The sequence below is a fragment of the Janthinobacterium sp. 75 genome (genome assembly GCF_004365495.1).
GTDB lineage: Bacteria > Pseudomonadota > Gammaproteobacteria > Burkholderiales > Burkholderiaceae_D > Janthinobacterium.
In genome coordinates this window covers 4,730,052-4,786,624 of the sequence record NZ_SORD01000001.1, presented here as the reverse complement: position 1 = coordinate 4,786,624, position 56,573 = coordinate 4,730,052, and the positions used below count along the sequence as shown (strand labels likewise).

Genomic DNA, 56,573 nt, shown 5'->3' with positions numbered 1-56,573 from the left:
TTTGGGGCGCTTTTTCCTGGTCCAGTTCCAGCACGATCTCGCCCAGGCTGGTTTTCAGGGCCACGTGCGGCGTGGGATCGAGGGTAGCCGCAGGGCTGGCTGGCGCGGCTGCCACGACGGCGCTGCCCAGGGTGAGACCGGCAAACAGGGTGCAAAAGCGGGCCAGGAAAGACAGGCGTTTCGATTTGATTTCTTGCATGAAGTTGTCCTTGATCGTTATTTTTCTCTAAACTTGCTTTAATTGTAAATAACTGAAAATTCGGTTGAACATCGTAAAAACCTGATTCATATCGGGCCAGTATGGTTTTTATCAATGTTATACTTGACCGCTAACGCCCTAATTCTAACAAACAAGAACAACACTATAGCGGCTCGACCAGTCTTGGCGCACACGGCAGTTCAGTGGCGCGGCACCCCCGGTGTCCGCGCCTGTCTGTCGTTTTGCCAGGCTGGCGGCCGCTCCACTTGCAAAGTACGATGAGCAATCTAAAGATTTACAACACCCTGGCTCGCGAGAAGCAGGTATTCGTCCCGATGGAAGCGGGCAAGGTACGCATGTACGTCTGCGGCATGACCATCTACGATTATTGCCATATCGGCCATGCGCGCATGATGATGGCGTTCGACGTCATCTATCGTTGGCTGAAAGCGTCCGGTTTCGACGTCACCTATGTGCGCAATATTACGGACATCGACGACAAGATCATCCGCCGCGCAGTGGAAAACGGCGAGACCATTTCCCAACTGACATCGCGTTTCACCCAGTACATGGATGAAGACACGGCCGCGCTGGGCATTTTGACGCCCGATCATACGCCGCGCGCCACTGAATACGTGCCACAGATGGTGCGCCTGATCGAGCAGCTGGAAGCGAAGGGCCTGGCTTACCAGGGCGCCGATGGCGACGTCAATTACGCCGTGCGCAACTTCCCCAGCTACGGCAAGCTGTCGGGCAAGTCGCTCGACGACCTGCGTGCGGGCGAGCGCGTCGACGTGAACACGGGCAAGCGCGATCCGCTCGACTTCGTGCTGTGGAAGTCGTCGAAAGAGTCCGAGCCGGACGAAGTCAAATGGGATACGAAGTGGGGCAAGGGCCGCCCGGGCTGGCATATCGAGTGCTCGGCCATGTCATGCGCCTTGCTCGGCGAACAGTTCGACATCCACGGCGGTGGCGCGGACTTGCAATTTCCGCACCACGAAAATGAGATCGCCCAATCCGAAGGCGCGTTCGGCCACACCAGCGTGAATTACTGGATCCATAACGGCTTCGTGCGCCTGGACAATGAAAAAATGTCCAAGTCTTTGGGCAATTTCTTCACCATCCGCGAAGTGCTGCAAAAGTTCGATGCCGAAGTGATCCGCTTCTTTATCCTGCGCGCGCACTACCGCAGCCCCCTCAATTATTCGGACGTGCACCTCGATGATGCTCGCCTGTCGCTCACGCGCTTGTACACGGCGCTGGCCGACGTGGTGGTGGAAGAGGGCGCCATCGACTGGAGCGAAGCGCATGCCGCCCGCGTGGCCGAAGCCATGGATGACGATTTCAACACACCGCTGGCCGTGGCCGCCCTGTTCGACCTGGCGACGGAAGTCAACAAGAGCAAGTCGCCGGCCCTGGCGCGTCAATTGAAGGGCCTGGCGGGCGTATTCGGCTTGCTCGAGCGCACGCCGCAGCAATTCCTGCAGGCAACCGTTGGCGCTGCCGCCGGCGGCCAGGATGAGGCGGCAGGCATCGAAGCGGCCATCGCGGCGCGCAGCGCGGCGAAAAAGGCGCGCGACTTTGCTCAGTCCGACAAGATCCGGGCTGAACTGTTGGCGGCAGGCATTATTCTCGAAGACAAGCCTGACGGCTCGACGAACTGGCGCCGGGCATGATGCCAACGTCCAGGGAAAACGGGGAAGCCACCAGCATGACGGCCACGGCAGCAGTGATCCAGGTGCCGGCCTACTGGGAAGAGGCGAAGATCGAGCTGATGAAGCGCGACCGCATCATGAAAAAGCTTATCCCGCAATTTGGCGACCTGCACCTGGTCGGCCACAGCGACCCGTTTACCACCCTGGCCCGTTCGCTGGTGGGCCAGCAGATCACGCCCAAGGCGGCGGATGCTGCCTGGAAAAAGCTGCTGCTGGCTTGCCCGAAATGCACGCCTTCACAAGTATTGAAGGCGGGCGCCGAGCAACTGTCCGCCTGCGGCTTGTCCAAACGCAAGACCGAGTACATCCTCGACCTGGCCGACCATTTCAAGGCCAAGCGTGTGCACGCCAGCCAATGGGACCAGATGGATGACGAAGCCGTCATCGCCGAACTGGTGCAAATCCGCGGCATCGGCCGCTGGACAGCCGAGATGTTTCTGATATTTAATCTGCTACGGCCGAATGTCTTGCCGCTCGACGACCCCGGTTTGATCCAGGGTATCAGCGTCAATTATTTTTCCGGCGAACCCGTTTCTCGCAGCGATGCGCGCGAAGTTTCCGCCAATTGGGAACCGTGGCGCACCGTGGCGACGTGGTATTTGTGGCGCAGTCTCGACCCTGCAGCTGCCCCTGCCTCACCCGATGCAGCCCCCGGCGCAGCAGCCGGTACGGTAAAATAAACATAGATGACGCCGCGCGCCCTGGCGCCGTGGCCGGTAAAACCTGGAGGTACAATGACTAAAACGACTTTCCTCAATTTTGAACAGCCGATCGCGGAACTCGATTCCAAGATTGAAGAATTGCGCTTCGTGCAAGACGATTCGGCCGTCGACATCTCGGAAGAGATCGACCGCCTGGCCAAGAAGAGCCAGCAACTGACCAAAGATATCTACGCCAAGCTGACGCCTTGGCAAGTGGCGCAGATCGCGCGCCACCCCCAGCGGCCCTACACCATGGATTACGTGAATGAAATCTTTACCGATTTCCACGAATTGCATGGCGACCGCAGCTACGCCGACGATCTGTCCGTCGTGGGCGGCCTGGCCCGCTTCAATGGCCAGCCGTGCATGGTCATCGGCCATCAGAAGGGCCGCGACACGAAAGAGCGCGCCATGCGCAATTTCGGCATGCCGAAACCGGAAGGCTACCGCAAGGCCATGCGCCTGATGAAAGTGGCTGAAAAGTTCAACTTGCCCATCTTCACCTTCGTCGACACGCCAGGCGCCTTCCCCGGTATCGATGCGGAAGAACGTGGCCAGTCGGAAGCCATCGGCCACAACCTGTACGTGATGGCTGAATTGAAAGTGCCGCTGATCGCCACCATCATCGGTGAAGGCGGTTCCGGCGGTGCACTGGCCATTGCCGTGGGCGATGCCGTGCTGATGCTGCAATACTCGACCTATGCCGTGATTTCGCCGGAAGGCTGCGCCTCCATCCTGTGGAAGAGCGCCGAGCGCGCCTCGGACGCGGCCGAGGCGCTGGGTCTGACTGCCCACCGCCTGAAAGCCATGGGCCTGATCGACAAGATCATCAATGAGCCGCTGGGCGGCGCCCACCGCGATCCGAAACAGATGGCCACCTTGCTCAAGCGCGCCTTGGCCGACACCCTGCGCCAGTTCCATGGCATGAAAACCAAGGATCTGCTGGCCGCGCGCCATGAAAAACTGCTGAGCTACGGCAAGTTCAAGGAAACCACGCCGAGCGAGTAAGCGATATTGGCTACGCAGCAAAATGCTGGGGTTAGACGGGGACGCCGAGTCCCGTCGGGTCTGACCCCTGATTTTCGCCTGCAATGAATAAGTATTTCCAGGGACAGTCCGCTAAACGACACCATCCGTTTAGCCGCCTGTCCCTCTTTGCATTCCCGGAGTCCACATTGAAAAAGCAACAAACCGCCACCGTCGCCGATATCTTTGCCAGCGCGCTGGACGCCTGTGCGCCGCCATCCGGCAGCAGGGTGGGTATCGCCCTCAGCGGCGGCCTCGATTCCTCGGCCCTGCTGCACCTGGCACATGCTTGGGCGCAAGAACACGGCGTGGCCCTGCACGCGTTTCACGTGCACCACGGCCTGAGCCCGAATGCGGATGCCTGGCTGGCGCATTGCGAGCAGTTGTGCGCCGCCATGGGCATCGCCTTCGAAGCGCGCAAGGTGATCCTGGAAAAGAAGGCGACGACGGGCACGGAAGAAGCCGCCCGCAAGCGCCGTTATGCCGCCCTCGGCGAGCTGTGCGCCACGCACGGCGTGCGCTTGCTGCTGACGGCCCACCACCAGGATGACCAGGCCGAGACGGTGCTGCTGCAATTGCTGCGCGGCTCCGGCACGGCGGGCTTGTCCGGCATGGATGGTGCCAACAGCGCGCCCGAGCTGCTGGGCAACCCGGACCTGGTGATGGCGCGTCCCTTGCTGCCCGTGTCGCGCAAGCAGCTCGAAGCGTACGTGGCGAAGCATGCGATAGCGCATATCCACGATGAATCGAACGACGATCCTCACTTTGCCCGCAATGCCTTGCGGCACCAGGTGATGCCCGTGCTGGCGCAGGCCTTTCCCGGTTTCCAGGAGCGTTTCGCCCGCAGCGCCCAGCATGCGCAATCGGCGCAGCGCCTGCTGACGGAACTGGCGACGCAGGATCTGGCCGCTTGCCTCGACGGCGATTGCATCGAACTGGCGAAATTGCGTGAGTTAAGCACGGACCGCTGCTACAACTTGCTGCGTCACTGGTTCAGCACGCGCGGCTTGCGCATGCCGTCGACGGCGTGGCTGGCGGAAATGCTGGCGCAATTGCTGGAAGCGCGGCCCGATGCGCAACTACTGGTGACGCATCCCGAATGCCATGTGCGGCGCCACCGCGACCGGTTGTACCTGACGCCCAAGCTCGATGACCTGGCTGGCATGCGCGACAAGAGTGACGCTGGCATTCCCGGCCTGGAAAAGGCTGGCCAGCAATTTGCGTGGCGCGGCGAAGCCAGCCTGGCCTTCCCCGCGTATGGCGGCGTGCTGCATTTCGATGCGGTGGAAGAGGGCGGGCAAGGTATCGATATTGCCTGGTTGCAATCTCAAACCTTGACGATCGATTTCCGCCAGGGTGGCGAGCGCCTGAAACTGGCCCTGAACCGTCCCACCAAGAGCTTGAAATACCACTACCAGGCGTTTGACGTGCCCGCCTGGGAGCGCGAACGCCTGCCACTTGTCTGTGCGGCGCAACAATTGCTGTATGCGGCCGGTATTGGCCTCGATTGTCATTGCATGAGCCTGCTGGATCGTCCCCGCGTCGCCTTGCGCTGGGTCTCCTGCTGAGCGTAAGCGCAGCTGCTACGGCCACTCTCGGGGTGGCCGGCAAGTGGCTGCCCATGCGCTCCGGACTGCATGGATTGGTTATTTCCATATGCGCAATCGGTATGAGCTAATGCGCTTTTTAGCTTGTTATTTTGCATTGCGGCATGTAGAGTAAAGCCCTCCTTTTTTATTCTTCTTGAGCGGAAACTTCACTCTTATGGCTTTAATCGTCCACAAATATGGCGGTACGTCGATGGGCTCGACTGACCGTATCAAGAATGTCGCCAAGCGCGTTGCCAAGTGGCACGACGCTGGGCATCAAATCGTGGTGGTGCCATCGGCCATGTCGGGCGAAACCAACCGCCTGATTGGACTGGCCAAGGAAATCATGGATCAACCCGATCCCCGTGAACTTGACATGATCGCCTCGACAGGCGAACAAGTGTCCGTCGGCCTATTGTCGATGGCACTGCTGGCGATCGGCAAACAAGCCGTATCCTATGCTGGCTGGCAAGTCGCGATCAAGACCGATTCCGCCTTTACCAAGGCACGCATCCAGTCGATCGATGACGAAAAAGTCAAGCGCGACCTCGATGCGGGCAAGATTGTCATTATTACCGGTTTCCAGGGCGTTGACGAACACGACAACATCGCGACTTTGGGCCGCGGCGGTTCCGATACGTCGGCCGTGGCGATTGCCGCCGCCATGAAGGCGGCCGAATGCCTGATCTTCACGGACGTCGACGGCGTCTACACGACCGATCCGCGCGTGGTCTCTGAGGCGCGCCGCCTGAAGACCATCACCTTTGAAGAAATGCTGGAACTGGCTTCGCTGGGCTCCAAAGTGCTGCAAACGCGTTCGGTGGAATTTGCCGGTAACTACCGCGTTCCCACGCGCGTGCTGTCGTCGCTGACCGACCCGATGTTGCCGCTGGAAATAGAAGCCAATTCAGGCACCCTGATTTCGTTTGAGGAAGATACAAACATGGAACAAGCAGTCATCTCCGGCATCGCCTTCAACCGCGATGAAGCCAAAATCACCGTGCTCGGCGTGCCCGACCGCCCAGGCGTGGCCTACCACATCCTGGGGCCGGTGGCGGACGCGAATATCGAAGTCGACATGATCATACAGAATCAGTCGGTCGACGGTAAAACGGACTTCACCTTCACCGTCTCGCGCGGCGAATACACGCGCGCGCTGGCCGTGCTGGAAGCGAACCGCGAATCGCTGGGCGCGGCCAGCATCACGGGCGACGCCAAAGTGTCGAAATTGTCCGTCGTCGGCGTGGGCATGCGCAGCCACGTTGGCGTGGCATCGCAAATGTTCCGTACCCTGTCGGAAGAGGGCATCAACATCATGATGATCTCCACTTCCGAAATCAAGATCTCCGTGCTGATCGATGAAAAGTACATGGAACTGGCCGTGCGCGCGCTGCATAAAGCGTTCGAGCTGGAAAAAGCTTAAATATCTAAAAATATTGCCCCACGCCCTTGACCAAAGGGGGGGCAATCGATATTATGACGTTCGTCGCTGCAGCGCAGTTAGCTACAGAGACATAGTTGAGTAATCAGCTAGGAGACGTGGCCGAGTGGCCGAAGGCACATCCCTGCTAAGGATGCATACGGCTTATACCTGTATCGTGGGTTCGAATCCCACCGTCTCCGCCAGAATCAAACAAAAAAGCCTCCCCTGCGGGAGGCTTTTTTGTTTGTCTGGACGGAACGGCGGGATTCGAAGGGCTGGGCCGTACTGGCCCAGCCCTTTCCGAATCGCCATTCTGCCGCGCTGTGCGCGGCCGTTGGCCGCACAGCGGCCAACGCCGTCCCCTCACTTCAGGCACTGGCAGCCAGCACATACGCCGCTGTCCACAGCACATACGCCGGCCCAGCCGCACGTATCCATTCTATCCTCCTCATCGCCCCCATCCCTTTGACGGTTGCATAATCTGCAAAAGCTGCGCAGAAACTTCGTTCTGGTGAAGCATCACCGTCGCTTAGCGCGAAATCGCGGCCGGCAATTTCGATCTGTCGTCGGGCATGCAGGCGCAGGCCAATCAGTTACTGGTATCGGCGTCGGAATTTGCCGTGCAGGGCGGGCAGGAGGTCGGGCGCGTGGTCGATACGATGGGCGTCATCAATGGCAGCTCGCGCAAAATCGTCGATATTGTCGATGTGATCGACGGCATCGCTTTCCAGTCGAATATCCTGGCCCTGAATCGATGGCCGGGCATTGCCTTGCCGGCGCGTGATGTATTGGCAGACGCCCCTTGCGCACGGGCCATGCGACAGCGCCGTAGGCGGTACAGTGCCGCGCCTGTCAATGTCGCAATGCTCTTGCCTGCGTGCCGCTTACTCATATGGAAGCAACATGAATGCACGGTATCGCACTGCGATCGTCGTCCTGTGCGCCGGCCTGTCGCCCGCCATGGCGGCGTCTGCCCAGGCCGTACCGCCGTTCCTCGATGTGTTCAGCTATCAGTACGCCAATTGCGTCCAGCCTGCCTATCGCCAGGCCGACCTGCTGATGCAGGGCGGGGCGCTGCCGTATCGACGGCGTCAAGGGCGAGGCCTGCGCGGTCGAATTGCAGGAACGCATGGGCGTTTCGCTGCAGGGCGACGTCTGGCAGCACCAGTTGTCCTTTCCGCCGCGTGATGCGACGGCGTTCGCATATCCCGCATGCGCACAAATAGTAATGATTCTCATTTATAATGCAGATCCATGAGGTAGTGATGGGTTGGCGCCTGGCGCCACGCTCGGTGAAGGAGGGCATGATGGGCAGTGTGTATGGCAAGGAGGACGTGATCGCGCATGAGCATCGCGTACTGATGGGCGAATATGGCCGCGCGCAGGCGCGCTGCAGTGCGCAGCTGGCCGCGCAGGCGGCCCGTATCGCGCAGCTGGATTCGGAATTGATGCGCGCGCGGGCGCAAGTCGTGATCCGTGATACGCAGCTGGCGCTGGCACGCGACGAGCTGGCTGAACTGGCGGCCAGCGTGCCGGGCTTGCCTACGCGTGCGCGGCTGGCCCGCCGGGTCGAGTGGCTCGGTGAGCGCGTGCAGGAATTGATGCGCGAGTTGCTGCGCTTGCAGTGGCTGCCCGTGCCAGGCTTGCAGGCCGACGTACGTGAGAAAGCCGTGCTGTATGTGGGCAGCTATTTGACCCAGGATGCTGGCCAGGTTGCGCACGGTGCGCACATGGCGCAGCAGGCCGTCGAGCAGGCTGGTGGACGCTTCCTGCACCACGCTGGCGGCGACGCTGGTGCCGACGATGCGGCGGCGCTGGAAGCGGGCCTGGTGGCGGCCGACCTGGTGATTTGCCAGACGGGCTGCGTCAGCCACGATGCCTATTGGCGCGTGCATGACCACTGCCGGCGCACGGGCAAGCAGTGCGTGCTGGTGGACCAGCCGCAAGCCATGCATTTTGTGCGCAAGGAGGCGCTGGTCACCTGACTTTCGTGCCGCTTAACGCCGGCTTAATCCGCATGGGTCACAATGGCCATCCATTCGACGTGATAGAGAGTGCCCATGCTGTCCCTGCAAATCGGCCCCCTGGCCCTGCCTACGGGCCTGGTCCTGCTGTTCGTTTCCCTGTGCGTCGCTTACGGCGTCGCGTGGTGGCTGCGGCGGTACCGCCAGTTGCCGGACGCCGGCCCCCTTGTTTCCGACCTGCTGATCGCCGGCCTGCTGGCGGCTCGGCTGGCGTTTGTCTTGCGCTGGCATGAACAGTATCTGGCTGCGCCCTGGTCCATCCTGAATATCCGCGACGGCGGCTTCATGGCGCCGGCCGGCGTTGCTGCCGCGCTGGCCATCGCCGCGTGGCGCTGCCGGCGTCCCGCCATGGCGGCCATGCGCCGGCCCCTGGCCATCAGCGTGGCGTCCGGCGCACTGGCCTGGGGTGTGTTGAGCGCGGGCGTGGGGCTGGCCTATGACAAGCCGACAGCCTTGCCGGCCGTGGCCCTGCATACGCTAGCCGGCGCGCCAACGACTCTGGCGGCGTTGGCCGGCGGCAAGCCCATGGTCGTCAACCTGTGGGCCAGCTGGTGCCCGCCATGCCGGCGCGAAATGCCCGTTCTGGCAGCCGCGCAGCAGGCGCGCGCCGATATCCTCTTCGTGTATGCCAACCAGCGCGAAGAGGCGGCGGCCGCCAGCGCTTTCCTGGACAGTAGCGGCGTGACCCTGCGCAATGTGGTGCTCGACAGCGAGGCGGCACTGGGCAAGGCGGCCGGTTCCTCGGCCTTGCCCACCACCCTGTTTTATGACGCGCAGGGGCGCCTGGTCGATACCCACCTGGGCGAACTGTCCGATGCCTCGCTGGCCAGCAAGCTGCAGAAAATCGCCGCGTCTTCGCCGTAAGGCGCCTCGCGTCCTGATTCAGCCGCTCATCCGCGAGGATGCGCGGCTTTTTTTACGCCTTGCCGCTGCCCGGCTCTCTTTGATAGTATACCCCCTATAGTATTTATCGAGGTGGAATCGTGGGACACACAGCGCACAACAAGACCAAGTTGCTCAATCGCGTGAAGCGCATCCGCGGCCAAGTGGAAGGCCTGGAGCGGGGCCTGGAAGAGGGCCGCGACTGCGGCGAAGTGCTGCAGCTGATCGCCGCCGTGCGTGGCGCCGTGAATGGCCTGATGGCCGAAGTCATCGAAGAGCACTTGCGCGAGCACGTGGCCAGCCCCGATCTGGCCAGCGACGAGCGTGCCAGGGGCGCCGACGACATCGCGGGCATCCTGCGCACCTACCTCAAATAATCATCGGAGAGACCAGCATGAAACTGCAACATATCGAGGAAGACCTCTCCGCCTGGCAGCACGAACACGTCTTTGGCGGGGCCAGCGACAAGGCGGAACGCCGCGCGCGCATCGTCATGTGGATCACCCTGGCCACCATGGTGCTGGAAATCGTCGCCGGCTGGTGGTACAACTCCATGGCCCTGCTGGCCGATGGCTGGCATATGAGTTCGCACGCGCTGGCCATCGGCCTGGCCGCCTTTGCGTATGCGGCCGCGCGCCGCTATGCGCGCGATCCCCGCTTTGCTTTCGGCACGTGGAAGATCGAAGTGCTGGCCGGCTACACCAGCGCCATCCTGCTGCTGGGCGTGGCCGTGCTGATGGTGGCCGCTTCCGTCGAGCGCCTGTTCTCGCCGCAGCCCATCCACTATCCGCAGGCGATGGCGGTGGCGGCCTTCGGCCTGCTGGTGAATCTGGTGTGCGCGCTGATCCTCGGCGGGCACCACGACCACGAGCATCACCATGGTCACGGCCACGATCATCATGATCACCACGGTCATCACGACCACCATGGCCATGGCGAAGACCTGAACATGAAGGCCGCGTACATCCACGTGCTGGCCGACGCCGCCACCTCCGTGCTGGCCATCCTTGCGCTGGGCGGCGCGTGGGCTTACGGCTGGCGCTGGCTCGATCCCGTGATGGGCATCGTCGGTGCCATACTGGTGGCCCTGTGGGCGAAAAAGCTGATGCACGAGACGGGCAAGGTCCTGCTGGACCGCGAGATGGATCACCCCGTGGTGGAGGAAATCCGCGAGGCGGTAGAAGTGGAAAACGCCGGCGACACGCCGCGCATCGTCGACCTGCACGTCTGGAGAGTCGGCAGGCAGCTGTACTCGTGCGCCTTGTCCGTCGTCAGCCGCGATCCCTCGCTGACAGGTGCCAAGCTGCGCGCGCGCATCGGCATCCACGAGGAAATTGTCCACAGCACCATCGAGATTATTCGTCGAGCTTGACAATGATGGCGAAAAAAGCGCGCTGATACGGGGCGTAGGCACTATACTGTCGGCTTTTACAGCACACGCTGTTCACCAGACAGAGAAGAAAATGAGCACATTACCACCATGCCCGCAATGCAAATCCGAATTCACGTATGAAGACGGCAGCCAGTTGATCTGCCCTGAATGCGCGCATGAATGGTCGGCCACGGCAGGCGAAGCGGCGGAAGAGGGCGCCAGGGTGTACCGCGATTCGGCCGGCAACATCCTGCAGGATGGCGACACGGTCAGCGTCATCAAGGACTTGAAATTGAAGGGTGGCGGCGGTGTCGTCAAGATGGGCACCAAGGTCAAGAACATCCGCCTGGTCGACAGCGACCACGATATCGACTGCAAGATCGACGGCTTCGGTTCCATGAGCCTGAAGACGGAATTCGTCAAGAAGGTGTAACGCTTTTACCCGTAACACGGCGCGCTGGCTTCATTCCTGCGCGCCGTTTTTTTATTCAGAATCCATGCAAATCGATCATCTCCGCCAGCGCCTGCGCGCGCTGGGCGCCAAGCCCCTGCACGAACAGCGCGTGCTGCGCGACTGGATACAGGGTCAGCCGCACGACCAGGGCCGGCGCCGCGCCGAAGACTTTTTGCCGCTGCCCGTGCGCGAGGCTTTGCCTGCGCTCGACCTCGAATTACAGGGCATGCTGAAGTTGCTCAGCACCCATCCGGGCGCCGACGGGTCCGCGCGCCTGCTGGTGGGGCTGCACGACGGCCAGACGGTGGAAAGCGTGCTGCTGCCGCGCGACGGCCTGTGCGTATCGAGCCAGGTCGGTTGCGCTGTCGGCTGCCAGTTCTGCATGACGGGCCGCGACGGCTTGATCCGCCAGGTGACCAGCGGCGAGATCGTGGCACAGGTGGTACTGGCGCGCACCCTGCGCCCCGTGAAAAAAGTCGTCTTCATGGGCATGGGTGAACCGGCGCATAACCTGAACAATGTGATGGAAGCGATCGAACTGCTGGGCACCGAGGGCAATATCGGCCACAAGAACCTGGTGTTTTCCACGGTGGGCGACCCGCGCGCCTTCGAGCGCCTGCCGCAAGGGCGCGTCAAGCCGGCGCTGGCCCTGTCCCTGCATACGACCAAGCCGGATCTGCGCGAACAGCTGCTGCCGCGCGCGCCAAAGTTGTCGCCGCGCGAACTGGTGGACTTCGGCGAATCGTATGCGCGCCTCACCAGCTACCCGGTGCAATATCAATGGACCCTGATGGAAGGCGTGAACGATGGCGATGACGAGATGGACGGCATCGTGGCGCTCCTGAAGGGCAAGTACGCCGTGCTTAACATGATCCCGTACAACACCATCGATGACTTGCCGTTCAAGCGCCCCAGCTGGGAAAAGGCGCGCGCCATTGCCGCCGCCCTGCACGAGCGGGGGGTGCTGACCAAATTGCGCGATTCGGCCGGGCAGGATGTGGAGGGCGGCTGCGGGCAGTTGCGCGCACGCGCAGCAAAGGGCAAGAAAATGATCGAGATACACGTAGCGTAGAACCGGGGTCAGCGGCGTAGCGGCGTAGGTCGGATTAGCGGGAACCGCGTAATCCGACATTGCGAGGCCAACAATGGTGTCGGATGACGCTCCGCTAATCCGACCTACTCGGCTCACACCCCACCCAGCAAATCGTTTTCATTCAGGATTGCAAACGCGATCTCGGGATGCGCGGCCAGGCAGCGCCGCACGGCGGCCGGAATGGCGGCGCGCGTCTTGCGGCACAGGCCGGGTTGCTCCACCAGGCGTATCTGGAAGCCGCGCACGGTGCGCACTTCGCCGCCGCCCGGCGCGATCTGCAGTTCCACGCCCAGGTTCTTCTTCAGCAGCAGCTGCAGCTTCTGCAGCTGCGCATGCGTGGCGATGCCTTCGATGTGGGCCAGCAGGCGCTTTTCTTCCGTCAGGTTCAGTCGCAGGATGGCAACGTCTGTCTGCGGATCGTGCAGCAGCCGCTCGCGCTCGCAGTCGCACAGCTGCGGCGGGCACTCCTTGCGGACTTCAAAATCGACGATGCGCATGCTGGTATTCCAATGGCGATCCCGGATGAATCAAGTATCGTCCGCCACCTGGCGCGTGTCAATCAGCGCGGGCTGACGATCAGGCGCCAGCGGATGGCACCTTGCTCGCTGCTGTGCTGGTGATGGTTTTGCGGCGGCATGACGTGGCCTTCCGTGGACACAATTTCATGCGCGCAGCCATCGCAGCGATAGATGCCCGAATACGGCACGGCTTCGCCGGGCGAGGTCAGTTCATCGAAGCGTGGGTGCATGGAGCGGGCCACGTAGCTGGGGTTCTTGTAGTCGGCCATGGATTACTCGGGAAGTGGGTGGCCCCCATTCTGGCACACAATCGTGCGCGGCCTTGACCGCGTGTCTTGGCGTGCGCGCTACCCTGTGTTGTAATGTTGATCATCCCGATTGAGCGCGCAAGGCCATGAGAACCCGTATCAAGATTTGCTGCATCGCTTCCATCGACGAAGCGCAACTGGCGATTGCCGCCGGCGCCGATGCGCTGGGCCTGGTGGCCGCCATGCCGTCCGGCCCCGGCCCGATTCCCGACGCGCGCATCGCGCAGATCGCCGCCTGGACTCCGCCGCCCGTCGCCACGTTCTTGCTGACGTCCGAAACGACGGCGCAGCGCATTGTGGAACATGTGCGCGCCACGCAGCCGTCCACCGTGCAGATCGTCGGGCATATCGACCCAGGCGAAGCGGCGCAGCTGGCGCGCCTGCTGCCGCACGTGCGGCGCGTGCAGGTGATCCACGTGGAAGGGCCGGAGGCTTTGGCGCTGATTCCCGCCTACGCGCCCCATGTGCATGCCTTCCTGCTCGACTCGGGCCGCCCTGGCGCTGCCGTGCCGGAATTGGGCGGTACGGGCCGCCCGCACGACTGGTCCGTCAGCGCGCGCTTCGTGCGGGCCAGCCCCCGCCCTGTCTTCCTGGCCGGTGGGCTGGACGACACCAACGTGGCCGACGCGCTGCGCCAGGTACGCCCCTACGGCATCGACCTTTGCTCGCGCGTGCGCACCGACGGCAAGCTCGATGTGATGAAGCTGGCCTTGCTGATGGGGGCCGTGCGCGATGTGGATGCGGCACTGTACGCGGAAGGTTAAACGGCCGTTGCCAAGGCGTTCATCTCGCGCACGAACGCTTCTGTAAACGCGGCCACCATGCCGCTGGCGGCGCGTGGCGAGATCAGGCCCACGATGGAATGTGATTCTTCGTCCGGCAGCGCTATAAAACACACGCCGGGCGGCGCCACCAGGCGCATGCTGTCGGGGACGATGGCGATGCCCATGTTGGCCTCGATCAGGTTCAGCTGCGAGGTCTTGCGCGACAGGGCGCGCGCCGCCTTCGGAAAGAAGCCCTGCGCCAGGCAAAGGCCCGCCACCAGGTAGCTCAGGCCACCGCGGTCCTTGTGCGGGATCGAGACGAACGCTTCGTCGCGCAGGGCGGCAATCGTCGTGCGCTCCAGCGCGGCCAGCGGCGAGGCCGACGACACGGCCACCACCAGTTTTTCCGCAAACAGTTCGTGTACGACGATTTTGGCGTGCTTGCGCAAGGTGGGCAGGCGCACCAGGCCCAGGTCGGCGCGGCCTTCCTCGATATCGGCTGCCTGGTTTTCCGACGATCCCTTTGATATATCCAGCGAAACGCCTGGAAACTGCGCCAGCAGGCGGTTCAGCACGGCGCCGATGGCGGGCGTGAGGGTGACGGAACTTGAATGCAGCAGGCGGATGATGCCTTGCGCGCCTTGCCCTACATGGCGGGTCTGGCGCACGGTTTCGTCGATGTCTTCGAGGATGCGTTTGGCGCGTTCATAAAATACCTGGCCCGCCGGCGTCAGTTCGATGTGGCGCGCGTCGCGCGTCAGCAGCAGCGCTTGCACCTCGCCTTCCAGCTCCTTGATCTGCCGGCTCAGGGCCGACTGCGCGATATACAGCTTTTCCGCCGCACGCGAGTAGCTGCCCGCATCGACGATTTCGACAAAATAGCGGAACTGTCTGATGGAAATCAATCGTATGCCTTTTCGAGATCGGTGACTGCCTGATTTGATATTAGCCTTGCCCCGGCGTTCAGGCTACAGTGGATTGCTCTGCTGTCACTGCAAAGGAAAGGCCATGCTGGAATTGATCGGGGTGCTGGGTTTGCTCGTCAGTATTATCGCAAAACTGATTTTCGTCCAGATCGGTGGAGCTGATGATGGCAAGGAGGATTGAGAGGGAATCAACCCAACGGCGTAAAGCTGGGGTCAGACCCGTCGGGTCTGACCCCGGATTGTCGCTAACATAGCCACGAAATTTTGCGGCGTCTCCACGGCTTGCAAATGACAATCCAATGCTATCCCGTCCCACTCCATCAATTGTAAACCCGCGCACTTGAGCGCCGCTTCGCGCGCCGTCCAGGCCCGTGCCAGCGCTGCGGGGCGCAGGGAGGCGGGGCCGGCGGCCAGTTCCTGCGCTACCTGCGACCCCAGGTAATCGCGCGCCAGATTCGCCCAGTCGGCAATGTCTTGCACGCGCATCACGTCGATGCCGACAGCGCCATGCAGGTGGATTGCGGCCAGCGACATTCCCTCGTCATGGGTCAATGACAAACCTGCTGTGCGGCCGGCCAGCAGCAGGCGGGGAGGAGCGCCCGGCGTCGACTCCAGCGAGACTGCCTCGCTGTTCAACTTCAGCCACTGCGCCGCCGCTTCCCGCACGGCGGCGCGGATGCGCAGGCGGGCTTCGGCGCGCGGCAGGACGGCGGCGATGCCGATCACCAGCACGCCGTCGCCCGACCAGAGCACCGTTGAATCCATCAGCTGCGCAGTGGCGCCGCCGGGCAACCGGCCCAGTTGCTGCCAGCTGGGATGTGTTCGCCCTTCATCACCAGGGTCAAGGGACCCAGGCGCGCATTGTCGCCCACCTTGGCGCTGTACAGCACGGAGCTGCGCGGGCCCATGTAGACGCGCTGGCCGATCTCCACGTGGTCGATCTTCATCACGCGGTCTTCAAACAAATGCGTTTGCGGGCAGGTCAGCGCGTTCAATTCGCTGTAGTCGCCGATATGCACGCAGTCGAATTCCGTAATGTCCGTCGTGTCCATGTAGACGCCGCGGCCGATCTTGCAGCCGAACAGGCGGAAGGCCAGTGGCAGCCACGGCGTGCCGCGCAGGTAGCGCATGAAGTTGGGCACGGCGATGCCTTCATACAGGTTGGTCACGCCTTCCGAAATCCACACGAACGGCGTCCACATGGGCGCCGCATGCTTGCGGTAGCGTCCCAGCAGCAGCCACTTGAACAGCACGACCACCAAAAAATTGCCGATACCGTAGGCGATGCCGGCGATGGCCAGGTCGCCCACCACTTCGCCCCAGCGCCCGGCGCCCGCGATCGGCATCACGTCCAGCACCAGGGTGTAGCCGACGGCAATCACCACCGCGTGCGGCGCGACGATGCGGAAGGCTTCGATCAGGCTGCGGCCCAGGCGGCGCAGGATGGATGGCTTGAAGGTCAGGTGTTCCGCAAAACCGCTGACCTGTTCGCGCGCAGGCAGGTGCATGGGCGGAGAACCGAGCCAGGTATCGCCACTGTGCATCTGCGCATTGCGCGGCGCATGCGTGTGCACGCCGATCAGCACGTGCTCGGGCAGCACGGTGCCGTCCGGGATATAGCTGCCGTTGCCGACAAAGCTGCGGTGCGAGATGACGGTGGGGCGCATGGTCATCCAGCCGCCGTCGATCTGCTCGTCGCCCAGCATGACGGCGTCGGCGATAAAGGTGTCGTCACCCAGGGTCAGCATGTCGGGCACCACGCCCAGGGCCGTGGAAATCTCGGCGCCCTTGCCCACCTTGGCGCCCAACAGGCGGTACCAGTATGGGGCGTACACGGTGGCGTAGATGCCGTGCAGGACGTTCAGGCTCGATTCCTGGATATGGCTGACCAGCCACTTGGCGCAATAGATATTGCTGTGCACGGGCGAGCTGCCCGGCTTCAAACGGGGCAGCGCGCTCCAGCGGATGGCGGCCGACAGCAGGGCCGTCAGCACGATCAGCACGGCGCTGGCGGGGAAGGCCAGCAGGAAGTAGCGAGCCAGCTGGGTCGTCACGTCGCGCCCCTGCAGCCACGGCATCATTTCGCGTTCGTCGAACCAGTCGATCAGCACGAAGCTGGGGAAAACGGGCATGAAGAACAGCACGGCGATGAGGACCATGCCAAAGCAGAAAAACAGGGTTTCGCCCGTCAGGCGCAGGCGCGAGACGGCGGGGCGGGGCGGCTGGCTGGCAGGATCGTAAGGGCCGATGTCGCGCGCGGGCGAACCCGTATAGACGCGGCCGTCCGGCACGAAGGCGCCGTCGGCCAGCGCCGATTGACCCTCCAGGTGGCCGAAGGCGCCCACCCTGGTATTGCCTTCCAAAATCGCATAGGAACTGATGCAGGCATCGTCGCCGATGCTGATGCGGCCCAGCAGCAAACGGCCCCGCTCGACCCTGGCGTTTTCAAAGTTGACGGCATTGCCCACACTGACGTTGTCGCCGATGGACAGCAGGTCGGGCGCGCGCAGGGTCATCGAGCCGATGACCACTTCCTTGCCCACTTTCGCGCCCAGCGCGCGCAGCCACCAGCTGTTCAGAGACGAGCCGCTGAGCAGATACGCGGGCGCCGATTCGACCAGTCGGTCGGCCAGCCACCAGCGGTAATAGGTGATGCCCCACAGCGGATAGCTGCCCGGTTTCAAACGCCCCGCGATCAGCCACTTGCCGGCAATCGCGATGGCAAATTCGGCCAGGGTCGCCAGCAGGAACACGCCGATGGAGGCGGCGATGGCGCGCGGCACGGTATCTCCCGTGTCGCCCGTGAAGAAGTGGTAGGTGAAAAACGGCGCCATCCACTGCGCCATGCGCAAGGTGACGAGGCCCGGCACGGCGGCCGCCTGCGCCGCGCCGCAGATCCAGCGTTTCAGGGTCGACGGCGGTGTCCACTCCGCTTCCGGCGTGGCAAGCGCGGGCGCTTCGTTCAGCACGGCGGCGATCTTGCCGATCTGGCGATTGTGATAAATATCGCGCACCGTCATGTGGGCGTAAGCCGGATTTGCGCGCAGGGCGGAGGCCAGGCGCGCGGCCAGGAAGGAGTGGCCTCCAAGGTCGCTGAAGAAGTCCAGCTGGCGCCGTATCGGCTGGCCAGGGAAGAGTGTCGCCAGCGCCGCGAACAGGGCCGCTTCGGCGGGGGTTTCCGGCACGTCCGATTCACCCGCTTCGCCAGCCGGTGGTGCGGACAGCGGCATGGCCTTCAGGGCCTTCCTGTCGATTTTTCCCGAAGTCAGGCGCGGCATCAGCGGCAGGAGCTCGAAGCGGCCAGGCACCATATATGGCGGCAAATGCAGGTTCAATGCGCTGCGCAGGGTTTTCGCCGTCAGTGCATCGTCGGGTGCATCGTCGCTGGCGACGATGTAGGCTACCAGCTGGTCGATACCGTCATCCTTGCGCAACAATACGGCCACCGTTCCCACGCCGGGCTGCTGCGCCAGCACGGCCTCAATCTCGCCCAGTTCCACGCGAAAGCCGCGGATCTTCACCTGGTCGTCGGCGCGGCCCAGGCACAGCACCTGGCCGTCGGCATCGATGCGGGCCAGGTCGCCCGTGCGGTACAGGCGCGCATCATCTTCGTTTGTCGCCCACGGGTTGGGCAGGAATTTTTCCACTGTCAGGTCGGGCCGGCCCAGATAACCCTCGGCCAGGCCGGGACCGATGATGCACAATTCCCCCGTTTCGCCGCGTGGCAGCAGGGCCAGGGGGCGGTTTTCTCCCGGCTCGGCCACCTGCAGCACCAGCAAGCCATAGTTGGGTAGCGGCGTGCCGATGGTGACAGGTTCACCGGGCCGCAGGCGCGCCAGGCTGCATGACACTGTCGCCTCGGTGGGGCCATAGGTGTTGAACATGGCGCGGCCAGGGCGCGACCAGCGCTCGACCAGCGATTCCGGGCACATCTCGCCGCCCAGGTTGATCAGGCGCAGACTGGGCACCTCTTCGGCGAACAGGGCCAGCAAGGTCGGCACCGCATGGAGAACAGTTACCTTGTTCTCGGCCAGCGCGCGCGGCAAGGCTTCCGGGTCACCCGAGATATCCTTGGGTCCCAGCCACAGGGTGGCGCCCACCAGGTAGGCGATCCAGATTTCTTCGAACGACATGTCGAAGGCGACGGAAAAGCCCTGGTAGACGGTGTCGGCCTGCGTCACTTCCAGCACGGCGTTTTCGCTGCGCAGGAAGTGGCAGATGCTGCGCTGATTGATCAATATGCCCTTGGGCTTGCCCGTGGAGCCGGAGGTGTAGATTACATACGCCGGGTGTTCGGGCAGCACGGCGCCGCGCGCGGGCAAGTGTTCGCCCGGTGCGGCGGGGGCCAGCAGGCTTTCCGCCGTCCATACGGGGCGTTTAATGCCAGCATCAGACAGGCGCGGCGCGAACTGCGTACAGCTGACGACGCCAGCGCCATTGGCGTCATCGAGGCACACCTGCAGGCGCTCGACGGGCGTGTCTTCATCGACGGGCAGCCAGGCGGCACCCGCCTTGGCAATCGCCGCCTGCATCAGCAGCAGAGGGGCCCCGCGCGGCAGCCACAGGCCCACGATGTCGCCGGGCTTGACGCCGGCCGCCACCAGGCGCGACGCGGCCAGACCCGCCTGGGCATCGAGTTCCGCATACGTGATGCGGCGCTCGCCATCGATCAGGGCGATCTGTCCAGGGCAGCGGCGGGCGGTCGCTTCGAGCAGGTCGGCCAGCACTTCCTCGCGCAGCAGATCCGGTCGCGGCGGGCCGTACAGGATATCGGCGTGGGTGGAAGGGATGCCTGGGCTGACTGCGGTGAAATCGTTCATGGATGACGCTTATCTGTAATGCTGTGTGAGGAATCTGACGGGCTGCACGTGGTGCGCAACACAGTTGATACATTACAGCACGCAAGACTTTTCAGCGTTGCAGAACGGGTAATTTTGTGGGGCTTTCAGCAATTATGTGGCGACTAGCTCAATTGCCATGATTACGGAATGTAAAACGGGGAAACATGGCGCCGATTTGCGCCACGGTGCGCGCCGCAGGATAGCCGTGCAGGGGGCGCCCGGCCAGCGCCGTATCCAGGCAGCCTTCGGCGCGGAACTGCTGCAGCACGTAGTTGTCGACGCCTTTGGCGGCCAGGGTGGTGGCCAGGGCCAGCAGCTGTTCGTCCGGCAGCAAGTCCGGGTGGGTGGTGGTGCGGCATTCGTAGGCGACGCCGCTGGCGAGGATGGCGTCCAGGCAGGCGCGCGCCGGGTCGCCGCTGCCGGCCACGCGGGTCACATGACGATAGTCGGCAAACGGCGCCTTGATGTCGAAGCCCACCCAATCGACCAGGGGCAGCACTTCCTGCAGGCGCTGCGGATAGATGCAAGCCGTGTGCAGGCCGACGCCGAACCCCAGTTCCCTGACGTCCTGCATGGCGCGCGCCAGCGCCGGGTCCATGCACGCCTCGCCGCCGCTGAAGACGACGGCGTCGACCAGGCCCACGCGGCGGCGCAGCCAGGTCAGTACGTCCTGCCAGGGCATGGTGCCCTGCGGCGTGCGCGTCTGCAGATGGGGATTGTGGCAATAGCCGCAACGCCAGGGGCAGCCCTGCACGAAGACCACGGCGGCCAGTTTGCCCGGGTAGTCGGTGGCGGAAAAGGGCGTCAGGCCGCCCACTTTCAACTCAGCCATGGCAGGCGGGCTGGCCAAGCCGGGCGCTCGCTTCCGTAAAATACTGGCGCTCGTGGAATTCGCCCTGCTTGCCGATGTTGAACGAGGCGACAGGACGGTGGTAGCCCATCACGCGGGTCCAGATTTCGCAGCGCTGGCGTTCGGTGTCGAGCAGGGTGATGGCGGGAGTGAAGTCGGGACGTGCATTCATGGCGTTTCCTCAAGTGATGGAGCAGGGTGGGCTTGCTTGCGGGCGATCAGTTCCGCGTCGCAGGTGGGGCAGAATTCATGTTTGCCGGCCAGGTAGCCATGGCGCGGACAGATGGAAAACGTGGGCGTGACCGTGATGTAGGGCAGCGAAAAGCGGCTCAGGGCGCGTTTCACCAGTTCGCGGCAGGCATTCGCGTCCGACAGCGCTTCCGTCATGTACAGGTGCAGCACCGTGCCGCCCGTGTACTTGCGCTGCAGCGCGTCCTGCAATTCCAGCGCCTCGAACGGGTCGTCCGTGTGGCCCACGGGCAGCTGCGACGAGTTCGTGTAATACGGGTTGTCGACGGTGCCGGCCTGCAGGATGGCGGGATAGCGCTTGCGGTCTTCGCGGGCAAAGCGGTAGGTGGTGCCCTCGGCCGGCGTCGCTTCCAGGTTATACATATGGCCCGTTTCTTCCTGGAATTGCACCATGCGGGCGCGCACGTGGTCGAGCAGGCGCACGGCCAGCGCATGGCCTTCCGGTGCCGTGATGTCGTAAGCGTCGCCGCTGAAATTGCGGATCATTTCATTGATGCCGTTCACGCCCAGAGTGGAAAAGTGATTGCGCAGGGTACCCAGGTAACGCTTCGTGTAGGGAAACAGGCCTTGCTGCATCAATTCCTCGATGGTGCTGCGCTTGATTTCCAGGCTGGTCTTGCCCAGTTCCAGCAGGCGGTCCAGGTCCGCCATCAACGCCGCTTCGTCGCCGCGCCACAAATGGCCCAGGCGCGCGCAGTTGATGGTCACCACGCCCAGGGAGCCCGTCTGCTCGGCGGAACCGAACAGGCCATTGCCCCGTTTCAGCAGTTCGCGCAAGTCCAGTTGCAATCGGCAGCACATGGAGCGGATCATGTTCGGCTTGAGTTCCGAATTGATGAAATTCTGGAAGTAGGGCAGGCCGTAGCGGGCTGTCATCTCGAACAGGCGTTCGGCATTTTCGCTATGCCAGTCGAAATCCTCGGTGATGTTATAGGTGGGGATGGGGAAGGTGAAGACGCGGCCTTTGGCGTCGCCCGCCATCATGATCTCGATGTAGGCGCGGTTGATCATGTCCATCTCCGCCTGCAGCTCGCCATAGCTGAAGTCCATCTCCTGGCCGGCGATGACGGGAATCTGCTCGCGCAGGTCGTCCGGGCAGACCCAGTCGAAGGTGAGGTTGGTAAACGGCGTCTGCGTGCCCCAGCGCGATGGCACGTTGAGGTTGAAGATCAGCTCCTGCATATGCTGGCGCACGTCTTCGTAGCGCAGGCTGTCCTTGCGGATGTAGGGTGCCATGTAGGTGTCGAAGGAGCTGAACGCCTGGGCGCCGGCCCATTCATTTTGCAGGGTGCCCAGAAAATTGACGATCTGGCCGATGGCGCTCGACATGTGTTTCGGCGGACCCGATTCGATCTTGCCCGGCACGCCATTCAAGCCTTCATGCAGCAGGGTGCGCAGCGACCAGCCGGCGCAATAGCCGGCCAGCATGTCGAGGTCGTGGATGTGCAGCGCCGCTTCGCGGTGCGCCGCGCCCACTGCCGGCGGATACACCTGGTCCAGCCAGTAGTTGGCGATGACCTTGCCCGACACATTGAGGATCAGTCCACCCAGGGAATACCCCTGGTTGGCATTGGCGTTCACGCGCCAGTCGCGCCGTTCCAGGTATTCATTGATGGACGCGGCGACATCGACCTGGCCGCGTGTGGGGGAAACTGCATTCGTCGTCATGAAACCTCCAATAAACACAACATGCGGTGTTTTTATGAAGGTTATCCACTAAATGTAGTGCGGTCAAAGGTGGCGTGCAAGCGATTCGCATATCCTTGATCCAGGTGAAAAAACCACCTCAGCCGGTTTTGTTCCAGCGTGTTTCGCGCAGGATCAGCCAGCTCGCGCAAAAGAACGCGGCGCCGCAGGCGGCGATGCTGGCGACGGAGGCGGGCAGCACGTGGGTCCAGATTTCCAGCGGCGTATAGGTGCTCCAGCTGGCCACGCGCGCGTCGAACGTGGCGTAGTTCGCCAGCAGCCAGTAGATGGCCAGCAGGCCCGTGCAGATGGCGGCCTGACGCAGCAGCGGCATTTGACGGCGCGCGAACACGGCCAGCAGGAACAGCAGCAGCACGCCCGGATAGGCGCCCAGTACTTCCGGCGACAGCACGGAGATGGTCCCTGCGTCATAGCCATCGGTCGGGCCGGCCCACTGCACTTGCAGCGCGGTGAGGAACAGGGTCAGAAGGAAAATCAGCAGCGGTTTGCGGGTCATGGTGGGAACTGAAACAGGAGGAAAGATGGGCATTTTACAGCCAGGTCAAGCAAGTTGAAGGTGCGCCAGCCATGCATGCATTCCTTCACCTGCGTCAAGGACTGGGCGGCATGGGCGGGGCTATAGTCTGCACCCTGAGCCGATACAGGACTGTGAACATCATGATGCTTGAATCAACCACCGCCACCCGCGTGGCCGGACCGCTGGAACTGGTCTGCCCCGCCGGCAGCCTGCCTGCCTTGAAAGCGGCTGTCGACAATGGCGCCGATACCGTTTACCTGGGCTTTCGCGACGCCACCAATGCGCGCAATTTCGCCGGCCTCAATTTCGACGAGAAGGCCATCGCCGAAGGCGTGCGCTACGCCCACCAGTATGGACGCAAGGTGCTGCTGGCACTGAATACCTATCCGCAGCCGCACAGCTGGGCCGTGTGGCGCAGCGCCATCGACCGTGCCGCCGCGGCGGGCATCGACGCCATGATCGTCGCCGACCCGGGCCTTATGGCCTACGCGGCCCAGCACCAGCCGCAGCTGCGCCTGCATTTGTCTGTGCAGGGCTCGGCCACGAATTATGAAGCGATCAACTTCTATCACGAGCACTTCGGCATCGCCCGCGCCGTGCTGCCGCGCGTGCTGTCGATGGCGCAGGTGGAGCAATTGATCAGCAAGACGGAGGTGGAGATCGAAGTATTCGGCTTCGGCAGCCTGTGCGTGATGGTCGAAGGGCGCTGCGCACTATCGTCGTATGCGACGGGCGAGGCGCCGAATACGCACGGCGTGTGCTCGCCGGCGAAATCCGTGCGCTGGCTGGAAACGCCGAACGGTCTGGAATCGCGCCTGAACGGCGTGCTGATCGACCGCTATGCGCCAGGCGAAAACGCCAGCTATCCCACCCTGTGCAAGGGGCGTTTCGAAGTCAATGACGAAGAATATTACGCGATCGAGGAACCGGCCAGCCTGAACACCCTGGCGCTGCTGCCGCAACTGATCGCCATGGGCGTGCGCGCCGTGAAAATCGAAGGGCGCCAACGCAGTCCCGCCTACGTGGCCCAGGTCACGCGCGTGTGGCGCGAAGCGATCGACGCCTGCCGCGAAGGCAATCCACGCTATGCCGTCAAGCCGGGCTGGATGGCGGCCATGGACAAGCTGGCAGAAGGTCAGCAGCACACCTTGGGCGCTTATCATAGATCTTGGAAATAGAGGATGAACATGCTGAAGCTTTCTTTGGGTCCTTTGCTGTACTACTGGCCGCGCGCCACGGTCTTCGAGTTTTACCAGCAGATCGCCGGCACCGCCGTCGATATCGTGTATCTGGGCGAAACCGTGTGCTCGCGTCGGCATGAGCTGCGCCTGGCCGACTGGCTCGATATCGCCGACCTGCTGGCCGCTGCCGGCAAGGAGGTGGTGCTGTCGACGCAGGCGCTGATCGAGGCGGGCGCCGAACTGGCGACCCTGCGCCGCATCACGGGCAATGGCCGCTATACGGTCGAGGCCAACGACATGGGCGCCGTGCACTGCATGGAAAAGGGCGCGCCCTTTGTCGCCGGCCCCCATCTGAACTTGTTCAATGGCCCCAGCCTGCAACTGCTGGCGCGCCTGGGCGCGCGGCGCTGGGTGATGCCGCTGGAAATGGGGCAGACGGCGCTGGCCGAAATGCAGCGCCAGAAACCGGAAGGGCTGGAGACGGAAGTCTTTGCCTACGGCCGCATGCCGCTGGCGTTTTCCGCCCGCTGTTTCACGGCGCGCAACCGCAACCTGCCGAAGGACGATTGCGGCTATAGCTGCCTGGAAGAGCCGGACGGCCTGCTGCTGCGCACGCGCGACGAGGTGCCCTTCCTCGTACTGAATGGCACGCAGACGCAGTCGGCACTAGTCTATAACCTGGTGCGCGAACTCGACGCCATGCGCGACATGGGCGTGGCGGTGGCGCGTATCAGCCCGCAGGCGATGCATACGGAACAAGTCATCGCCATCTTTGACCGCGCCCGCCGCGGCCAGGTCAGCGGCGTGGGCGCCCAGGCCCAGCTGGCGGCCTGCCAGCCCGCCGGCGCCTGCGACGGCTACTGGCATGGCCAGCCCGGCATGGAACAGCACGCCGCCCATTGAACGCATTGAAAGGAAGCACCATGCAAGATCAACTGGAAAGACTGGCCGTCCCTGCCAAGCCTCCCACGAACAAGCCCGCCATGTCGTACCGGCTGCCCGAGCCGCTGGCCGAATTGCTGTCCAAGCTGCCGCCGTATCCCGCCTCCTGGCTGTTCGTGCAAGGCTTGAATCGCTTGCTGGCGCCGCAATTGCCCGACGATGTGCGCTGCAGCCTGGAAGGACGCAGCCTGCGCTTGCGCCTGTTGGACGCGGGCATCGCCTTCGATTTCGAGTGGCAGGGCACCGTGTTCGTGGCCGAGCGTTATGTGGACGTGCCGGACCTGTGCATCGCCGCCAGCGTGCACGATTTGATGCTGATGGCGCGGCGCCAGGAAGATCCGGACACGCTGTTCTTCAGCCGCCGCCTGAGCCTGGAAGGCGATACGGAGCTGGGCTTGCTGTTCAAGAATACGCTAGACGCCATCGAGCTGCCGCCATTCGACCTGCAGGCGCTGGGGCCGCGCCGCGTGCTGGCGCATCTGCGCGACCGGGGTGCGCGGGGAGGGTGAGCGGGGAGCTGGCGGCAGCAGGCGTTCAGTGGCGGCAGTGGCCGCAGGCGCCGCTGCACGAGGCCAGCTGTTCTACCGCCGTCGTCTCGCCCATGAAGCCGGCGTCATTGACGGCGGCCAGTAGGCGTTCCTGCGTGGCCAGCCGTTCGTCAAATTGCACCGTGGCACCGTGGCGCGCCAGAGAGACGCACACGGTGGCCACGCCGGTGACGGCTTCGAGCGCGCCCGTGAGCCTGTCGGCGCAGCCTTCGTGATCCATCCCGATAATATTCAAGCGCGCTGTTTGCATGGGTTCCTCTTGTTTTTCAAATAAAAAACAGCGTAGGCGAGGGGCGTGCATGCCGTCCAGAGCGGCACGCAAGATTTATTTTTTTATTTACGAGTTTATTGATCTGGATTAACTCCCACCCCTCTTGCTTGGTCCGAAGTTGTTGTTTTTGTTTACATAGTCTGCCTATTCCAGTCGACAAGCACAGCATGCTGCGCGATACTGTCATTCTGATAAGAACGCTATGAAAGCGCTGGAAAGGAGGGGCCATGCAGCGCCGCCCCCTGCTCATGCTTGCCGGCCTGTGGCCGTTGGGCGCCGCCGCCGTCAATGCGCGGCTGCCGCCGCTACCGCTCGTATATCCGCGCCACCAGGCGCTCAATGATCCGCAGCAAGGTTACGTGACGGCCTTGCTGCAAATGGCGCTGGCGCGTTCGGGCCAGGCGTATGCATTGCGCCGTTCGGAACTGCGCATGGTGCAGACGCGTGCCATGCAGGAAATCGCCACGGCGTCGGGCAGCGTCGATGTCGTCTGGGCCATGACGAGCCGCGCGCGCGAAACGCAATTGTTGCCGGTGCGCATCCCCATCGACCGGGGCCTGATCGGCTGGCGCGTGGCGCTGATCCAGGCGCGCCAGCCGCAGCTGCTGCGGTCCGTACGCAGCATCACCGCCCTGGCGCGGCTGTCTGCCGGCCAGATGCGCGACTGGCCCGACTCCGCCATCCTGCAGGCGAACGGCTTGCGCCTCGATACCTCGAGCACCTACGAAGGCCTGTTCCAGCAACTGGCGGCAGGGCGCATCGATTACTTTCCCCGTTCCGTAATCGAGGTGCAAAGCGAGTTGGCCAGCCATGCGCAATTGCCGCTGGCACTCGATGCCCATCTGGTCATCCGCTACCCGGCGGCGCTGTATTTTTTTGTCGGCAAGCACCGGCCGGAACTGGTACGTCACATTGAAATCGGGCTGGAAACCATGCTCGCCGATGGCAGTTTCGCGCAGCTGTTCCAGCGGCATTTTGGTCGTCTCGCAGATGGCTTGAAGCTGTCCCATCGGTACGTGCTGGAACTGGCCAATCCTGACTTGCCCGAGGAGACGCCGCTGGTGCGCAAGGCACTCTGGTATCGTCCAAACCATTACTAGTCACGCCCTTGCAGGCGCAGAGGATCCTGTTCTTTCTGTTCTCCCCGATGAATGAAGAGCAAAAGTACAAGTAGTCGATGAAGCGCTGGCCGCGCAAATGCATGGCGCGGAGTTTTCGCAGGGGCGGCTGAACGGGATGAAGCCGAACGACGCGGCGTTCCGCCTGGCCGAGGAAACGGGCGTCAAGTAGGCGAAGCAGCAAGTGGGTAGCTGCTTGCTCCAAGTCAAGCGGGCACCCCGCAAGAGGCGCCCGTTTTGACATGGCAGCTACCGTAACCAATAGTGCAGGCTGGAATAGACATCCGTAGATATAATTGCTATTGTGAAAGTATAAACATGGCAACCCCGTGCTTTCCCCTCATTCATTGACTGGACGCTACATGGGCAGATTGCAAGGACACTTATCAGTATTGCTGGCGAGCGCGCTAGGCGCGGCCCTGCCCGCCCTGGCGCAGATGCCGGGCGGTGCGCCGCTGACCTTCAGCGAAGCGCTGCAGCAAGCGGCAAAGGCTTCGGGCGCCGTGCAGGGCGCCGCGCTCGACGTGCGCGCAAAAACACTCAAAGCGGAAGCCTTGTCGAATATCGACGGACCTTCCGTGGACTTGACGGCGTTTCGCGGCCGTCTGTCGACGGATTTGAGTATCGATACGAGCGGTTTGTCGGGCGTGGTGGGCGGTATCGAATCAGTGCTGCCGCCCATCCCCGGCTTGCCCACGCCGCACATCCCCAATTCCCTGAACCGCGAAGTGGTGACGGATTTGACCTCGTTCGGCTTGCTGGGCATGTGGCCCATCTACACGGGCGGGCGCCTGGACGCCGTCAAGGGACTCGCTTCCAGCCTGACCCTGGCCGCACAGGCGGAGCGCACGGAAGCGGAAGAGCAACTGGCTACCCTGGTGGCGCAGCGCTATTTCCAGTTGTTGCTGGCCAAGCGTGTGGTGGCCGTGCGGGCCGAAGTGACGGTCGGCGTGACGCAGCACCAGCGCGACGCGGCCAAGCTGGAAAAGGGCGGCCTGATTTCGCGCGCGGAACGCTTGCGCGCCGACGTGGCCCTGGATAGCGCCCGCAGCGAGGAAGCGCAGGCGCGCAGCGATGAGGAAATCGCGCAAGTGGCGCTCGACCGTTTGCTTGCCGTCAACACGCAAGTGCGGCCCAGCACGCCGCTGTTCGTCAATAGCTTGCCCGTTGGCACCTTGCAATCGTTCATCAGCACGGGCATGCGCGAAAACGCGAACTGGAAAAAGATCGACAGCAAGCGCGTGCAGGCCGAGCAAGCCTTGAAGTTGCATGGCAAGGAATACGCGCCCACCGTGTTTGCCATCGGTAACTACAATTTGAATCGCGGCAACGAAAAACTCGTGCGCTCAAACTGGGCCGTCGGCCTGGTCGTGTCCGTGCCGCTGGTGCACCGCATCAATACAGGCAAGATGATCGCCGCCGCCAAGCTCGACCAGGAGCGGGTGGAAGTGGTGGCGCGCCAGGCTGAGCGAGACATTTCCACTCTGATCGAAAAGAACTGGCGCGCGCTGGAAAACGCCCGCATCCAGTATCTGTCCACGGCGTCGTCGGTGGAGCTGGCGCGCGAAAATATCCGTTTGCAAACGGTGGCCTTCCAGCAAGGGCAAGTGACCTCGCTGGAAGTCGTCGACGCGCGCCTGAACCTGGCCAAGGTGGAAACGCAGCGAGCGCAGACTGCCTATAACTATGTGATGGGGCTGGCGCAATTGCTGGAAGCGACAGGCGAGACGCAGCGCCTGGGCAGCCTGGCCGCTGCGGCCGATATCCAATTACCTGTGGACAAATAATAATGAGTACCTCCAAAAAACCATTGGCCATCGGCGCCGCCCTCATTGTTCTGGCCTTCGTGGGCTGGGGCCTGTACCAGGCATTTCAGCCGCAGCGCCTGCCTTTGCAGGGACAGATGGATGCGCAGGAAGTCAATGTGTCGTCGAAAGTGCCGGGCAGGGTGGGCGAACTGTACGTCAAGCTGGGCCAGACGGTGCCGAAAGGCCAGCTGCTGTTCCAGCTGACGAGTCCGGAAGTCGATGCGAAGATAGCGCAAGCGACGGCCGCCACGCAGGCGGCCGATGCCGTGGCAAAGAAGGCGCAAGCGGGCGCACGGCCCGAGGAAGTACGTGCCGCCAAAGCCAACTGGGAGCGGGCGCAAACGGGGGCGAATATTGCCAAAACCACTTATACCCGCGTCAACAATATGTTCGAGCAAGGCGTGATTGCGCAACAGAAACGTGACGAGGCGCAAGCGCAATGGCGCGCCGCCGACCAGCTGGCGCAAGCTGCCCGCGCGCAGTATGACATGGCGCAAACGGGCGCCCGTCCGGAAGACAAGACGGCCGCCGCCGCCCAGGCGCGCCAGGTGGGCGCCGTGTTGACGGAAGCGCAGATCGCCCTGGCGGAAACGAAGATCGCCGCGCCGGTGGCGGGCCAGGTCAGCAAGATCCAGATACAGCCGGGCGAACTGGCGCCGCAAGGTTTCCCGGTGATTACTTTGGTGAACCTCGATGACGCCTGGGCCGTGCTGCAGGTGCGCGAAGATGACATGGCAGCGTTTGGCATGGGCAGCACGCATACGGCCAACGTGCCGGCGCTGAAGCAGCAAGTGAGTTTCAAGGTCAGCTCCGTGGCCGTGCTGCCGGACTTCGCCACGTGGCGCGCGGCCCGTCCGGGCGGCACGGACTTGCGCACATTTGAAATCCGGCTGCGCCCGGCCATCAAGGTCGATGGCTTGCGTCCGGGCATGTCGGTCGTGTTTCCACCGCTCTGATAGCCGATGAACGAAGCGGATAAAGGGCCGGTCTCTACGCTGGCGCGCGAGTGGGCGCGGCTGCGCGGCGATTTTTGGGACTTCGGCATGCTCAGCTGGATTCCCGTCGTGCTGTGCGGCATGTTGTGGCTGGTGTTTTCTGCCGGCATCGCGCGCGACTTGCCCATCGTCGTCATCGATAACGACAACTCCACCCTGTCGCGCCAGCTGACGCGCTGGCTCGACGCCTCACCTGGTATCGAGGTCACGGCGAAAGTGGCGTCCAGCGACGAAGCCCTGCATCGCTTGCGCGAACGCACGGCGTTTGGCTATCTGCTGATCCCGAATGATTTTGAACAGAAATTGCTGGGTGGCCGCCAAGCCACCGTACAGTGGTTGTACAACGCGCAGTTTTCCTCGCATGCGGGCGCCTTGCTGCGTGATGTGCGTACGGTCAGCACGACCTTGTCGGCCGGCATCGAGATGACGGCGAGGATGAAAAAGGGCATGTCGGGCGTGCAGGCGGCGGCCCAGTTCGAACCGATACGCACGACCTTGAACAGTTTGTATAATGAAAACATCAGCTATGAAGCGTTTTTGACCTTGGCCCTGATGCCGGCCATGCTGCAGATTTTCATCGTCGTCGCCGTGGTCACCTCCGTCGGACGCGAGTTGCGCGACGGCACGGTGCCGCAATGGCTGGCCTCGGCCAATGGTAGCTGGCTGCGCGCCGTCGGCGCCAAGCTGTTGTTTCCCCTCATCGCCTACAGTGCGCTGGCGCTGCTGTATCTGTTGTTTTTCAGCCTGGCGCGGGACTGGGCCGTGGCGGGCAGCTTGCCGGCCTTGCTGCTGAGCATGTTGCTGCTGGTGCTCGCCTACTGCGGTCTGGCCACTTTGTTGATAGCCGCTACCCTGTCCTTGCGCCTGGCCCTGTCGGGCGCGGCATTTATTACGGCGCCGGCGTTCGCGTTTGCGGGCCAGGCCTTTCCCTTGATGGCCATGCCGGCGCCGGGCCGCGCCTGGGCGGAAGCCTTGCCGCTCACGCACTATTTGCAGTTGCAAACCAAATACTGGCTGGCCGGCGCGCCGTGGCGCTATGGCGTGCAGGAAATGTTGATACTGGCTGGCTTTGCCATCGGCTGTGGCGCCGTGGGCGTATTCCTGCTGGCGCGCCGCGCGAATGCTCCGGATGCCTGGGGGCGCACATGAATAGCTGCTGGTCCGCCTTTATTGCCACCTGGCGCGCCATGCTGACAGACAAGGGCGCGCTGACCTTGCTGTTCATCGGCGGCATCATTTATTCCTTCTTTTATCCTTTGCCATACTCGACGGAAATCGTCCAGCGCGTGCCCGTGGCGGTCGTCGACCAGGACCGCAGTGCCATGTCGCGCCAGTTGACGCGCTTTGCCATGGCCCATCCGTCGCTGGACGTGATCGCCGTCACGCCGGACTTGCCGGTCGCGCAAGATTTATTGTGGCGCGACAAGGTCATGGGCGTATTGATTCTACCCGACGGCTTGCAGACAGATGTGCTGGCCGGCCGCGCCGCCCACGCGCAGGTGGCGGGCAATGGCTTGTATCTGATGCTCAACAAGGTGGCCCTGAATGGCCTGGCCGAAGTGGTGGGCACCGTGTCGGCTGGTATTGAGCTCAAGCGTTTGGGCGCGGGTACGCCGTCCACCATCCAGGCCAACCAGCAGCGCTCGCCCATCGCCTTCACCGCCGTGCCCCTGTTTAACGTCAAGGAAGGCTATGGCGCGTATGTTGTGCCAGGAGTGGCTACTCTCATTGTGCAGCAGACCTTGCTGATTGGCATGACCATGCTGTTCGGCACCTGGTATCAGCGCAAGAGTTTTCCCCTGGCGGGCCGGCGCAGGGCGGGCGGCTATGCGGGCATGCTGCTGGCGTTTGCCTGCGTGGCATTCATCAACTGCTGCTATTTCTTCGGTTTCGTCTTCTGGTTCCAGGATTACCCCCGTGGCGGCAACTTCGGCGGCATGCTCTTGCTGCTGGTGCTGTTCTCTCTGGCGGAAGCGGCTTTCGGCATGCTGCTGGGCATGCTGTTCCGCACGCGCGAACGGGGCACGCAGCTGATGATCGCCACCTCGATGCCCGTGCTGTTCCTCGCTGGCCTGACCTGGCCTGTGTCATCCATGCCCGTCGTGCTGCAATGGCTGCGCTGGCTGCTGCCATCCACGGCCGGCATCCAGGGCTTTGTCGCGCTCAACCAGATGGGCGCCTCGCTGTATGAAATCCGCCATGAAGTGGCGGGTTTGCTGGCCTTGCTGGTGGCCTGCGTGGCGCTGGGCTGGTGGCGCTGGCGCAGGATGGATGAAACGGTTGTTGATTTGAACAAGGCGTAATGGGAACGATATGCAATAATTTCGTACCCGGGGTCAGACCCGCCGGGTCTGACCCCATTTAAAGTAAACGAACCATGTCCGCCTTCAATTTGTTCCAGCGCCTGTCCCAAGCCCCCACCAAGCCCAAGGCCGCGCCTGCCGCGCGGCAGTTCGACGTGGCGGACCTGTACCAGGGGCCCATCGCGCTGGGAGCAGAAGGCGAGGAGCAAGCGCGACCTTTCGATGAAAAACTGCGCCAGGCCTATTTCTGGATCGTCAACCACGCCATCATCAGCCCCCATTACGACATCGAGTACAACGATGGCCCGTCGCAGACGTATTCGGTGGGCGACAGCCGCCGCACCCTGAACTTGCCGTCGGCGCAAAGCTATTCCAGTTTTATTTTGCTGCCCCTGCTGACCTTTGCCACGCGCCGCAAATGTCTGTTCGTCGGCGGGCCGGGGCGGGGCAAGACGGCCAGCGCGCTGCTGATGGGCGTGCTGGCCGGTTCCTCCGTCAAGGAAGTCAAACGCGCCATGCAGCATGGCCACCCGCAGATGACGGTGGCCGACTTGCTGGGCAATCCGCTGCCTGCCGACCTGGTGAACGCGCAAAGCATGGACGATATCCGCATCGCCTGGCGCGCCTGGCTGGGCATGCGCGTCAAAATCGTCGATGAATACAATCGCATCCCCACGCGCACGCAGAGCGCGCTGCTCACCGTCATGGGCGACAATTACGCGGAAGTGCTGAACCATATTTACGAATGCCCGGAAGCGGCCTGGTATTTGACGGCCAACGACGACCAGGGCGGAGGTACGTATCAGGTGATCGAAGCGCTGCGCGACCGGGTCGACGTGACGGTGCAGGCGCTGGCTTTCAATCCGCGCTTCCTGAATGAACTGCTGCTGCGCGTGGAAGAAAACGTGCGCCCCGAAGAACTGGTACCGCCCGAGATCATCTTCACGGAAGGGGAGGTGGATCAAATTGGCGTATCCATCCGCCAGGTGGGCATACCCGACGCCGTGCGGCGCCGCCTGGAATTTTTCGCCAGCCAGTTCGAGCTGTTCGAGACGGCGGGCGGCCAGTTCGAATACATGACCAAGGATACGGCCCGCCTGGCCGGCGCCGACCGTGGCGCCGCGCAGGCGGCCGACAATGGGCGCGACCGTTTGAAGGACCTGGGCTGCCAGACCCTGAACGGCATCTCCGTGCGCACCCTGATGGCGCTGCTGATCTACGCCAAGGCCATGGCCTACTTCCGCGGTAACGGCGAGGTGGAGCTGGAAGACTTGCGCCAGGTGCTGCCCTTCGTCCTGCATAACAAGCTGCAGCCGGACCCGGACGCGCCATTTTTCGCGCTGCCGGAAAACGCCGCCTACCGCAGCGATAGATTGGGCTGGCTGCGTCGCCTGTTCGATTTGTCGAACGATGAATTCAACCGCCTGGACCTGGACCGCGATGATCCCGTCGGCGTCCTGTCGGCCGAATTCGACCTGGGCCTCGATGGCGTCAGCGAGCGCGAAACCCTGGCACGCCTGAACCGCATCGAAAAGCTGATCGGCGAACGCACGAAAGGGCGCAAGCTGTATGGCCCCCTGTACGACGACCTGCTCAAGCTCAAGTACCTGCATCAGCGCTATACAAATTACCGTAGCTGGCTACGTTCGCAATGAGTATCCTTCATTGTCAAGGCTTCCTGGAAGCGCTGGCCATAATCAATGGCGAAGCGAGCGACCTGTGCGCGAGCTACGAGTTGCAGTGCCTGCCCGACGCACCCGATCTCGCCACGGCGCTGGGCTTGCGCGTCGAAGATTATGCCTTGAACGTCATCGAGCCCGCACGCGACTTGCCGGCAGCCTTGTGGCGCATCGAGCCGGCGCCGTGCGCGCGTACGCACCTGGAGTCGGTGTGCCAGCGCTGGTTTTTCTCATCGCAGCACATGCAGGCGGCGCCACCGGGGCGCTTTCGCGCTCAACTGGTGGCCGCCTTCATCGATTCGCTCGACGATGCACTGGGCGGATTCTCCCTGCATGCAGTGACGATGACCCCACCCGCCGGTTTCTGGTACGCCATCCACTGGGACGAGATCGCGTTCGAACTGGGGGATGAACGTTATCTGCTGCACTTCTCGCACAGCGATTGAGGAGCGGCGATGATCTCTCCTGCTTTTGCCTCGATACTTGCCAGCGGCCGCGCCCAGTTCAACGGCCGCGCTGAGGAAGCGCGCCGGCGTTTTCCATCGCTGGACATGGCCGCCTTCGGCGCTTTCCTGCACGATGGCGTCGATCCGCTGGTAGTGGCCGTGGCCGCCGCTGCGCCTGAGCGCGCAGGCGGCGTCACCTTGGCCGCCTACGACATGGCCCTGGAGCTGGTGGGCCACGGCCTGGCAGGTCCGGCGGCGAAAAATCCCCTCCTCAATAGCGTCTGGCGCGAACTGGCGCCATCGTTTGCGCCGTTGCTGGCGACGGCGCCCGTCGAGGTGCTGGGCATGCTCAGCAACGCCGCCATCCACATAGCCTCCGTGGCGGGCGCGCGTCCCGCGCAGTGGCAGCGCGAGCTGGCTGCCCTGGCAGCGCAGATCGCCACGGTGGCGCAGCTGCGCGCCGTGGGCCAGGTGTTGGCCTGGCGCGCCGGTGTCGCGCATTTCCGCCTGGGCGCGCTGGCCGCCGCCGATACCTTGCCGCCTGCGCTGGCGCTGGCCGCCTTTGGCGAGCCGGCTGCGCACTGGCCGCAGGTGTATGCGCAGTTGCTGGCGAATCCCTGGCGCGGCAATGCCGAGGGCAGGGAGTTTGGCAGCTTCAGCGGCCTCGGTGGCGCTTTCGGCACGCCGCCGCAAGTGCGCGCGACAAACGACGGTTTTGTCGTGCGCAGCGCCGAGCGCCACTACCTGCTGGTGGCCGACGCCTGCGGCGCCGTGCTGCACAGCGCCACGGCGCAGGAGTTCGAGCAGGCGCCAAACGGGCAGCCATCGTCCGTGCGCGTCGATGGTGCGAGCCTGCATATCGGCGCGCGCAGCATCGTGCTCGATGTGCCGCCCGGCGACATCGCTATCGCCGCCAATGCGCATACAGTTGCCATCACGTCGCCGTGGACGCACGCGATCCGCTTGCTGCCGCTCGCATGAAGAAGGACGCCGAACCCGCCCTGATCGACGCCTGGCAGGCTGCCTGGCCCGAGGCCCTTGCCGTGTGGAGCAAATTTACGCGCCTGCGCGACCCGAGCCTGTGCACCAGCCACGTCCAGGCCAGCAAGAAGGGGCTGTCCGGCAGCTTTGCCATGATCCGCCTGCTGGACCAGAGCGTCGTGGTCGACTTGCCGCTGGTGACGGAGCTGGGCCTGGACGACTATGCGCTGGAAATCCTCGCGCATGAAATCGGCCACCACATCCTCGCGCCAGGCAGTGCCAGCGACCAGTTCCGCTTGCTGGCGCGCATGCGCCGTGCCTTGCCCACCCTGGAGCAGCACGCGCCCATGGTGGCCAACCTGTATACGGACCTGTTCATCAACGACCGGCTGCAGCGCCAGGCGAATTTGCGCATGGCCGACATTTATCGCAAGCTGCAGCAGGGCCGCGAGCCTTCGCCGGACGGCAAGGCCAGGGCCAGCGGCGGCGTGTGGACCCTGTACATGCGCATCTATGAAAACCTGTGGCAGCTGGAAAAGGGTGAACTGGGCGGCGGCCAGGCCGACGAGCGCCTGGACACGGATGCCTGGCTGGGTGCGCGCCTGATCCGCGTCTACGCGAACGACTGGATGCTGGCGGCGGGGCGCTTCGCCACCTTGCTGTTGCCTTACCTGGTGGACGACACGGATGCCCTGGGTGGCAGTCTTGACCCCAGCCGCTACCTGCAGGACACGCGCGACGCGGCCCGTGGCTGCCAGACGTATGGCGCGCAGCAGATCGAGGATGACGAAGAGGGCGGCGCCATCCATCCCGTGCACGACAAGCGCATCTCCGGCCTCGACGGTGAAGAGCCGCAAGCCGAGGCGCCGGCCAGGGCGGGTGGCGGCCAGTTGCGCGAGCCGTTCGAGCTGGGCGACATTTTGAAGGCCTCGGGCATCAACCTGAGCGACCATGAGATCGCTATCCGCTACTACCGCGAACGCGCTTTGCCGCACCTGGTGGCGTTTCCCAGCCGCCCCGCGCCCGAGTCGCAGGAGCCGCAGATGGAAGGGCTGGAAGCGTGGGAGATCGGCGACCCTTTGGAAGACATCGACTGGCTGCAATCCGTGATGCAGTCGCCGCGCCCTGTGCCCGGCGTGACCACCATGCGCCGCGTGGTTGGCCGCGAACCGGCGCGCGCCATCGACGCCGTGCCCGTCGACCTGGACATGTACGTGGACAGTTCCGGCTCCATGCCCAACCCGCAGGCGCACACCTCGTTCCTGACCCTGGCTGGCGCCGTCATCGCCTTGTCCGCCCTGCGCGCTGGCGCGAAAGTGCAGGTGACCCTGTGGAGCGGCAAGAATGAGGTGATGCAGACGCCAGGTTTCGTGCGCGATGAAGACATGATCCTGGGCGTGCTGACGGAATTTTTTGGCGGCGGCACCTGCTTCCCCATCCACCGCCTGCGCCAGACGTATGCGGCCAGGCGCGAACGGCCCGTACACATCCTGATGATTTCCGACGATGGCATCACCACCATGTTCGACGACGATGAACTGGGCAACAGCGGCTGGGATATTTCCGCCAAGGCGCTGGCGCAGGGCGGTGCGGGTGGCACCATGGCCCTGAACCTGGAGCGCGGCTGGGATGGCGTGGCGGCCAACAAGTGGCTGCAGCAAACCTATGACGACCTGAAACGGGCGCGCCGCGAGCAGGGCTGGGATATCCACGCCGTCGAGCGCTACGAAGACTTGCTGGACTTTGCGCGGGCGTTCAGCCGCAGGCATTATGTGAAGAGTTAAATAAGATGAATATGCGCAGCAGAATTCCGGGGTCAGACCCGGCGGGTCTGACCCCAGCATTTGCCGTTGGGTTGAGGTAATGACATCATGATGCAAATCGGTCCCCACCTCGAAACCCTGACCCACCGCCTGGCCGACACGCCCGCCGAGTTCCTCGCCGAGCCCCGCATCGCCGGCGTCGCCAACGCGCAGGCGGTGGCGGTTGCCGCACTGGTCAACGACATTTTGCTGTTGCATGGCGCGCGTACGCCGGCCGCGTCACTGCAGGGTTTTATCGGCGCGCAAGTGAAGGCGGACCGCAATCGCCTGGCGCTGGCCATGATCTTGTGCTGGCTGCTGGCCGACGAGTGGTTCATCGGCCAGCAATTGCGGCAGCAGGATTTGCTGCAGGTGCTGGGCGAAACGGCACGCGAACTGGCCGCCGCCACGCCAGCCCACCAGTTCACGCACGACCCGGAGCGGCGCGAGGAGCTGGCGCGCATCGTGCTGGCGCGCCTGGCGTTTCGGCCCCGTGATGAAAGCGTGGCGCAGGCGACGGACAGATTGTCCGCCATCAGCGGCACGGAGCGCCGCCGCCTGCTCGAAGCGAGCCGGCTGGCCGAACAGCGCGCGCGGGAGATCCGCGAGGCGCTGGCGAAGAAGGCGGCCGAGGAATCGGCCGACAAGTGGTCGCGCGAATGACGCTCGCTGGCAAACCTGATGTCAATCTGCCGGGCGGCGCCTGGGAATCGGACCGCCACTACTGTCCCACGCTGACGCAAGCGGGTGCGCGCATGCTGGAAAAACTGCGCAGCCATCCGGCCGCCCCCCAGTACCGCAACCGCAGCGGCAACAAGCTGCTGGCGGCGGAGGTGGCTGCCCTGCGTGTCTATGAGCAGGAAGTCATGGATGCGGCGATCAGCTGGAGCCGCGCCGCGCCGCCATCCTGGCTGCCGGAGTTTCTCAGGGCGACTTATGCCACGGTGCCCTACTATCGTGCCTGCGGTTCGCCACCGGCGCGTCTCATCGATGCAACGCCCATCAGCCGCGCCGAACTGGCGCACGATATCGCCGCCTTCGTGCCCGACGATGCGGACTTGGCGCGCATGATCAATTTCCAGACCACGGGCACCACGGGCCACCCGTTGCTGATCGCTTCGCACCCGCTGGTGGCGGGGCGCTACCTGGCCTTCCACAAGCGCGCGCTGCGGCGTTTTGGCGTGACTTTACGCCATGGCGCGGGACAGGTGGGCGTCATGCTGCTGGGGCATCAGCGTCGCTGCTTCACCTATGTCTCCGTCACGCCCACGATGGACGAATCGGGCCTGGCGAAGATCAACCTGCACGTGGACGACTGGCGCGAGCCGGATGACCGCGCGCGCTACCTGGACGCCATGGCGCCCGAATTGATCGCGGGTGACCCCATTTCGTTTGCCGAGCTGCTGACCTTGTCCATGACGCACAGGCCGGCCGCGCTGCTGTCCGTGTCGATGATGCTGTTGCCCGGCATGCGGGCGCGCCTGGAAGAACGTTTTGGCTGCCCCGTGCTCGACATCTATTCGCTCAATGAAGTGGGTCCCGTGGCCGTCTACGACGAACAGGCGGGCGGCCACGTGCTGCTGCAGCACCGGCTGTACGTGGAAATCCTCGACAGGGAAGGGCGGCCCGTGGCCGACGGGGAGCGCGGCGAAATCACCGTAACGGGCGGTTTTAACTTCTGCCTGCCCCTGGTGCGCTACCGCACGGGCGATTACGCCTCGCTGACGCATGGACCGCACGGTCCCGTGCTGGTGGGCCTGGCGGGGCGCAGCCCCTTGCGCTACAGGATGATCAACGGCGAATGGATCAACAATATCGACATCACGCACGCCCTGAAGCCGCTGGCCATCGCCCTGTTCGGCGTGCACCAGCATGGCGACGGCAGTGTCGTACTGCGCCTGGCGCCGGGCGCCATGCCGCAAGCCGACCGGGCGCGCGCCTTGCTCGCCCCCTTTTTCGGCGCCATTACGGTCGAGACTTTGCAGGCGGAAGACAAGATCATTCAATACACCTCGGATTTGCAGGAAGCAGTGGCATGAACCTTTATAAACGCGGCCTCGTGGTGGGCAAATTCTGCCCGCTGCACAAGGGCCACGAACTGTTGATCAATCGTGCGCAGGAGGCCTGCGAAGAGCTGCTGTTGGTCAGCTACACCAAACCCGAATTTCCCGGCCTGGACCCGGCGCGCCGGGAAGGGTGGCTGCGGGCGCAATTTCCCCAGGCTGTGGTCGTCGCGCTGGACGATGCGCGCCTGGCCGCCCTGTGCGCGGTGCGCGGCGTGCCTGCGCGTTCGCTGCCGCACAATGACGACGAGGGCGACGAGCATCGCCACTTCATGGGCTGGCTGTGCTGGACGGTGCTGGCGCTGCCCGTCGATGCCGTGTTCAGCAGCGAAGACTATGGTCCCGGCTTTGCGGGCGTGCTGGAACGGCATTACGCGATGGGAGCGGTAGCGCATGTCAGCGTGGATCAGGCAAGAGCGCTGGTGCCCGTGTCCGGGACCTTGGTGCGGCAAGACCCGCAGGCGCACAGCGCCTTCCTGTCACCCATCGTGCGCGCCGATTTCGTTATGAGCGTGTGCGTGCTCGGTGGCGAATCGAGCGGCAAGACGACCTTGACGCAGGCGCTGGCGCGGCATTTCGAGACGGAATGGGTGGCCGAATATGGCCGCGAGCTGTGGGAAAGCCAGGATGGCGTCTTGGCCTATGATGATTTGCTGAAGATCGGCCGGGAACAGCTGCGCCGCGAAGCGCAGACGTTATTGGCTGCGCGGCGCTGGCTGTTTTGCGATACATCGCCCCTGACCACCTATTTTTACTGTGTCGAGATGTTCGGCAAGGCCGAGCTGGAGCTGGCGCAACTGGCCGAGCATCGCTACGACCTGGTGCTGCTGTGCGCGCCCGATTTCCCCTTCATCCAGGACGGCACCCGCCGCGACGGGGATTTCCGCGCGCGCCAGCATGCGTGGTATCAGGCAGAGCTGGCGCGGCGGGGGATCGCCTTTGTCGATGTCTCCGGCACGGTGGCCGAGAGGATCAGGCAGGTGGTGCAGTTGTTGGCGGAGCGTAATCCGACATGACCACTACAGCGGCCGCACGGGAATGCAGATCTCGCAAGAGAATTCGCCGGTGGTCGGGTTCATCGCCGTGGCGGCGGAGAAGTGCTCGAAGCACGGGCGCTCATCCCTCAGCAGGCCGCTGGCCGGCAGCCATTCGCGCGTGATGCGCTTCCACGTGCACGGCATTCATGCGCCGTGCATATTCGGTGCGGAACAGGCCGGAAGCAGCCTGTTCCGGCGATGGTAGCGGGAGTTCATGTTGCTTATTATGCCATGAAATTTCCCGCTGGCCGCATGAAGAAGGGCTTACGCCGCGTTCAAGGCCTGCTCCAGGTCTTCGCGCAAGTCGTCGATATGCTCGATGCCCACGGACAGGCGCAGCATGTCTTCGGAGACGCCCGCCTTGGCCAGTTCCGCGGCATTGAGCTGGCGGTGCGTGGTGGACGCCGGGTGGGTGGCCAGCGACTTGGCGTCGCCGATATTGACCAGGCGCGTGAACAGCTGCAGGGCGTCGAGCACGCGGGCGCCGGCCGCGCGCGGGTCCTCGCCAGCGGCCAGTTTCAGGCCGAAGGACAAGATGCCCGAGGCGCGGCCATTCATGTATTTTTTCACCAGCGCGTGGTCCGGATGGTCTTCCAGGCCCGCGTAATTGACCCACGCGACTTTCGGATGGTTTTTCAGGTGCTTGGCCAGGGCCAGGGTATTGTCGCAGATGCGGTCCATGCGCAGGGCCAGGGTTTCGAAGCCCTGGATCAGCTGGAAAGCGCTCAAGGGCGAGATGGCGGCGCCCATATTGCGCAGCGGAACGACGCGCGCGCGGCCGATGAAGGCGGCGGGCCCAAAGGCTTCCGTGTAGACGACGCCGTGATATGACACGTCCGGTTCATTCAGGCGCTTGAAGCGTTCCTTGTGTTCGGCCCACGGAAATTTGCCGCTGTCGACGATGGCGCCGCCCACGGTCGTGCCGTGGCCGCCCAGGTATTTGGTCAGCGAATGGACGACGATGTCGGCGCCATGCTCGATGGGGCGGAACAGATAGGGGCTGGGTACCGTGTTATCGACGATCAGCGGGATGCCGTGCGCATGCGCGATCTCGGCCAGTTTTGCCACGTCCGTCACATTGCCCAGCGGGTTGCCGATCGATTCGCAAAAGATGGCCTTGGTGCGGCTGTCGATCAGGGCGGCGAAGGTCTCGGGCTGGCGCGCGTCGGCAAAGCGCACTTCGATGCCGATCTGCGGCAGGGTGTGGGCAAACAGGTTGTAGGTGCCGCCGTACAGCTGGCTGGCGGAGATGAAATTGTCGCCCGCTTCGGTGATGGTCTGGATCGCGTAGGTGATGGCCGCCATGCCCGACGCCACGGCCAGCGCAGCTACGCCGCCTTCCAGCGCCGCGACGCGCTTTTCCAGCACGTCCTGCGTGGGATTCATGATGCGCGTGTAAATATTGCCGGCGACCTTGAGGTCGAACAGGTCGGCGCCATGCTGCGCATTGTCGAAGGCGTAGGCCACCGTCTGGTAGATGGGGACGGCGGCGGCCTTGGTGGTCGGGTCGGGGGTGTAGCCGGCGTGTACGGCCAGGGTTTCGATTCTCATGTGGTCTCCGGTATCGGTGGTATGCGGTGGTCAAATCCGCAGCCATTGTGCCATGCGCCCGTTAGCTCGATGCTACGCTTGATAGAATATTAAGCTATAAGCTAGTGCTGTCTTGATATAAGTCATGCAGCTGTGGCAGCCCGATGAACCGTTCATGCGTGCCATTCTGCGCGCAGGCAAACGCGCCGGCGATGGCGCCGCAGCGCATGGCAGTGTCCAGGCCTGCATCACCCAGCCAGGCGTGCAGGAAGGCGGCGACAAACGAATCGCCCGCGCCATTCGTGTCCACCACGGGCAACTTCAGGCCTGCCGCCGGAGTGTGCCGCACGGACGCGCTGCCCCGTTCCAGCACATACGCGCCCTGCGCGCCGGCCATGGCGATCACGGCCTGTGCGCGGCCTTCCGCGACTATCGTGCGCATGACGGATTCCGTGCGCTCGGCCAGCGCGGCCGTGCTGAGGAAGACCAGGTCGGCCCGCAGCGCGAACATCTTGTGGTGCGGGTTGATGCCATCCCAGTCGTGCAAATCGGTCGACACCGTGGTGCCGCACACTTGCGCGTCGTCAAACAGCGCCGCCACCCAGCCCATGATGGAAAAGTGCGCATGGCGGGCCGGGCCCAGGTAGGGCAGGTAGAAATTGGGCGGCATGCGCACGTCTTCCGGGTGGCGGCCGTCGTACAGCGACAGTCTGCGTCCTTGCGGGTCGACCAGGTTGACGCTGCGCCGCGTGCCGGACGGTTCGACGATGTGTGAAAAATCGAGCTTTGCCGCTTTGTAACGCTGCAGGATGGCCGCGCCTTGCGCATCGTCGCCGATGAAGTCGATGAACTTGCAGCGCAAGCCCAGCGCATGGCAGCCGAGCGCCACGCCATTGCCAGTGTGCGCCACGTAGTCGTGGATGGGTGGCACGTGTACGGAATCGGCGACGGGCAATTGCAGGTCGGGGACGCGCACGATGGTGTCGATGCCGGCGCCGCCGACTACTAAGACGTCATAGGTACTCATGGTGCAGCGTTCTCCAGCAGGACGGTGCCGGCCGCGTTCACGGCGACGGCGCCATCTTTGACGATATAGGTTTGATGCGTATAGGCGTCGCGCAACAGGGCGCCGTCGGCGAAAACGCCGTGTATCTTCAACGTGATGATCCCCTGCGCCTCGGGCACGGCGATGATGGCGTCATCCTGCGCCACGCGGGCAAACGCATACGGTTTCTCGTCGATCAGGCGATGCTCGCCGCGCGCCAGGGCAGGGTGGCGCAAACGGAACTGGCCCAGCTTGCGCGCATGCGCCAGGGTGGCAGCGTCCAGCGAGTCCCAGTTCATGTCGGAGCGGGTGGCCTGCTGTTCGTCGCCGATGGGTGCCGCGCCAGGCTGGCGGCCGCTTTCATCGCCGTAGAACAGCTGCACGCCACCGGGTGCCAGCAGCAGGGCGGACAATCCATGTTTCAGCTCCTTGCGCGGGAACAGGCTGGTATCGTGCGAAGAGATATACGACAGGATGTCGTAGCGGGGCTCCTTGCCAATGCGCTTGCCCAGCAAGCCCGCGTACTGGCGGTAGACGCCATCGATGCTTTTCCAGTCGCCGCCGGCGCGGTGTTGAAAGTCGAAATTGATCATCGAGTCGAAGCCCGCGTCATGCCAGCTGCTGCGCTCTGGACCATGGCCCCACGCTTCTCCCGTCATCCAGAACGGGGCATCGTCGATTTTCTGTTCGGGATGGCGCGTTTTCCAGTCCTTCAATGCTTCCGTGGCGGCAGCGCGCAGGGCCAGCCAGCTGGCCGGCTCCACGTGCTTGACGGTGTCCGCCCTGAAACCGTCGACGCCGAATTCGCGCACCCAGTCGGCCAGCCAATGGACCAGGTAAGCGCGCACGGTGGTGTCGGGCAGGGCGACGGCGCGCGTGTCGGACTTGCGCTGCAGGATAGGCGGCAAGCCCACGGCCTTGCCGCTTTCCGTGCGAAAGTCGGGCAGGAAGGCCAGCTGCATGGTGAAATCATCCTGGCCGCCGTCGGAATAGCCGGGCAAGCCCGCGCGCACCCAGTCCGGGCCCCACCACTGCTTGAATTCGAAGTTGTTGTAGTCGATGAAGCTATGATAGTCGCGCAGGGTGGCTTTTTCATGGCCGGGCCACAGCACGGGCACCTTGTACTGTGCCAGGGTGCGCAAGTCCGCGTAGCCGGGATGGTTCAGCACCACGTCGAACAGCACGCGGATGCCCTGCGCGTGGGCCGTGTTGATCATCTCGCGCAGTTCTTCGCGCGTGCCCATGTTGGCGTCCATGGTGGTGTAGTCGAGTGCCCAGTAGCCGTGGTAGGCGTAGTGCTGGAATTGCTGCTTGCCGCCCACTACCCAGCCGTGGATCTGTTCATACGGCGCCGTGATCCACAAGGCGTTGACGCCCAGGTCTTGAAAATATCCGGTTTTCAGCTGCTGCGTGATGCCGGCGATGTCGCCGCCGTGAAAGCTGCCCACATCGCCGCCTTGCGGGTCGGCCGCGCGGCCATAACTATGGTCGTTGCCTGGATTGCCGTTGGCGTAGCGATCTGTCACGGCAAAGTAGACGATGGGGTTGTCCGCGAAACTGCCCGCCTGCGCCGGTGCGCAGAAGAGCAAAGCGGCAAGGGCGGTCAGCACGGTCTTCATGTCAGCCCTTCACGCCGCCAGCCGTCAGGCCGGAGATCATCCACTTCTGCGCCAGCAGGAACACGGCCGTGATGGGCAAGCCGGACAAGATGGCCGCCGCGGCGAAGTCGCCCCACAGGTATTTTTGCTCGTACAGGAACAGTTTCGAGCCGACCGCCAGGGTCAGGTTGTTCTGTTCATGCAGCAGCACGGAAGCGATCGGATACTCGATGATGGCGCCGATGAACGACAGCAGGAATACCACCATGAGGATGGGCACCGTCATCGGCAGAAGCACGTAGACAAACGCTTGCCACTGCGTGGCGCCATCGACCTTGGCCGCTTCTTCGATCTCGATGGGGATGGTTTGATAGTATCCCTTGATGGTCCAGATATGCAGGGCGATGCCGCCCGTGTAAGCCAGCACCAGGCTGCCGTGGTGGTCGATGCCCAGCCATGGCACGTAGCTGCCCAGCACATCGAAGATGGCGTAGATGGCCACCAGGGCCAGCACGGCGGGGAACATTTGCAGCAGCATCAGCGCGGACAGGGTTTGCGACTTGAAGCGGAACTGCATGCGCGCGAATGCATACGCACAGGTGGTCGACAGCAGCACGGTGACGGTGGCGCTCATGCTGGCCACCTTGATGGAATTCCACAGCCACAGCAGCACGGGAAAGTCCGGCTCGACCAGGGTGCCGTTGGGCGCCTGGTAAGACATGCCCAGCGCCAATCGCCAGTGCTCGAAGCTGATCTCGGGCGGTATCAAACTGCCCGAAGCGAAGTTGCCGGGCCGCAGGGAGATCGACAGAATCATCAGGAAGGGAAACATCACCAGCGCGATCAGCGCGATCACGGCGACATGGGCCGCCAGGATGCGCCAGCGGTTGGAACGGTCGACAACGATAGCCATGAACTGTCCTTTATGCTTTGTTCATGCGCGTCAGGCGCATGTTGACCAGCGAAATCGCGGCCACGAGGAAGAAAATCAGGGTCGAGATGGCAGCGGCCAGGCCAAAGTTCTGGCCGGAATCCTCGAACGCGATGCGGTAGGTGTAGGACACCAGCAAGTCCGTCGTGCCGGCCGGCAGCGTCGTGTCGAGGAAATCGGGACGCCCGCCCGTCAGCAAGCTGATCAGCACGAAGTTGTTGAAATTGAAACCAAGGCTGGCCACCATCAGCGGCGTGAGCGGCTTGATGATCAACGGCAAAGTGATCTTGAAGAAATTCGTCAGCGGTCCCGCGCCGGCCAGGGCCGACGCTTCGTACAGGTCCGACGGGATCGCCTTGATCAGGCCCATGCACACCACCATCATGTAGGGGTAGCCGAGCCAGGTGTTGACGATCAGGATCATGGCCTTGGCCAGCGTGGTGTCGGAGAACCAGGCGGGCTTGATGCCGAAGAGCGCATCGAGCACCAGGTTGATTTCGCCAAAGTTATTGTTGAACAAGCCCTTGAAGACGAGGATGGAAATGAATCCGGGCACGGCATACGGCAGGAACAGCAGGGTGCGGTACAGGCCGCGGAAGCGCAGCGCATCCCAGTTCAGCAGCACGGCCAGCGCCATGCCCAGGCCCGTCGTGGTGGCCACGCTGATCAGGGCGAAGACGATGGTCCAGACGAAAATGCGCAGGAAGGGGCCGCGAAACGCTTCGTCGGAGAAAATCTTCACGAAGTTGGCGAAACCGACGTTGACCTTGAAGCCCGGTTCCAGTTTCGTGCCGTCCGGCATTTCATAAAATCCCGTCTTGAAATTCGGTGTCACGAGTTCGCCCGTGGCGATCTTCTTCAGCGTCTTGTCGGGGAGTTGCTTGTAGACATGCGCAACGGGGCCGAATTCACGCAAGCCCACCATGCGCAGCTCGATCCTGTTAGGCAGGATGAGTGTCAGCAGCTTCAAATCCTTTTGCAGGGCGATGATGTCCTTGATGGGTAGCGGCGGGGTCAGCACGGGTGCCTGCACGGGATCCGGCGGCGCCACCTCCACGTTCAGGGGGACGGCGCGCTTCAGGGCCAGCGGCTGTGTCAGCAGCACTTCGCCCGTGTCCGGGCTTTCCAGGCGCAAGCGGTATTCTTTATTGTCAGGATGCACTGTCAGCGCGTAGCCCGTGCTTTCCACGCGCTGCGTCTCGTCGAGCAAATATTGCGTGGCCCGCTCGTAGGTGAGCAGGTTGCGCGAACTGAAATTGGTAAAGCCGATCGACACCGTGTACACCATCGGCAGCAGTACGAAGACGATGACTGCCGTGATGCCGGGAAACAGGTAACGGTAGGCATAGGCGCGCGGCGACGTGAAGACAAACGTCGTCAGGGTCAGCAAGCCGAGGAAAATGGCGGCCAGCATGGTCTGGCCGGAAATGTACAACATGAAGAGCAGATACAGACCCAGCGCCATGCTGATGGTCAATACCGTAGGGCCGATAAACTTGCGCACGATGGATACCTGTGAAGATGGAATGATACGAGGTGGCGTAGGTCGGATTAGCGCTTGCGCGTAATCCGACAACACTGTTGGCTGCTGGTGTCGGATTACGGCCCTTCGGGCCTAATCCGACCTACGCCTTGACCTGCTTAATTGGCGGTCGTAATCCGCTTCGCCGCCGCATCCAGGCCATCCTTGGTGGTCTGGCGGCCTTGCGTGATGTTTTCCAGCGCCGATTGCATCGACGACCAGAAGCGGCCCATTTCCGGGTTGTTCGGCATCGGGCGGCCCGCTTGGGCGCTTTCCATCGTCGCCTGGATGTTCGGATTGGCTTTCAATTCCGCGAACAGCACTTTGTTGGCTGGCGTGCCCAGCGGGACGTCGGCGTTGATGGTTTTCAGGCCATTGAGCTGCAGCATCTGGTTTTCCAGGAATTCCGTCGCCAGGTCCTTGTTCGGGCTCGCCTTGGAAATCATTGCGCCCAGCACGCCCACGAATGGGGTGGCCGTCTTGCCTGCCACGGTAGGAATCGTTGCCACGCCGTAATTGATCTTCGATTTGCGCGCGTTGTCCCACGACCATGGGCCGTTGATCATCATGGCGATCTTGCCCTGGTTAAAGCCGGCTTCCATTTCCGCGTAGCCCGCGCCCTTCGGCATGGCGCCACTGTTGATCAAGGTCATCAGCGCATTCACGCCAGCTTGCGAACCGGCATTGTTGACACCCGTCTTGGCCGCATCGTAGCGCCCATCAGCCTTGACTTCAAAGGGGAAACCGCCGCCCGCGCCCAGCAAAGGCCAGGTGAAATAGGTATTCGTGTAATCCCACAGGATGGCTTTCTTGCCTTGCGCAGACAGTTTTTTGTCCAGCGCGGCGATTTCCTCGAAGGTTTTTGGCGGCGTCGGCACCAGGTCCTTGTTGTAGACGAGGGCCACGGCTTCGATGGAGATCGGGTAGCCCCAGGTCTTGCCGCTAACGGTGAAGGCGTTCCAGGCCAGCGGCAGGATGGCGGCGCGCGCTTCCTTGCTTGGCGTCACTGGTTGCAGCAAGCCGGCGTCAATCCAGCCGCCGATACGGTCATGCGGCCAGATCCAGATGTCCGGGCCCTTGCCGGCGGCCGCCGCCTGCTGGAATTTGTTCGGTGCATCTTCCGGGTGCTCGACGACGACCTTGATGCCCGTCTTCTTGGTGAATTCTTCGCCGACCTTGGCCAGGCCCTTGTAGCCCTTGTCGCCATTGATCCAGATCAAGAGGGTACCTGCTTCGGCCGCGTGCGCCATGCTGACGGCGGCCAGGTTGCCGATGCCGGCCAGGGCGGCGGCGATCAGGGTGGTTTTGATGAAGCTGCGTTTCGGGTGTGTGAAGGACATGTCAATCTCCAGTGTCTTTTTTTATGTGAAGTATCAAGGCTGAAACGATGCAACCAGGCCAGGCGGCGCCTGTAGCGCCTGGCCCCTTAAATTCGGAATCAGTTACGGGTCTGGCCGTGCTCGTCGAACACGTGGACGCGGGCGGGCGCCACTTGCAGCGCCACGGACTGGCCGATGGCCCAGTCAGTGTCTGCATCGGCGCGCACCACCAGCGGCTCGTCGCCGCCCGGCACCTGCACATACAGATAGCTGATGTCGCCCAGTTTTTCCACCGCCTGCACGCTGGCCGTGATGGCGGCCGCGGCGCCGGGCGCGCACGCCTGCACGTGTTCAGGGCGGGCGCCGATGGTGACGGGGGTGCCGCTTGCCAGCGGCTGCTGGAGTGCCGCCTGCAGCAAGCCGCCTGCATTCGTGGCAATGGTGGCCACGCCGTCTGCGTAGCTGTGGATCTTGCCTTTGAGGAAGTTCATGCGGGGCGAACCGAGGAAGCCGGCCACGAACAGGTTGGCGGGATGGTGGTATAGCTCCAGCGGTGCGCCCACTTGTTCGATGCGGCCCGCGTTGAGCACGACGATGCGGTCGGCCAGGGTCATCGCTTCGACCTGATCATGCGTGACGTAAATCATGGTTGAGCGCAATTCGCGGTGCAAATTCGCCAGTTCGATGCGCATCTGCACGCGCAGCGAGGCGTCGAGATTCGACAGCGGTTCGTCGAACAGGAAGACGTCGGGTTTGCGGACGATGGCGCGGCCGATGGCCACGCGCTGGCGCTGGCCGCCTGACAAGTCTTTTGGCTTGCGTTCCAGCAAAGGTTCGATGCGCAGGATTTGCGCGGCGCGCTGCACGGCGTCAGCAATTTGTACCTTACTCATGCCGGCCAGTTTCAGGCCAAAGGCCATGTTTTGCGCCACGCTCATGTGCGGATACAGGGCGTAGCTCTGGAATACCATGGCGATGCCGCGTTTGGCGGGCGGCACGTCGTTCATGCGCGTCTTGCCAATATACAAGTCGCCGCCGCTGATTTCTTCCAGGCCGCAGATGCTGCGCAGCAAGGTGGACTTGCCGCAGCCCGACGGTCCCACGAACACCATGAATTCGCCGTCGGCGATCTCCAGGTCGATGCCGTGCAGGGTTTGCACGTCGCCGTATGCCTTTTTCAGGCCTGTTAACTTCAGTCCAGCCATGTCGTCCTCGTTCTCTCAATTTGGCCCCGCTGATGCGCGGGGCTCGTTATTGTAAATGGCGGCATGGCCGCCAAAGCCTGCGATTTACGCCAAGGTGCCGAACCAGCCGCCATGCGGAGGCAGACTGATCTGTTGGTCAACTTTGCTGCCCGGTAAGCCATGACCGGCCAGGTCGGCCGCTGGCGCCGCATCGGGCCAGGTGAACGTCACGGCTTCCGTGCCCAGGTTGAAGGCGGCTAATACAGCAGGTTGGCCGGGCAAGTCGCGGCGCAGGGCCAGCACGGGTTCCGGCGCATCGAAGAAAACGATGTCGCCACGCAGCAATTGCGGCAGGGTGCGGCGCCAGGCGAGGATGTTCTGCGCAAACTGCAAAGGCGAGGCGGCGTCGCGCTCTTCGACATCAACGGCACGCGCAAGATGCTCGGGTGGCACGGGCAGCCAGGGTTTTGCATTGCTGAAGCCGCCGTGCGGCGCGTCGGCCACCCACGGCATCGGCGTGCGGCAGCCGTCGCGGCCCTTGAACTGGGGCCAGAACGGGATGCCGTACGGGTCCTGCAGCGCCTCGAAAGGAATGTCCGCTTCCGTCAGGGCCAGCTCGTCGCCCTGGTATAGGCACGGTGTGCCTTTCAGCGCCGCCTGCACGGCCAGCACCACCTTGGCCAGAGATGGCGATGGATTCTCGCCGCCCCAGCGCGTCATGACGCGCACGCTGTCGTGGTTGCCTACGGACCAGGAAGCCCAGCCGTCGGTCACTTTGGCTTCGAATTCTTCCACCTGCGTGCGGATGTGCGCGGCTGAAAACTCCGCCGTCAGCAAGTTGAAACTGTAAGCCATATGCAGCTTGTCGCCGCCCGTGGTGTAGGCGGCCATGGTGTCCAGCGCATTGTCGTCGCCCACTTCGCCGATGGAAATGGCTTGATATTCGTCAAGCACGGCGCGCACGCGCTGCAGGTAGGCGATGTTTTCCGGCTGCGTCTTGTCATACACGTGCGCTTGCATGCCATACGGGTTGATGGCCGACACGCTGCTCGCGTCGCGCTGCGCGGCTGGCGGATTATCGCGCAGCAACTGGTCGTGATATGGGAAGTTGCAGGAATCGAAGCGGAAGCCATCGACGCCGCGTTCCAGCCAGAACCGCAGGTTATCCAGCTGGGCCTGCTGAACGGCCGGATTGTGGAAATTCAGGTCGGGCTGGCTGGTGAGGAAATCGTGCAGGTAGTACTGGCCGCGGCGCGGCTCCCATTGCCAGGCGGAACCGCCAAACACGGACAGCCAGTTGTTTGGCGCCGTGCCGTCCGGTTTCTGGTCGGCCCACACATACCAGTCGGCCTTGGCATTGTCGCGGCTGGAGCGGCTTTCCACGAACCACGGGTGAAGGTCGGACGAGTGCGACAGCACCTGGTCGATCATCACTTTCAAGCCCAGTTCATGGGCGCGCGCCACCAGACGGTCGAAATCGGCCAGGCTGCCAAACATGGGGTCGACGTCGCAGAAGTCGGCCACGTCGTAGCCGAAGTCTTTCATCGGCGACGTAAAGAAGGGCGAGATCCACACGATGTCGGCGCCCAGGGCGGCGATGTATGCGAGTTTGGAGGTGATGCCGGGCAAGTCGCCGATGCCGTCGCCATTGCTGTCGAGGAAGCTGCGTGGATATACCTGGTAGATGACGGCGCTGCGCCACCAGTCGGCGGGCAGGTTGGCGAGATTGTTCTGGATGGTCGGCATGAATGATTTCTTAAAAGTTGCCTGTAGCCGTGGCTATCAGGACGGCGCTGCTGGTTGGTAGGCGAACGTCTTATTTTAAAATTCAAAGCGCTTTGGGTATGAAATGAGTATAGTTCAAAGCGCTTTGAAAAGTAAAGCGATACACGCACCAGACATACGATTTTTTTATGAGGGTAATTCAGGACGGCGAGGCGGGAGAGCCGGGGTCAGACCCGCCGGGGGATTGCGTCCCAGTGGGACGCAATCCGATCACGCAGTGACTGACCCCGGTATTTTACGGCTTGTGCGGCGAGAGGCTGAATCAGGAGGGTATTGCGGGTCCGGCCGACTCGCCCGGCAGCAGCTCGCACGGCCACAGTTCCTGCAGTTCGGTGACGGGCGTGCCGTCCATCAGGGCCAGCAGCATGTGGATCATCTTCGCGCCGGCGCCACGCGGGTCGGGCTGCACGACGGTGGTGACGTTGTGGCCGGCCAGGGAGTCTTCCATCACGCCCCAGACGATCAGGGACATCTCGCTGCCGATGGCGATGCCCGCGTCGAGCAGGGCGCGCACCGCGCCCACGCCCGACATGTGATTGTCGACGATGACGGCAGTAGGGCGGGGCGAGCGGGCCAGCAGGCGCTGCATGGCCTGGTAGCCGGCGCGGCGGTCGTGCGCATTGTCGACCAGGTTGTCCGGGTCGACGGCAAGGCCGCCCGCCTGCATGGCGTGCTGGAAACTCTCGACGCGCTGGCGCACGAAGTTCAGGTCCGGCGTGGCGCTGATCAGGCCGATGCGCTGGTGGCCCAGCTGTGCCAGGCGTTCGACGGCCAGGCGCATGCCCGCCTCATTGTCGTAGTCGAACCAGGCGTGCGGCTGGTTCAGCTGCGTGCGGCCATGGGCGACAAAGGGCATGCCCTGCTGCGCCAGGTAGGCGATGCGCTCGTCGAACGGTTTTGTCCGTCCGACCACCAGTCCGTCGATGCGGCGTCCCTTGACCATACGTTCATAGGTGTGGAATTCATTGGTGGCCGACGCGGGCGCGATCATCATGTCCATCTGCTGCGCTTCCAGCGCTTCCGACATGCCGCCCACGATCTCGATGAACATGGGGTCAGCCAGGTCGTTCGGCATCAGCGGGTAGATGATGCCGACGATATTCGTGCGCCCGACGGCCAGGCTGCGCGCCATGGGATTGGGACGGTAGCCGGCCGCCTGCGCGGCGGCCAGCACCCGCTCGCGCGTGCGTTCACTCACTTCCGGATAGCCATTCAAGGCGCGGCTGACGGTGGTTTCGGATATTCCTAGCGTTTTGGCGAGATTTTTGAGGTTCATGGATGCTGCAGTCGGGGGCTATCTTGAGTGGGTCTTGCCGCTGCCGGCGTCCTGCCTGTGGGCGGGAGCGGTGCAGTGCAATGCGATTAGGGGTAGTTTATCTGATAAATGCCGGAATGATCAGGGTCATGACCAGCGGCGGCAGCGCCCAAAAAAATACGCGGGCAAACCCAGGGGCGCCCGCGCTAAAAGAGGATACTGCTGAATCACTACATTGAAGCTGCCGGCCATCGCGTGCAGCGGCGAAATGGTGGGTCCGGGTAAAGCATGCCCCCAGGAAGGCGGGCGGTGTTGCTGCCAGTGGCTGGCGCCTTGCGGCATCAGCCAGTGTTGGATGCTCTTACCACCAGGATTCCACTTGGAAACCCATGGAGCTGCCGTTTGTTTTTCCACCAAACACGCCCGTCGACGACAGCGCGGTTTCCGCTGCGGCGGCAGACTGGGCTGCCTTGTTCCATTTGGCGTAGGTGTAGAAGGCGCGCAGCACAGGGCGCGACCAGAAGCTGTTGCCAGCCGACAATTGCGGCGCGAAGGTCAGCTTGGTCAGGTTGCGGCTCTCGCCACCTTCCGGCTTGACGATGTCGTGGCCCAGTTCCACGGCAAGACTGTAGTTGTCCGTGAAGTGGTAGATGGGACGCGCGCCGATCGAGGTCCATTTGCTGCTGACGCCGGCCGTTTGCTTGTCTTCGTAGACGAAGGTGCCCATGCCCGACCAGGAACCTTTGGGCTGAATCATGATTTGTTCCGTCAGGCGCGTGACCTTGTCGTCCTTGTCGGCGCCCAGGCTGAAGCCGCCCGTGTTGGCGGCGCTACCTTTGCCGAACTGCAATGCTACTTTGTTGAAGCCGCCCAGCAGATTGCCTTGCGTATGCATGATGGTCAACAAGTGGCCGCTGGCGATGGGGGCCGCGCCTTGTGCATTGCGTTTCTGATTGAATTGCAGGCCCAGCGTCAGTTCACCGTCCGGGTTGACCTTGATGCCGGAAAAGCGCAAGTCGTGGGACAGGCCCATGCGCTTGCTGTCCTTGTCGTCGGCCGTGCGTACGATGGCGTAGGCCAGCTTGGCGGCGCCCAGGTCGATGTTTTCCAGGCCGGCGCCAGGGCCGCTGTTGTTCCAGAAGTAGTAATCGGTGATGTGCACGTCCTGGCGGTCGTAGTAGCGCTTGCCGACCCAGGCGCGCGCTTCGGCGAAGGCGCCCGTGCCGATCTTGTCAGCCACCACGTTCATTTCACGCCACGACGGGTCCGATTGTTCCCAGTCCTGGTTCTGGTTGACGGAAAACGCCACCAGGGTATTGATGCGGAAGGTGGTGCCGTTGGCTGCCTTGAACGCTTCGCCGCCGAATTTCAGCTCGCCGTAGGTTTCGCACTCATTGCCCAGACGATACTTGGACGAGGCGCCGGCCAGGCCGAAACAGGCTTCCTTGCCGCCTTCGCTGCTGGTGCCGAAGCCCGAGCGGATGTAGCCGCCGAAGTCGATCGGCAAGGCAGCCTGGGCCGATGCGCTCAAGGCCATGAGCACTGCCGCTGGCAACGCTTTCAAGAAAATTTTGTTCATTGTGTCTCCAGGTTTTTTATAGGTGTGGGATCGGCGCGCATCATTTTGCACAACCAAAGCGCTTTAACTATATTTCAAAGCGCTTTGAGTATAGTTCAAAGCGCTTTGATAAGTAAACTCGTTTTATTCTTCACATCCTTTGGAAACTTGGCAGATGTTGCAGAGAAACATCAAAGGCGGGCGGCGGCGCATGGGCGCCGCCGTGTACGGCAAGAGGAATCAGGATGGAGCGTCGCAGGCGGGCAGGGCGGCCGTGTCCGTTGCCGCAGGGACCGGATGACGCAAAAAAGCCAGGATCAGAAGGGCCGAGGCCGTCGTAATGCTGGCCAGCACATACAGCAAGTGGCGGAAGGCATTGCCATACGCTTGCGCCAGCTCGGCGGTGCCTGCCTGCGGCAGCAGGGTAGCCGCATGGCGCAGCTCGCCCAGCGCCAGGAAGGGCCCGGCGTGCGCCGCCTGTGCCGTGCCGACGCCGGCAATCCCGGCACCGCCCAGCGCTGCCACCGTGAAGGTGCCCAGCAGCGCGCTGACGATGGCCAGCGCCAGGCCTTCGCCCGCCACGCGCGTCGTATTGAAGATGCCGGCCGCCATGCCCGCCCGCTCGACCGGCACGACGCTGATGGCCAGGCCATCCATCAAGCCCCAGGGCAGGCTGATGCCGCAACCGATCAGCAGCAACGGGCCCAGCAAGCTGGCGGGCGACTGTCCTGGCGCGCAGCTCGATAGCCACAGCAGGCCGCCCGCCGCCAGCAGCAAGCCGCAGGCGCAGATGTGCGCGGCGGCAATGCGCTGCGCCGCCATGCCAGCCAGGACCGGCAGCACCAGCATGGGCGCGGACAGGGCGATCATCATGCGTCCCGCTTCCAGCGCGCTGTAGCCTTCGATACCGATGAAGCGGGCCGGCAGCAGCACCAGCAGCACGACAAAGGAAAACGCGGGCGCGGCCGCCAGCAGTTGCACGCCGGCAAAGGCGGGCAGGCGGAATAGCGACAGATCCAGCATGGGTCGCGCGGCGCGCCGCTCCACGCGGATGAAAGCGGCCAGCAGCAAGGCCGCGCCACCGAGCAGCCCCAGGCTGGCGGCGCTGCCCCAGCCACTATTGGGCGCCTGCAGCAAGCCATACGTAAACAAGGAGAGCGCGCCGGTAAACGTCAGGGCGCCGGGCCAGTCCACGCCCTGCGCCTGCGGGTCGCGCGATTCGCGCATGGCGCGCGCGGCGGCCAGCAGGGCGGCCAGGCCTGCTACCGCCGTAGCGATGAAGATGGCGCGCCAGCCCGTGTGCGTGATCAAGGTGCCTGCCAGGAAGGGGCCGAAGGCCAGGCCCACGCCGAAGGCCGTGCCAATCAGGCTGAAGGCGCGCGCGCGGGACGGGCCGTCGAATTCCTGCGCCAGGGCCGCCAGTCCGCTCGACAGGGCCATGGCGCAGCCCAGGCCCTGGACGGCGCGCAGCACATCGAGCCACAGGATGCCGGGCGCGGCTGACAATGCCAGCGCGGCAGCGGAAAACACGCCCATGCCCAACAGGAACACGCGTTTGCGGCCATAGCGGTCGGCTAGCGCGCCGGCCACCATCAGGCAGCCGCCAAAGCTGAGCATGAAGGCATTCGTGATCCACGCCAGCGCCAGCGGCGTGCCGTGCAGGTCGGCGGCGATGGCGGGGATGGCGATGGCGGGGCCCGTAAAACTGAGCGGCATGCACAGGGCTGCCAGGCAGACGGCGGCCAGCACGAAGGCGCGCCGGGCCGGGGAGGCAGGCTTCATACGGTGATTCGTATCCATGGGAATGATTCCAGAAAGAGGGAATCCGATGATAATATGTACGCAATCTATGAAAAAGTGGCTGAAATTCCACTCATAGCGGACATATTTTCCCTAATCGAGATGACATGGATAATCTGAACGGCATCTCCGCTTTCGTGCGCGCGGCGGAAACGCGCAGCTATGTGGCGGCCGGGCGCCTGCTCGGCGTGTCGGCTTCTGCCGTGGGCAAGAGCGTGGCGCGGCTGGAAGAAAAGCTGGGCGTGCGCCTGTTGAACCGCAGCACGCGGCGCATCAGCCTGAGCAATGAGGGCGCGCTGTTCTACGAGCGTTGCCAGCGCATCCTTGCCGACCTCGGCGATGCCGAGGCGGAACTGTCGCACCTGGCCGTGGCGCCACGCGGCAAGCTCAAGGTCAGCCTGCCCGTGATCGGCTACCGCATCATCCTGCCCCTGCTGGCCGAGTTTACAAGGCGGTACCCGGAGATCGAACTCGACCTCGATTTCAACGACCGCCTGGTCGACGTGGTGGCCGAAGGCATCGATGTGGCCGTGCGCAGCGGCACCTTGACCGATTCGCGGCTGATGGCGCGCGAGCTGGGGCCGTTTGCCTTTGCCATCGTTGGCGCTCCCGCGTATTTCGCCCGCCATGGCGTGCCGGCCACGCCGCGCGCGCTGGAAGGGCACGCCTGCGTACGCTATAAATTCCCCACCACGGGGAAATTACAGGAATGGG

Annotated in this window: 52 protein-coding genes, 1 tRNA gene and 1 pseudogene (2 of these 54 cut by a window edge); 31 read left to right on the top strand and 23 right to left on the bottom strand. The window is 63.4% G+C overall.

Going from position 1 to position 56,573, the window contains the following annotated elements:
- Positions 1–199: the 5' portion of a peptidylprolyl isomerase gene (locus C8C89_RS21795; protein ID WP_101480580.1), read on the bottom strand. Its footprint begins 440 nt before the window's first position; only the first 199 of its 639 coding nucleotides appear in the window; its start codon is at positions 197–199; its stop codon lies off the left edge, out of view.
- A gap of 278 nt (positions 200–477) precedes the next feature.
- Here C8C89_RS21795 and cysS point away from each other — a divergent pair, with 278 nt between their 5' ends.
- From cysS to C8C89_RS21725, 14 genes and pseudogenes are all read left to right on the top strand, one after another.
- Positions 478–1,875, top strand: a complete 1,398-nt coding sequence (cysS, locus tag C8C89_RS21790) for a cysteine--tRNA ligase (RefSeq protein ID WP_101480581.1) — start codon at positions 478–480, stop codon at positions 1,873–1,875.
- A 35-nt stretch (positions 1,876–1,910) separates the two neighbouring features.
- Positions 1,911–2,594 (top strand): DNA-3-methyladenine glycosylase, encoded by a 684-nt coding sequence (locus C8C89_RS21785; protein ID WP_101484455.1) that lies wholly within the window; start codon positions 1,911–1,913, stop codon positions 2,592–2,594.
- 54 nt (positions 2,595–2,648) lie between these two features.
- Positions 2,649–3,623, top strand: coding sequence for an acetyl-CoA carboxylase carboxyltransferase subunit alpha (locus C8C89_RS21780; RefSeq protein ID WP_034756951.1), 975 nt, complete (start codon positions 2,649–2,651; stop codon positions 3,621–3,623).
- A gap of 167 nt (positions 3,624–3,790) precedes the next feature.
- Positions 3,791–5,209: a tRNA lysidine(34) synthetase TilS gene (gene tilS / locus C8C89_RS21775; protein ID WP_133992510.1), complete on the top strand. Its 1,419-nt coding sequence runs from the start codon at positions 3,791–3,793 to the stop codon at positions 5,207–5,209.
- Between the two features lie 196 nt (positions 5,210–5,405).
- Positions 5,406–6,653 carry an aspartate kinase gene (locus C8C89_RS21770; RefSeq protein WP_035817435.1) on the top strand — a complete coding sequence of 416 codons (1,248 nt, stop codon included), beginning with the start codon at positions 5,406–5,408 and terminating at the stop codon, positions 6,651–6,653.
- Between the two features lie 110 nt (positions 6,654–6,763).
- A tRNA-Ser gene (locus C8C89_RS21765) sits at positions 6,764–6,856 on the top strand.
- Positions 6,857–7,234: 378 nt separating this feature from the next.
- A pseudogene (locus tag C8C89_RS21760) lies at positions 7,235–7,405 on the top strand (methyl-accepting chemotaxis protein); the annotation flags it as partial.
- A 151-nt stretch (positions 7,406–7,556) separates the two neighbouring features.
- Positions 7,557–7,841 carry a hypothetical protein gene (locus tag C8C89_RS21755; protein WP_133992508.1) on the top strand — a complete coding sequence of 95 codons (285 nt, stop codon included), beginning with the start codon at positions 7,557–7,559 and terminating at the stop codon, positions 7,839–7,841.
- Positions 7,842–8,101: 260 nt separating this feature from the next.
- Positions 8,102–8,638, top strand: coding sequence for a DUF2325 domain-containing protein (locus tag C8C89_RS21750; protein WP_243858329.1), 537 nt, complete (start codon positions 8,102–8,104; stop codon positions 8,636–8,638).
- A 75-nt stretch (positions 8,639–8,713) separates the two neighbouring features.
- Positions 8,714–9,541: a TlpA disulfide reductase family protein gene (locus tag C8C89_RS21745; protein ID WP_133992506.1), complete on the top strand. Its 828-nt coding sequence runs from the start codon at positions 8,714–8,716 to the stop codon at positions 9,539–9,541.
- A 119-nt stretch (positions 9,542–9,660) separates the two neighbouring features.
- Entirely contained in the window at positions 9,661–9,936 is a 276-nt protein-coding gene (locus C8C89_RS21740; RefSeq protein ID WP_101480585.1) for a metal/formaldehyde-sensitive transcriptional repressor, read from the top strand.
- A gap of 17 nt (positions 9,937–9,953) precedes the next feature.
- Positions 9,954–10,931, top strand: a complete 978-nt coding sequence (gene dmeF / locus C8C89_RS21735) for a CDF family Co(II)/Ni(II) efflux transporter DmeF (RefSeq protein WP_101480586.1) — start codon at positions 9,954–9,956, stop codon at positions 10,929–10,931.
- A 91-nt stretch (positions 10,932–11,022) separates the two neighbouring features.
- Positions 11,023–11,364, top strand: coding sequence for a zinc ribbon domain-containing protein YjdM (locus tag C8C89_RS21730; RefSeq protein ID WP_071078124.1), 342 nt, complete (start codon positions 11,023–11,025; stop codon positions 11,362–11,364).
- Between the two features lie 64 nt (positions 11,365–11,428).
- A complete protein-coding gene (locus C8C89_RS21725; protein WP_101480587.1) occupies positions 11,429–12,457 on the top strand; it encodes an RNA methyltransferase in 1,029 nt (342 codons plus the stop codon).
- Positions 12,458–12,570: 113 nt separating this feature from the next.
- Here the strand turns inward: C8C89_RS21725 and C8C89_RS21720 are convergent, their stop codons facing one another.
- The gene (locus C8C89_RS21720; protein ID WP_101480588.1) at positions 12,571–12,975 is read right to left on the bottom strand and encodes a hypothetical protein; all 405 of its coding nucleotides are present in this window, start codon (positions 12,973–12,975) and stop codon (positions 12,571–12,573) included.
- A 62-nt stretch (positions 12,976–13,037) separates the two neighbouring features.
- Positions 13,038–13,265: a hypothetical protein gene (locus tag C8C89_RS21715; protein ID WP_070218305.1), complete on the bottom strand. Its 228-nt coding sequence runs from the start codon at positions 13,263–13,265 to the stop codon at positions 13,038–13,040.
- Positions 13,266–13,390: 125 nt separating this feature from the next.
- Between C8C89_RS21715 and C8C89_RS21710 the strand changes: the two genes are divergently transcribed.
- Entirely contained in the window at positions 13,391–14,068 is a 678-nt protein-coding gene (locus C8C89_RS21710; protein WP_101480589.1) for a phosphoribosylanthranilate isomerase, read from the top strand.
- On the opposite strand, the gene C8C89_RS21705 is transcribed toward C8C89_RS21710, so the two are convergent.
- The 7 genes from C8C89_RS21705 to C8C89_RS21675 form a co-directional block, all read right to left on the bottom strand.
- Positions 14,065–14,973 (bottom strand): LysR family transcriptional regulator, encoded by a 909-nt coding sequence (locus tag C8C89_RS21705; protein ID WP_133992504.1) that lies wholly within the window; start codon positions 14,971–14,973, stop codon positions 14,065–14,067. The two genes, C8C89_RS21710 and C8C89_RS21705, sit on opposite strands and share 4 nt — an antisense overlap.
- Positions 14,974–15,207: 234 nt before the next feature.
- Positions 15,208–15,759 carry a 4'-phosphopantetheinyl transferase superfamily protein gene (locus C8C89_RS21700; RefSeq protein WP_133992502.1) on the bottom strand — a complete coding sequence of 184 codons (552 nt, stop codon included), beginning with the start codon at positions 15,757–15,759 and terminating at the stop codon, positions 15,208–15,210.
- Positions 15,759–19,814, bottom strand: a complete 4,056-nt coding sequence (locus C8C89_RS21695; RefSeq protein ID WP_133992500.1) for a Pls/PosA family non-ribosomal peptide synthetase — start codon at positions 19,812–19,814, stop codon at positions 15,759–15,761. The genes C8C89_RS21700 and C8C89_RS21695 overlap by 1 nt, the downstream gene beginning before the upstream one ends.
- Before the next feature lie 148 nt (positions 19,815–19,962).
- Positions 19,963–20,667 carry an anaerobic ribonucleoside-triphosphate reductase activating protein gene (locus C8C89_RS21690; RefSeq protein WP_133992498.1) on the bottom strand — a complete coding sequence of 235 codons (705 nt, stop codon included), beginning with the start codon at positions 20,665–20,667 and terminating at the stop codon, positions 19,963–19,965.
- Positions 20,660–20,857, bottom strand: coding sequence for an anaerobic ribonucleoside-triphosphate reductase (gene nrdD, locus C8C89_RS27550; protein WP_133992496.1), 198 nt, complete (start codon positions 20,855–20,857; stop codon positions 20,660–20,662). The genes C8C89_RS21690 and nrdD overlap by 8 nt, the downstream gene beginning before the upstream one ends.
- Positions 20,854–22,602 (bottom strand): ribonucleoside triphosphate reductase, encoded by a 1,749-nt coding sequence (locus C8C89_RS21680; RefSeq protein WP_133992494.1) that lies wholly within the window; start codon positions 22,600–22,602, stop codon positions 20,854–20,856. Before C8C89_RS21680 ends, nrdD begins: the two co-directional genes overlap by 4 nt.
- 118 nt (positions 22,603–22,720) lie before the next feature.
- Positions 22,721–23,137 (bottom strand): hypothetical protein, encoded by a 417-nt coding sequence (locus tag C8C89_RS21675; RefSeq protein WP_133992492.1) that lies wholly within the window; start codon positions 23,135–23,137, stop codon positions 22,721–22,723.
- Positions 23,138–23,301: 164 nt separating this feature from the next.
- Between C8C89_RS21675 and C8C89_RS21670 the strand changes: the two genes are divergently transcribed.
- Genes C8C89_RS21670 through C8C89_RS21660 form a run of 3 tightly spaced genes read left to right on the top strand, consistent with a single transcriptional unit; the run spans position 23,302 to position 25,790 of the window.
- The gene (locus C8C89_RS21670) at positions 23,302–24,336 is read left to right on the top strand and encodes a peptidase U32 family protein (protein ID WP_101484456.1); all 1,035 of its coding nucleotides are present in this window, start codon (positions 23,302–23,304) and stop codon (positions 24,334–24,336) included.
- Positions 24,337–24,345: 9 nt separating this feature from the next.
- The gene (locus tag C8C89_RS21665; protein WP_133992490.1) at positions 24,346–25,242 is read left to right on the top strand and encodes a U32 family peptidase; all 897 of its coding nucleotides are present in this window, start codon (positions 24,346–24,348) and stop codon (positions 25,240–25,242) included.
- 20 nt (positions 25,243–25,262) lie between these two features.
- Entirely contained in the window at positions 25,263–25,790 is a 528-nt protein-coding gene (locus tag C8C89_RS21660; RefSeq protein WP_133992488.1) for an SCP2 sterol-binding domain-containing protein, read from the top strand.
- Between the two features lie 25 nt (positions 25,791–25,815).
- On the opposite strand, the gene C8C89_RS21655 is transcribed toward C8C89_RS21660, so the two are convergent.
- Positions 25,816–26,079 carry a heavy-metal-associated domain-containing protein gene (locus C8C89_RS21655; RefSeq protein ID WP_166674821.1) on the bottom strand — a complete coding sequence of 88 codons (264 nt, stop codon included), beginning with the start codon at positions 26,077–26,079 and terminating at the stop codon, positions 25,816–25,818.
- A 248-nt stretch (positions 26,080–26,327) separates the two neighbouring features.
- Between C8C89_RS21655 and C8C89_RS21650 the strand changes: the two genes are divergently transcribed.
- The 12 genes from C8C89_RS21650 to C8C89_RS21595 all read left to right on the top strand — a co-directional run bounded on the left by C8C89_RS21650 (position 26,328) and on the right by C8C89_RS21595 (position 40,311).
- Positions 26,328–27,200: a transporter substrate-binding domain-containing protein gene (locus C8C89_RS21650; RefSeq protein WP_208327748.1), complete on the top strand. Its 873-nt coding sequence runs from the start codon at positions 26,328–26,330 to the stop codon at positions 27,198–27,200.
- 380 nt (positions 27,201–27,580) lie between these two features.
- Positions 27,581–29,005 (top strand): TolC family protein, encoded by a 1,425-nt coding sequence (locus C8C89_RS21645; RefSeq protein ID WP_243858166.1) that lies wholly within the window; start codon positions 27,581–27,583, stop codon positions 29,003–29,005.
- 2 nt (positions 29,006–29,007) lie between these two features.
- Positions 29,008–29,982, top strand: a complete 975-nt coding sequence (locus tag C8C89_RS21640; RefSeq protein ID WP_133992486.1) for an HlyD family secretion protein — start codon at positions 29,008–29,010, stop codon at positions 29,980–29,982.
- Between the two features lie 6 nt (positions 29,983–29,988).
- Positions 29,989–31,170, top strand: coding sequence for an ABC transporter permease (locus C8C89_RS21635; protein WP_133992484.1), 1,182 nt, complete (start codon positions 29,989–29,991; stop codon positions 31,168–31,170).
- A complete protein-coding gene (locus C8C89_RS21630; RefSeq protein WP_133992482.1) occupies positions 31,167–32,324 on the top strand; it encodes an ABC transporter permease in 1,158 nt (385 codons plus the stop codon). The genes C8C89_RS21635 and C8C89_RS21630 overlap by 4 nt, the downstream gene beginning before the upstream one ends.
- A 74-nt stretch (positions 32,325–32,398) precedes the next feature.
- The gene (locus C8C89_RS21625; protein WP_133992480.1) at positions 32,399–33,979 is read left to right on the top strand and encodes an AAA family ATPase; all 1,581 of its coding nucleotides are present in this window, start codon (positions 32,399–32,401) and stop codon (positions 33,977–33,979) included.
- Complete coding sequence (locus C8C89_RS21620) at positions 33,976–34,449, top strand: hypothetical protein (protein ID WP_133992478.1); 474 nt, start codon at positions 33,976–33,978, stop codon at positions 34,447–34,449. Before C8C89_RS21625 ends, C8C89_RS21620 begins: the two co-directional genes overlap by 4 nt.
- Positions 34,450–34,458: 9 nt before the next feature.
- Entirely contained in the window at positions 34,459–35,430 is a 972-nt protein-coding gene (locus tag C8C89_RS21615; protein ID WP_133992476.1) for a hypothetical protein, read from the top strand.
- Positions 35,427–37,214, top strand: a complete 1,788-nt coding sequence (locus C8C89_RS21610) for a VWA domain-containing protein (RefSeq protein WP_133992474.1) — start codon at positions 35,427–35,429, stop codon at positions 37,212–37,214. Before C8C89_RS21615 ends, C8C89_RS21610 begins: the two co-directional genes overlap by 4 nt.
- Positions 37,215–37,301: 87 nt before the next feature.
- Positions 37,302–37,895 (top strand): hypothetical protein, encoded by a 594-nt coding sequence (locus C8C89_RS21605; protein WP_243858164.1) that lies wholly within the window; start codon positions 37,302–37,304, stop codon positions 37,893–37,895.
- Positions 37,892–39,271, top strand: a complete 1,380-nt coding sequence (locus tag C8C89_RS21600) for an AMP-binding protein (RefSeq protein WP_133992470.1) — start codon at positions 37,892–37,894, stop codon at positions 39,269–39,271. Before C8C89_RS21605 ends, C8C89_RS21600 begins: the two co-directional genes overlap by 4 nt.
- Positions 39,268–40,311, top strand: coding sequence for an AAA family ATPase (locus tag C8C89_RS21595; RefSeq protein ID WP_133992468.1), 1,044 nt, complete (start codon positions 39,268–39,270; stop codon positions 40,309–40,311). Before C8C89_RS21600 ends, C8C89_RS21595 begins: the two co-directional genes overlap by 4 nt.
- 3 nt (positions 40,312–40,314) lie before the next feature.
- Here the strand turns inward: C8C89_RS21595 and C8C89_RS21590 are convergent, their stop codons facing one another.
- From C8C89_RS21590 to C8C89_RS21535, 12 genes are all read right to left on the bottom strand, one after another.
- Entirely contained in the window at positions 40,315–40,476 is a 162-nt protein-coding gene (locus C8C89_RS21590; RefSeq protein ID WP_133992466.1) for a GyrI-like domain-containing protein, read from the bottom strand.
- Positions 40,477–40,596: 120 nt separating this feature from the next.
- Positions 40,597–41,883 carry an aminotransferase class I/II-fold pyridoxal phosphate-dependent enzyme gene (locus C8C89_RS21585; RefSeq protein WP_133992464.1) on the bottom strand — a complete coding sequence of 429 codons (1,287 nt, stop codon included), beginning with the start codon at positions 41,881–41,883 and terminating at the stop codon, positions 40,597–40,599.
- Between the two features lie 94 nt (positions 41,884–41,977).
- Entirely contained in the window at positions 41,978–42,889 is a 912-nt protein-coding gene (locus C8C89_RS21580) for a PfkB family carbohydrate kinase (RefSeq protein WP_101480612.1), read from the bottom strand.
- On the bottom strand, positions 42,886–44,526 hold the full coding sequence (locus C8C89_RS21575; RefSeq protein ID WP_133992462.1) for an alpha-amylase family glycosyl hydrolase: 1,641 nt from the start codon (positions 44,524–44,526) through the stop codon (positions 42,886–42,888). Before C8C89_RS21575 ends, C8C89_RS21580 begins: the two co-directional genes overlap by 4 nt.
- 1 nt (position 44,527) lies before the next feature.
- Positions 44,528–45,418 carry a maltose ABC transporter permease MalG gene (gene malG / locus C8C89_RS21570; RefSeq protein ID WP_077402472.1) on the bottom strand — a complete coding sequence of 297 codons (891 nt, stop codon included), beginning with the start codon at positions 45,416–45,418 and terminating at the stop codon, positions 44,528–44,530.
- A 10-nt stretch (positions 45,419–45,428) separates the two neighbouring features.
- Positions 45,429–46,940, bottom strand: a complete 1,512-nt coding sequence (gene malF / locus C8C89_RS21565) for a maltose ABC transporter permease MalF (protein ID WP_133992460.1) — start codon at positions 46,938–46,940, stop codon at positions 45,429–45,431.
- A 137-nt stretch (positions 46,941–47,077) separates the two neighbouring features.
- The gene (gene malE, locus C8C89_RS21560) at positions 47,078–48,298 is read right to left on the bottom strand and encodes a maltose/maltodextrin ABC transporter substrate-binding protein MalE (RefSeq protein WP_180338408.1); all 1,221 of its coding nucleotides are present in this window, start codon (positions 48,296–48,298) and stop codon (positions 47,078–47,080) included.
- Between the two features lie 98 nt (positions 48,299–48,396).
- Positions 48,397–49,482, bottom strand: a complete 1,086-nt coding sequence (gene ugpC, locus C8C89_RS21555) for a sn-glycerol-3-phosphate ABC transporter ATP-binding protein UgpC (protein WP_101480615.1) — start codon at positions 49,480–49,482, stop codon at positions 48,397–48,399.
- An 84-nt stretch (positions 49,483–49,566) separates the two neighbouring features.
- The gene (locus tag C8C89_RS21550) at positions 49,567–51,207 is read right to left on the bottom strand and encodes an alpha-amylase family glycosyl hydrolase (RefSeq protein ID WP_133992458.1); all 1,641 of its coding nucleotides are present in this window, start codon (positions 51,205–51,207) and stop codon (positions 49,567–49,569) included.
- A gap of 301 nt (positions 51,208–51,508) precedes the next feature.
- Positions 51,509–52,522 (bottom strand): substrate-binding domain-containing protein, encoded by a 1,014-nt coding sequence (locus C8C89_RS21545; protein WP_101480617.1) that lies wholly within the window; start codon positions 52,520–52,522, stop codon positions 51,509–51,511.
- Between the two features lie 340 nt (positions 52,523–52,862).
- Entirely contained in the window at positions 52,863–54,080 is a 1,218-nt protein-coding gene (locus C8C89_RS21540; RefSeq protein ID WP_101480618.1) for a carbohydrate porin, read from the bottom strand.
- Between the two features lie 219 nt (positions 54,081–54,299).
- On the bottom strand, positions 54,300–55,859 hold the full coding sequence (locus C8C89_RS21535) for an MFS transporter (protein WP_133992456.1): 1,560 nt from the start codon (positions 55,857–55,859) through the stop codon (positions 54,300–54,302).
- A gap of 107 nt (positions 55,860–55,966) precedes the next feature.
- Here C8C89_RS21535 and C8C89_RS21530 point away from each other — a divergent pair, with 107 nt between their 5' ends.
- On the top strand, positions 55,967–56,573 hold the 5' portion of the coding sequence (locus tag C8C89_RS21530; RefSeq protein ID WP_133992454.1) for a LysR family transcriptional regulator. Its footprint extends 308 nt past the window's final position; the window shows 607 of its 915 coding nt (coding positions 1–607); it begins with the start codon at positions 55,967–55,969; the stop codon falls past the right edge of the window.

Coding starts and splice junctions, on each gene's coding strand:
- cysS (WP_101480581.1), top strand. CDS start 478: ATGAGCAATCTAAAGATTTACAACACCCTGGCTCGCGAGAAGCAGGTA.
- C8C89_RS21785 (WP_101484455.1), top strand. CDS start 1,911: ATGACGGCCACGGCAGCAGTGATCCAGGTGCCGGCCTACTGGGAAGAG.
- C8C89_RS21780 (WP_034756951.1), top strand. CDS start 2,649: ATGACTAAAACGACTTTCCTCAATTTTGAACAGCCGATCGCGGAACTC.
- C8C89_RS21770 (WP_035817435.1), top strand. CDS start 5,406: ATGGCTTTAATCGTCCACAAATATGGCGGTACGTCGATGGGCTCGACT.
- C8C89_RS21755 (WP_133992508.1), top strand. CDS start 7,557: ATGAATGCACGGTATCGCACTGCGATCGTCGTCCTGTGCGCCGGCCTG.
- C8C89_RS21750 (WP_243858329.1), top strand. CDS start 8,102: ATGCGCGCGCGGGCGCAAGTCGTGATCCGTGATACGCAGCTGGCGCTG.
- C8C89_RS21745 (WP_133992506.1), top strand. CDS start 8,714: ATGCTGTCCCTGCAAATCGGCCCCCTGGCCCTGCCTACGGGCCTGGTC.
- dmeF (WP_101480586.1), top strand. CDS start 9,954: ATGAAACTGCAACATATCGAGGAAGACCTCTCCGCCTGGCAGCACGAA.
- C8C89_RS21730 (WP_071078124.1), top strand. CDS start 11,023: ATGAGCACATTACCACCATGCCCGCAATGCAAATCCGAATTCACGTAT.
- C8C89_RS21725 (WP_101480587.1), top strand. CDS start 11,429: ATGCAAATCGATCATCTCCGCCAGCGCCTGCGCGCGCTGGGCGCCAAG.
- C8C89_RS21720 (WP_101480588.1), bottom strand. CDS start 12,975: ATGCGCATCGTCGATTTTGAAGTCCGCAAGGAGTGCCCGCCGCAGCTG.
- C8C89_RS21715 (WP_070218305.1), bottom strand. CDS start 13,265: ATGGCCGACTACAAGAACCCCAGCTACGTGGCCCGCTCCATGCACCCA.
- C8C89_RS21710 (WP_101480589.1), top strand. CDS start 13,391: ATGAGAACCCGTATCAAGATTTGCTGCATCGCTTCCATCGACGAAGCG.
- C8C89_RS21700 (WP_133992502.1), bottom strand. CDS start 15,759: ATGGATTCAACGGTGCTCTGGTCGGGCGACGGCGTGCTGGTGATCGGC.
- C8C89_RS21695 (WP_133992500.1), bottom strand. CDS start 19,814: ATGAACGATTTCACCGCAGTCAGCCCAGGCATCCCTTCCACCCACGCC.
- C8C89_RS21690 (WP_133992498.1), bottom strand. CDS start 20,667: ATGGCTGAGTTGAAAGTGGGCGGCCTGACGCCCTTTTCCGCCACCGAC.
- nrdD (WP_133992496.1), bottom strand. CDS start 20,857: ATGAATGCACGTCCCGACTTCACTCCCGCCATCACCCTGCTCGACACC.
- C8C89_RS21680 (WP_133992494.1), bottom strand. CDS start 22,602: ATGACGACGAATGCAGTTTCCCCCACACGCGGCCAGGTCGATGTCGCC.
- C8C89_RS21675 (WP_133992492.1), bottom strand. CDS start 23,137: ATGACCCGCAAACCGCTGCTGATTTTCCTTCTGACCCTGTTCCTCACC.
- C8C89_RS21670 (WP_101484456.1), top strand. CDS start 23,302: ATGCTTGAATCAACCACCGCCACCCGCGTGGCCGGACCGCTGGAACTG.
- C8C89_RS21665 (WP_133992490.1), top strand. CDS start 24,346: ATGCTGAAGCTTTCTTTGGGTCCTTTGCTGTACTACTGGCCGCGCGCC.
- C8C89_RS21660 (WP_133992488.1), top strand. CDS start 25,263: ATGCAAGATCAACTGGAAAGACTGGCCGTCCCTGCCAAGCCTCCCACG.
- C8C89_RS21655 (WP_166674821.1), bottom strand. CDS start 26,079: ATGCAAACAGCGCGCTTGAATATTATCGGGATGGATCACGAAGGCTGC.
- C8C89_RS21650 (WP_208327748.1), top strand. CDS start 26,328: ATGCAGCGCCGCCCCCTGCTCATGCTTGCCGGCCTGTGGCCGTTGGGC.
- C8C89_RS21645 (WP_243858166.1), top strand. CDS start 27,581: ATGGGCAGATTGCAAGGACACTTATCAGTATTGCTGGCGAGCGCGCTA.
- C8C89_RS21640 (WP_133992486.1), top strand. CDS start 29,008: ATGAGTACCTCCAAAAAACCATTGGCCATCGGCGCCGCCCTCATTGTT.
- C8C89_RS21635 (WP_133992484.1), top strand. CDS start 29,989: ATGAACGAAGCGGATAAAGGGCCGGTCTCTACGCTGGCGCGCGAGTGG.
- C8C89_RS21630 (WP_133992482.1), top strand. CDS start 31,167: ATGAATAGCTGCTGGTCCGCCTTTATTGCCACCTGGCGCGCCATGCTG.
- C8C89_RS21625 (WP_133992480.1), top strand. CDS start 32,399: ATGTCCGCCTTCAATTTGTTCCAGCGCCTGTCCCAAGCCCCCACCAAG.
- C8C89_RS21620 (WP_133992478.1), top strand. CDS start 33,976: ATGAGTATCCTTCATTGTCAAGGCTTCCTGGAAGCGCTGGCCATAATC.
- C8C89_RS21615 (WP_133992476.1), top strand. CDS start 34,459: ATGATCTCTCCTGCTTTTGCCTCGATACTTGCCAGCGGCCGCGCCCAG.
- C8C89_RS21610 (WP_133992474.1), top strand. CDS start 35,427: ATGAAGAAGGACGCCGAACCCGCCCTGATCGACGCCTGGCAGGCTGCC.
- C8C89_RS21605 (WP_243858164.1), top strand. CDS start 37,302: ATGATGCAAATCGGTCCCCACCTCGAAACCCTGACCCACCGCCTGGCC.
- C8C89_RS21600 (WP_133992470.1), top strand. CDS start 37,892: ATGACGCTCGCTGGCAAACCTGATGTCAATCTGCCGGGCGGCGCCTGG.
- C8C89_RS21595 (WP_133992468.1), top strand. CDS start 39,268: ATGAACCTTTATAAACGCGGCCTCGTGGTGGGCAAATTCTGCCCGCTG.
- C8C89_RS21590 (WP_133992466.1), bottom strand. CDS start 40,476: ATGCCGTGCACGTGGAAGCGCATCACGCGCGAATGGCTGCCGGCCAGC.
- C8C89_RS21585 (WP_133992464.1), bottom strand. CDS start 41,883: ATGAGAATCGAAACCCTGGCCGTACACGCCGGCTACACCCCCGACCCG.
- C8C89_RS21580 (WP_101480612.1), bottom strand. CDS start 42,889: ATGAGTACCTATGACGTCTTAGTAGTCGGCGGCGCCGGCATCGACACC.
- C8C89_RS21575 (WP_133992462.1), bottom strand. CDS start 44,526: ATGAAGACCGTGCTGACCGCCCTTGCCGCTTTGCTCTTCTGCGCACCG.
- malG (WP_077402472.1), bottom strand. CDS start 45,418: ATGGCTATCGTTGTCGACCGTTCCAACCGCTGGCGCATCCTGGCGGCC.
- malE (WP_180338408.1), bottom strand. CDS start 48,298: ATGTCCTTCACACACCCGAAACGCAGCTTCATCAAAACCACCCTGATC.
- ugpC (WP_101480615.1), bottom strand. CDS start 49,482: ATGGCTGGACTGAAGTTAACAGGCCTGAAAAAGGCATACGGCGACGTG.
- C8C89_RS21550 (WP_133992458.1), bottom strand. CDS start 51,207: ATGCCGACCATCCAGAACAATCTCGCCAACCTGCCCGCCGACTGGTGG.
- C8C89_RS21545 (WP_101480617.1), bottom strand. CDS start 52,522: ATGAACCTCAAAAATCTCGCCAAAACGCTAGGAATATCCGAAACCACC.
- C8C89_RS21540 (WP_101480618.1), bottom strand. CDS start 54,080: ATGAACAAAATTTTCTTGAAAGCGTTGCCAGCGGCAGTGCTCATGGCC.
- C8C89_RS21535 (WP_133992456.1), bottom strand. CDS start 55,859: ATGGATACGAATCACCGTATGAAGCCTGCCTCCCCGGCCCGGCGCGCC.